Source organism: Micromonospora sp. NPDC005205 (assembly GCF_040608275.1).
Lineage (GTDB): Bacteria > Actinomycetota > Actinomycetes > Mycobacteriales > Micromonosporaceae > Micromonospora.
In genome coordinates, this window is record NZ_JBEXHV010000003.1 from 290097 (window position 1) to 347120 (window position 57024).

Annotated in this window: 53 protein-coding genes (1 of these 53 cut by a window edge); 15 read left to right on the forward strand and 38 right to left on the reverse strand. The window is 71.3% G+C overall.

Translation table 11 applies throughout. The features are described 5' to 3' along the window. Positions 1-146: 146 nt before the first annotated feature. The 4 genes from ABZU43_RS08745 to ABZU43_RS08760 all read right to left on the reverse strand — a co-directional run bounded on the left by ABZU43_RS08745 (position 147) and on the right by ABZU43_RS08760 (position 3836). A complete protein-coding gene (locus ABZU43_RS08745) occupies positions 147-1841 on the reverse strand; it encodes a S8 family serine peptidase (RefSeq protein ID WP_355005903.1) in 1695 nt (564 codons plus the stop codon). 189 nt (positions 1842-2030) lie between these two features. Continuing rightward, positions 2031-2726: an HAD family hydrolase gene (locus ABZU43_RS08750; RefSeq protein ID WP_355006086.1), complete on the reverse strand. Its 696-nt coding sequence runs from the start codon at positions 2724-2726 to the stop codon at positions 2031-2033. 19 nt (positions 2727-2745) lie between these two features. Continuing rightward, positions 2746-2874 (reverse strand): hypothetical protein, encoded by a 129-nt coding sequence (locus ABZU43_RS08755; protein WP_355005904.1) that lies wholly within the window; start codon positions 2872-2874, stop codon positions 2746-2748. After that, complete coding sequence (locus ABZU43_RS08760) at positions 2871-3836, reverse strand: DMT family transporter (RefSeq protein ID WP_355005905.1); 966 nt, start codon at positions 3834-3836, stop codon at positions 2871-2873. Before ABZU43_RS08760 ends, ABZU43_RS08755 begins: the two co-directional genes overlap by 4 nt. 86 nt (positions 3837-3922) lie before the next feature. On the opposite strand from ABZU43_RS08760, the gene ABZU43_RS08765 reads away from it, so the two are divergent. Further along, entirely contained in the window at positions 3923-4468 is a 546-nt protein-coding gene (locus ABZU43_RS08765) for a CGNR zinc finger domain-containing protein (RefSeq protein WP_355005906.1), read from the forward strand. On the opposite strand, the gene ABZU43_RS08770 is transcribed toward ABZU43_RS08765, so the two are convergent. The 3 genes from ABZU43_RS08770 to ABZU43_RS08780 form a co-directional block, all read right to left on the reverse strand. After that, positions 4435-5034 carry a GNAT family N-acetyltransferase gene (locus tag ABZU43_RS08770; protein WP_355005907.1) on the reverse strand — a complete coding sequence of 200 codons (600 nt, stop codon included), beginning with the start codon at positions 5032-5034 and terminating at the stop codon, positions 4435-4437. The two genes, ABZU43_RS08765 and ABZU43_RS08770, sit on opposite strands and share 34 nt — an antisense overlap. Positions 5035-5131: 97 nt before the next feature. Continuing rightward, positions 5132-5314: a DUF397 domain-containing protein gene (locus ABZU43_RS08775; protein WP_354940258.1), complete on the reverse strand. Its 183-nt coding sequence runs from the start codon at positions 5312-5314 to the stop codon at positions 5132-5134. After that, positions 5305-6117, reverse strand: coding sequence for a helix-turn-helix transcriptional regulator (locus ABZU43_RS08780; RefSeq protein ID WP_355005908.1), 813 nt, complete (start codon positions 6115-6117; stop codon positions 5305-5307). The genes ABZU43_RS08775 and ABZU43_RS08780 overlap by 10 nt, the downstream gene beginning before the upstream one ends. 483 nt (positions 6118-6600) lie before the next feature. Between ABZU43_RS08780 and ABZU43_RS08785 the strand changes: the two genes are divergently transcribed. Next, positions 6601-6891: a hypothetical protein gene (locus tag ABZU43_RS08785; RefSeq protein ID WP_355005909.1), complete on the forward strand. Its 291-nt coding sequence runs from the start codon at positions 6601-6603 to the stop codon at positions 6889-6891. 15 nt (positions 6892-6906) lie between these two features. Here ABZU43_RS08785 and ABZU43_RS08790 read toward each other — a convergent pair whose 3' ends face one another. The 6 genes from ABZU43_RS08790 to ABZU43_RS08815 all read right to left on the reverse strand — a co-directional run bounded on the left by ABZU43_RS08790 (position 6907) and on the right by ABZU43_RS08815 (position 18659). Further along, positions 6907-8316, reverse strand: coding sequence for a class II fumarate hydratase (locus tag ABZU43_RS08790; RefSeq protein WP_355005910.1), 1410 nt, complete (start codon positions 8314-8316; stop codon positions 6907-6909). Between the two features lie 35 nt (positions 8317-8351). Beyond that, entirely contained in the window at positions 8352-11333 is a 2982-nt protein-coding gene (locus tag ABZU43_RS08795; RefSeq protein ID WP_355005911.1) for a BTAD domain-containing putative transcriptional regulator, read from the reverse strand. Positions 11334-11603: 270 nt separating this feature from the next. Continuing rightward, the gene (locus tag ABZU43_RS08800) at positions 11604-14585 is read right to left on the reverse strand and encodes a BTAD domain-containing putative transcriptional regulator (RefSeq protein WP_355005912.1); all 2982 of its coding nucleotides are present in this window, start codon (positions 14583-14585) and stop codon (positions 11604-11606) included. A 259-nt stretch (positions 14586-14844) separates the two neighbouring features. Continuing rightward, positions 14845-16512, reverse strand: coding sequence for a fumarate hydratase (locus ABZU43_RS08805; protein WP_355005913.1), 1668 nt, complete (start codon positions 16510-16512; stop codon positions 14845-14847). Positions 16513-16637: 125 nt separating this feature from the next. Continuing rightward, complete coding sequence (locus ABZU43_RS08810; protein ID WP_355006087.1) at positions 16638-18050, reverse strand: PQQ-binding-like beta-propeller repeat protein; 1413 nt, start codon at positions 18048-18050, stop codon at positions 16638-16640. Between the two features lie 105 nt (positions 18051-18155). Continuing rightward, the gene (locus ABZU43_RS08815; RefSeq protein WP_355005914.1) at positions 18156-18659 is read right to left on the reverse strand and encodes an Lrp/AsnC family transcriptional regulator; all 504 of its coding nucleotides are present in this window, start codon (positions 18657-18659) and stop codon (positions 18156-18158) included. Positions 18660-18798: 139 nt separating this feature from the next. Between ABZU43_RS08815 and hppD the strand changes: the two genes are divergently transcribed. The 5 genes from hppD (at position 18799) to ABZU43_RS08840 (ending at position 24041) form a co-directional block, all read left to right on the forward strand. Next, complete coding sequence (gene hppD / locus ABZU43_RS08820; RefSeq protein WP_355005915.1) at positions 18799-20004, forward strand: 4-hydroxyphenylpyruvate dioxygenase; 1206 nt, start codon at positions 18799-18801, stop codon at positions 20002-20004. A 192-nt stretch (positions 20005-20196) separates the two neighbouring features. After that, positions 20197-21189 carry an RDD family protein gene (locus ABZU43_RS08825; RefSeq protein WP_355005916.1) on the forward strand — a complete coding sequence of 331 codons (993 nt, stop codon included), beginning with the start codon at positions 20197-20199 and terminating at the stop codon, positions 21187-21189. Further along, positions 21186-22289 (forward strand): histidinol-phosphate transaminase, encoded by a 1104-nt coding sequence (gene hisC, locus ABZU43_RS08830; RefSeq protein ID WP_355005917.1) that lies wholly within the window; start codon positions 21186-21188, stop codon positions 22287-22289. Before ABZU43_RS08825 ends, hisC begins: the two co-directional genes overlap by 4 nt. Positions 22290-22429: 140 nt before the next feature. After that, positions 22430-22984, forward strand: coding sequence for a hypothetical protein (locus tag ABZU43_RS08835; RefSeq protein ID WP_355005918.1), 555 nt, complete (start codon positions 22430-22432; stop codon positions 22982-22984). A 130-nt stretch (positions 22985-23114) separates the two neighbouring features. Further along, positions 23115-24041 (forward strand): hypothetical protein, encoded by a 927-nt coding sequence (locus ABZU43_RS08840; protein WP_355005919.1) that lies wholly within the window; start codon positions 23115-23117, stop codon positions 24039-24041. A 45-nt stretch (positions 24042-24086) separates the two neighbouring features. Here the strand turns inward: ABZU43_RS08840 and ABZU43_RS08845 are convergent, their stop codons facing one another. The 6 genes from ABZU43_RS08845 to ABZU43_RS08870 form a co-directional block, all read right to left on the reverse strand. After that, on the reverse strand, positions 24087-24449 hold the full coding sequence (locus ABZU43_RS08845) for an LPXTG cell wall anchor domain-containing protein (RefSeq protein WP_355005920.1): 363 nt from the start codon (positions 24447-24449) through the stop codon (positions 24087-24089). 101 nt (positions 24450-24550) lie between these two features. After that, complete coding sequence (locus ABZU43_RS08850) at positions 24551-25807, reverse strand: PQQ-binding-like beta-propeller repeat protein (protein ID WP_355005921.1); 1257 nt, start codon at positions 25805-25807, stop codon at positions 24551-24553. A gap of 81 nt (positions 25808-25888) precedes the next feature. After that, entirely contained in the window at positions 25889-26371 is a 483-nt protein-coding gene (locus tag ABZU43_RS08855) for an SRPBCC family protein (protein WP_355005922.1), read from the reverse strand. A gap of 144 nt (positions 26372-26515) precedes the next feature. Beyond that, a complete protein-coding gene (locus ABZU43_RS08860) occupies positions 26516-26725 on the reverse strand; it encodes a DUF397 domain-containing protein (RefSeq protein WP_130405275.1) in 210 nt (69 codons plus the stop codon). Between the two features lie 247 nt (positions 26726-26972). After that, positions 26973-28169 carry a fumarylacetoacetase gene (gene fahA, locus ABZU43_RS08865; RefSeq protein ID WP_355005923.1) on the reverse strand — a complete coding sequence of 399 codons (1197 nt, stop codon included), beginning with the start codon at positions 28167-28169 and terminating at the stop codon, positions 26973-26975. After that, positions 28166-29035 (reverse strand): hypothetical protein, encoded by an 870-nt coding sequence (locus tag ABZU43_RS08870; RefSeq protein WP_355005924.1) that lies wholly within the window; start codon positions 29033-29035, stop codon positions 28166-28168. Before ABZU43_RS08870 ends, fahA begins: the two co-directional genes overlap by 4 nt. 94 nt (positions 29036-29129) lie before the next feature. On the opposite strand from ABZU43_RS08870, the gene ABZU43_RS08875 reads away from it, so the two are divergent. Beyond that, positions 29130-30296: a cupin domain-containing protein gene (locus ABZU43_RS08875; RefSeq protein WP_355005925.1), complete on the forward strand. Its 1167-nt coding sequence runs from the start codon at positions 29130-29132 to the stop codon at positions 30294-30296. A gap of 148 nt (positions 30297-30444) precedes the next feature. Here ABZU43_RS08875 and ABZU43_RS08880 read toward each other — a convergent pair whose 3' ends face one another. The 4 genes from ABZU43_RS08880 to ABZU43_RS08895 are packed head-to-tail and all read right to left on the reverse strand — an operon-like array spanning position 30445 to position 33220. Continuing rightward, positions 30445-31473: a tetratricopeptide repeat protein gene (locus tag ABZU43_RS08880; protein WP_355005926.1), complete on the reverse strand. Its 1029-nt coding sequence runs from the start codon at positions 31471-31473 to the stop codon at positions 30445-30447. A 10-nt stretch (positions 31474-31483) separates the two neighbouring features. Then, positions 31484-31969 (reverse strand): 2-C-methyl-D-erythritol 2,4-cyclodiphosphate synthase, encoded by a 486-nt coding sequence (gene ispF, locus ABZU43_RS08885; RefSeq protein ID WP_355006088.1) that lies wholly within the window; start codon positions 31967-31969, stop codon positions 31484-31486. Positions 31970-31982: 13 nt separating this feature from the next. Beyond that, a complete protein-coding gene (gene ispD / locus ABZU43_RS08890) occupies positions 31983-32678 on the reverse strand; it encodes a 2-C-methyl-D-erythritol 4-phosphate cytidylyltransferase (RefSeq protein WP_355005927.1) in 696 nt (231 codons plus the stop codon). A gap of 56 nt (positions 32679-32734) precedes the next feature. Then, positions 32735-33220: a CarD family transcriptional regulator gene (locus ABZU43_RS08895; RefSeq protein WP_203148040.1), complete on the reverse strand. Its 486-nt coding sequence runs from the start codon at positions 33218-33220 to the stop codon at positions 32735-32737. Positions 33221-33548: 328 nt separating this feature from the next. Here ABZU43_RS08895 and ABZU43_RS08900 point away from each other — a divergent pair, with 328 nt between their 5' ends. Further along, on the forward strand, positions 33549-34241 hold the full coding sequence (locus ABZU43_RS08900) for a hypothetical protein (protein ID WP_355005928.1): 693 nt from the start codon (positions 33549-33551) through the stop codon (positions 34239-34241). Positions 34242-34251: 10 nt separating this feature from the next. On the opposite strand, the gene ABZU43_RS08905 is transcribed toward ABZU43_RS08900, so the two are convergent. The 4 genes from ABZU43_RS08905 to ABZU43_RS08920 form a co-directional block, all read right to left on the reverse strand. After that, a complete protein-coding gene (locus ABZU43_RS08905) occupies positions 34252-34899 on the reverse strand; it encodes a hypothetical protein (protein ID WP_355005929.1) in 648 nt (215 codons plus the stop codon). Between the two features lie 31 nt (positions 34900-34930). After that, positions 34931-35980 carry a type III polyketide synthase gene (locus ABZU43_RS08910; RefSeq protein ID WP_355005930.1) on the reverse strand — a complete coding sequence of 350 codons (1050 nt, stop codon included), beginning with the start codon at positions 35978-35980 and terminating at the stop codon, positions 34931-34933. Positions 35981-36074: 94 nt separating this feature from the next. After that, complete coding sequence (locus ABZU43_RS08915; protein WP_355005931.1) at positions 36075-37241, reverse strand: acyl-CoA dehydrogenase family protein; 1167 nt, start codon at positions 37239-37241, stop codon at positions 36075-36077. A 40-nt stretch (positions 37242-37281) separates the two neighbouring features. Further along, positions 37282-38055, reverse strand: a complete 774-nt coding sequence (locus ABZU43_RS08920) for a methyltransferase domain-containing protein (protein ID WP_355005932.1) — start codon at positions 38053-38055, stop codon at positions 37282-37284. Between the two features lie 46 nt (positions 38056-38101). Here ABZU43_RS08920 and ABZU43_RS08925 point away from each other — a divergent pair, with 46 nt between their 5' ends. The 4 genes from ABZU43_RS08925 to disA all read left to right on the forward strand — a co-directional run bounded on the left by ABZU43_RS08925 (position 38102) and on the right by disA (position 42719). Further along, positions 38102-38941, forward strand: a complete 840-nt coding sequence (locus ABZU43_RS08925; RefSeq protein ID WP_355005933.1) for a UbiA family prenyltransferase — start codon at positions 38102-38104, stop codon at positions 38939-38941. Between the two features lie 140 nt (positions 38942-39081). Beyond that, positions 39082-39861: a hypothetical protein gene (locus ABZU43_RS08930; RefSeq protein ID WP_355005934.1), complete on the forward strand. Its 780-nt coding sequence runs from the start codon at positions 39082-39084 to the stop codon at positions 39859-39861. An 84-nt stretch (positions 39862-39945) separates the two neighbouring features. Further along, positions 39946-41403: a DNA repair protein RadA gene (radA, locus tag ABZU43_RS08935; RefSeq protein ID WP_355005935.1), complete on the forward strand. Its 1458-nt coding sequence runs from the start codon at positions 39946-39948 to the stop codon at positions 41401-41403. A 131-nt stretch (positions 41404-41534) separates the two neighbouring features. Further along, positions 41535-42719, forward strand: coding sequence for a DNA integrity scanning diadenylate cyclase DisA (disA, locus tag ABZU43_RS08940; protein WP_030327921.1), 1185 nt, complete (start codon positions 41535-41537; stop codon positions 42717-42719). Positions 42720-42725: 6 nt separating this feature from the next. Here disA and ABZU43_RS08945 read toward each other — a convergent pair whose 3' ends face one another. The 3 genes from ABZU43_RS08945 to ABZU43_RS08955 all read right to left on the reverse strand — a co-directional run bounded on the left by ABZU43_RS08945 (position 42726) and on the right by ABZU43_RS08955 (position 44630). After that, positions 42726-43442 (reverse strand): hypothetical protein, encoded by a 717-nt coding sequence (locus ABZU43_RS08945; RefSeq protein WP_355005936.1) that lies wholly within the window; start codon positions 43440-43442, stop codon positions 42726-42728. 106 nt (positions 43443-43548) lie between these two features. Then, positions 43549-44121 (reverse strand): peptide deformylase, encoded by a 573-nt coding sequence (locus tag ABZU43_RS08950; RefSeq protein ID WP_355005937.1) that lies wholly within the window; start codon positions 44119-44121, stop codon positions 43549-43551. Beyond that, complete coding sequence (locus ABZU43_RS08955; protein WP_355005938.1) at positions 44118-44630, reverse strand: ACT domain-containing protein; 513 nt, start codon at positions 44628-44630, stop codon at positions 44118-44120. Before ABZU43_RS08955 ends, ABZU43_RS08950 begins: the two co-directional genes overlap by 4 nt. A 96-nt stretch (positions 44631-44726) precedes the next feature. On the opposite strand from ABZU43_RS08955, the gene ABZU43_RS08960 reads away from it, so the two are divergent. Then, complete coding sequence (locus ABZU43_RS08960; RefSeq protein ID WP_355005939.1) at positions 44727-45638, forward strand: A/G-specific adenine glycosylase; 912 nt, start codon at positions 44727-44729, stop codon at positions 45636-45638. Positions 45639-46278: 640 nt separating this feature from the next. On the opposite strand, the gene ABZU43_RS08965 is transcribed toward ABZU43_RS08960, so the two are convergent. From ABZU43_RS08965 to lysS, 3 genes are all read right to left on the reverse strand, one after another. Next, on the reverse strand, positions 46279-48822 hold the full coding sequence (locus tag ABZU43_RS08965) for an ATP-dependent Clp protease ATP-binding subunit (protein ID WP_355005940.1): 2544 nt from the start codon (positions 48820-48822) through the stop codon (positions 46279-46281). A 513-nt stretch (positions 48823-49335) separates the two neighbouring features. Then, entirely contained in the window at positions 49336-49680 is a 345-nt protein-coding gene (locus tag ABZU43_RS08970; protein ID WP_036392792.1) for an Lsr2 family protein, read from the reverse strand. Between the two features lie 112 nt (positions 49681-49792). Then, entirely contained in the window at positions 49793-51301 is a 1509-nt protein-coding gene (gene lysS / locus ABZU43_RS08975; protein WP_355005941.1) for a lysine--tRNA ligase, read from the reverse strand. A gap of 88 nt (positions 51302-51389) precedes the next feature. Here lysS and ABZU43_RS08980 point away from each other — a divergent pair, with 88 nt between their 5' ends. Beyond that, on the forward strand, positions 51390-52130 hold the full coding sequence (locus ABZU43_RS08980; protein ID WP_355005942.1) for a class I SAM-dependent methyltransferase: 741 nt from the start codon (positions 51390-51392) through the stop codon (positions 52128-52130). Between the two features lie 35 nt (positions 52131-52165). Here the strand turns inward: ABZU43_RS08980 and ABZU43_RS08985 are convergent, their stop codons facing one another. The 5 genes from ABZU43_RS08985 to panD all read right to left on the reverse strand — a co-directional run. Then, the gene (locus ABZU43_RS08985; RefSeq protein ID WP_355005943.1) at positions 52166-52924 is read right to left on the reverse strand and encodes a type III pantothenate kinase; all 759 of its coding nucleotides are present in this window, start codon (positions 52922-52924) and stop codon (positions 52166-52168) included. 17 nt (positions 52925-52941) lie between these two features. Then, positions 52942-53838, reverse strand: a complete 897-nt coding sequence (gene nadC / locus ABZU43_RS08990) for a carboxylating nicotinate-nucleotide diphosphorylase (protein WP_355005944.1) — start codon at positions 53836-53838, stop codon at positions 52942-52944. 40 nt (positions 53839-53878) lie between these two features. Further along, positions 53879-55588, reverse strand: a complete 1710-nt coding sequence (locus ABZU43_RS08995; RefSeq protein WP_355005945.1) for an L-aspartate oxidase — start codon at positions 55586-55588, stop codon at positions 53879-53881. Between the two features lie 108 nt (positions 55589-55696). After that, entirely contained in the window at positions 55697-56593 is an 897-nt protein-coding gene (locus ABZU43_RS09000) for a septum formation family protein (RefSeq protein WP_355005946.1), read from the reverse strand. A 96-nt stretch (positions 56594-56689) separates the two neighbouring features. Next, a protein-coding gene (gene panD / locus ABZU43_RS09005; protein ID WP_355005947.1) for an aspartate 1-decarboxylase crosses the window boundary here: on the reverse strand, positions 56690-57024 show its 3' portion. It continues 94 nt past the right edge of the window; only the last 335 of its 429 coding nucleotides appear in the window; the start codon falls outside the window, past its right edge; the stop codon is at positions 56690-56692.

The window sequence follows — 57024 nt, forward strand, 5'->3', positions numbered from 1 at the left end:
GCACCTTCCAGGAAACCGAGTCGATCATGAACAGCGCCGGGCGAAGGTCGGTGACCGCAGGCATGGACGACCCGAGGCCCGGTCGACGACGTGTCGACCGGGCCCCGGGGGACGGTGGCGGTTGGGCCACCGCAGTGCGATGTGCGCTACGGGCGGGCGTTCGGCTTGAGCGGGGTCTTCACCGCCGCGTAGGCGTCGACGATCCCGTAGCCGTAGAAGCCGTTGAAGTTGACCCCACCGGCGCAGTACGCGTCGTAGGTCTCGTCCCGGCCCTCGTTGCGGTACTGCTGGAGGCGCGGCTCCGGGCACGCGTGCTCGGCGGCCGTGCGGTAGAGGTGCTGCTCGACCTGGTCCGGCGACATCCCGAAGCCATTCCGACCCTGCGCCTTGCCGTACCGGCTGACGATCAGTGCGGCGACACCGGCGGCGTGCGGGGACGCCATCGAGGTGCCCTGGAGGTACGTGTAGTAGCCGCACTCACCGTTGGCCTTGCACTGCTTGAAGACCGAATTCTCGAAGCCGGGGACGATGTTGCCGTCGGCGTCGACCGATTCTTCCTCCTGAAGCACGTGCTTCGGGTACGAGGAGAGGATCATGTTGGCGTCAGTACGGAAGGTGTCGGTGCCGAAGCCGTCCCGGAACCAGCCTCCCGGCGCGGCGACCGAGATCTGCTCGGTGCCGTAGTTGGAGAAGTCCGACTTCTTGCCGGACGGGCCGACCGACGACACACCGATCACGTGCGGGCCCTCGGTGGGGAGGTCCCAGCAGCTCTCGTTGTCGATCGGTCGGGGGTACGGGTCGGCGCCGTAGTCGGGGCTCGAGACATCGGTGCGCGGTGCACCCAGGTCCTCGTTGTTGTTGCCGAGCGCACCGACGAGGGTCACGCCCTTGTTGTGCGCGAAGACGAGCGCCCGCTTCATCGCCTTGATGATGGCCCGCTGCTCGGCCTGGTCCTCGGGGGAATCGGCCGGGTTGGCGGTGCAGTTGTAGAGCCACGGGTCGACATAGAACGACATGTTGACCACGTCGATCCCGGAGCGGCCGGCGTAGACCAGAGCGTTGACGACCGGGTCGAGGAAGAAGTAGCCGGAGTCCTGGCCACCCTTGAGCTCGACCAGCGAGACGTTCGGGGCGACGCCGGAGAGTCCGAAGCCGTTGGCCGCGGCGCCGATGGTGCCGGCCACGTGGGTGCCGTGCCCGCCGTCGTCGGTGCCGACCGGGTCGAGGCAGCTCGGCACCTCGCAGGGGCCGTCCACGTCGGTCAGGTCGGGCGCGAAGTTGCGCGACAGCGACCAGTTGAAGTTCGGCGCGATGTCCGGGTTGCTGGCGTCGACGCCGGTGTCCAGTACGCCGACGGTCACCCGACGGTCGCCCGGCTCGATCTTGCGGGCCTTGTCGGCCCGGATCATCTCCAGGCCCCAGAGCTTGTCGTCGAGCGGATCGAGCTTTGCGCCCTTCTTGGCAGCACCGGCAGCACCGGCACGAGCACCGGCAGCGGCCAGCAGGTGCTCCTGCTCGACCCGGTCCAGCTTCGGCTTGCGGCCGATGGCCTTCTGCTCGGCGGCACCGATCAACGTCGGCGCGGCGGTCGCCCTGGCCGCGAAGTCGGCCCGGTCGCTGCTGACCTGGAACATGCCGACCTCATCGGACCGGGACACCACAGTGCCGCCAGCCGCCCGGATCGCGGCGACGGCCGTGTCGATGGCGACGCCATCCTCGGCGACGACAGTGAAGGTCCGGGAATCGCTCGGCGCGGCGTTGGCCGGCACACCCAACCCCGTAGCCGTAAGTGCCAGCACAGCCGCGGTCGCGACCGTACGGGCGGTGAAGCGCTTGCTCACCACATCGGATCCTCTCGTTGAGGGACGTGCCAGCCATCACACAACACCGATCCGCATCGCGCCAGATGAACGCCCGTTATAGCCGTGAATCACGCCAGTTCGGGCCGCACCCCGGCCACACAGACAGCCCGTACAGACGCAGGCCGCACAGACACAGGCCGCACAGACACTTGCGCCCGCCGGCTCGACCTACACGCCTACCGCGTCGACACCCAGTTTCGCGAGCGCGGCCGGCAGCTCGGCCATGCCGGATACTTCGGCGTCGGGTCGGCAGCCGGGCGGGCGAGGCAGGCCGAGTCGGTTCAGCCACACCGACCGCAGGCCGGCCCGGCGAGGCGCCACCACGTCGTGCTCCCAGGAGTCGCCGACGTACACGATCTGGCCGGCTGGCACCCCGGCCGCCGCGACCACAGCGGCGTAGAACTCCGGGGCCGGCTTCTTGGGCAGGCCGTTCTCGTGCGCGTACAGCTCGAAGGCGAACTCGCCGCTGAGTCCGCACCGTTCGGCGCGGCTGTTGCCGTTGGTGGCGAAGCCCAGCGTGTACCGGCCCCGCAGCGTGGCCAGCGCCGGTGGTACGTCCGGAAACGGTCGGGTGAGGGCGAAGCGCTGGGCGAAGAAGAGGTCCGTGATCTCGTCCAGATGGTGGACCAGCGCGGCACGGGCCAGCGACCGGGCCAGTGCGGCGCGCCTAATCTCCGCCACCGGGGCGGCCTTCAGCTCGCCGAAGACCGCGCCCCAGTCCGACTCCAGTTCGGCGAGCGTCACCCCGGCCGCCGCCGATGTCCGTCGTCGCATCTCGTCGAGGACCGCCACCAGCCCACCCGTGACCGCCGGACGCAGGTCCAGAAGCGTTTCGTCAGCGTCGAACACCACAGTGGTCAGCACGACACCCACCCTCTCACCGTCAGCGCAAGCCAGCGGCAGCGCAAGCCACCGGCAGCGGCAGCGGCAGCGGCACCGACAGCGGCACCGACAGCGGCACCGGCAGCGGCAGCGGCAGCGGCAGCGGCAGCCAGCGGCCCGCCGAGGTCACCGACCGTCAAGCGCCAGCTCGGGCTCGGGCGTGACCGGCCCGTGCGGCGCGGGCGACCCCCGCAGTTCGTCGAGGCGTACCAGGGCGACGCCGGCGACGATCAGCGCACCGCCGAACAACTGCCAGCCGGTGGGCAGCTCGTTCAGGAACAACCACGCGATCAGCACAGCGAAGAGCACCTCGGTCAGCCCGACGAACGACGACAGGCGGGGCCCGAGGATCCGGGTGCCGGCGATGCCGGCGAGGTACGCGATGACGGCCGCCACCAGCGACAGCCCGGCGATGGGCACCAGCCAGCTGGTGGGCTGCCCGGCGAAGGTGACCTCACCGAAGGTGGCGTGCAGCGGCAGCAGGCCGGTCAGCCCGATGAGCAACAGCACGGCGGCACCGACTGCCATTCCACCGCTGGCCATGGCGACCGAGGGCAGCCGGGGGTCGACGCGGCCGGCGAGCACGAAGTATCCGGCCAGGCCGAATGCCGCGCCCAGCCCCCAGAGCACGCCCACCGGGTGGAAATCGGAGGTGCCGGCGAGGTCGAGCACGAACGCCAGTCCGGCCAGCGCGGCCACCGACCCGGCGATGGTGAGCCGGCGGGGCGGCTGCCCGTGCCGCAGCCACATCCAGACCACCACGAGGATGATGCCCAGGTATTCCAACAACAGAGCGACACCGACCGGCAGGTAGCGCACGGCGTTGAAGAAGCACACCTGGGCCACCGCCACCCCGAGGAGCCCGAACAGCCCGATGGTCGCGGCGTTGCTTCGCAGCACGTCCCACTTGCCCCGTAGCGACAGCAGGGCGGGGATTGCCAGCACCAGGGCGGCCACGCCGACGCGGGCGATCACAGCGGACTCGGCTGACCAGCCGGCCTCGATGAGCGACCGCGCGAAGGTGCCGGAGGTGGCGAAGGTGACTGCGGCGAGCAGCGCCAGTCCGATGCCGGCAGCAGATCGTGAGTGCATGTCGCGCTCCTCGCAATGGGCACCGTGTCATGAGCAAACTATCCTTGTGCTGATGACGCTAGGCGGGAGCCGTGACAGGAGTCAAGTTGCTATTCGCTCATGACACCGAATGTTCGCTGATCGCCGCGGCGGCGCTGGTCAACACCGCGGGTCGGGACGGTGAGTTGCTGCCCGACATCGCGGCGCTGGACGCGTTCTTCGTCCGCCACTCCTACAGTGGCCGGCACGAGCACACCGAGGCCGAGCTGCGCGCCGTACGGGAGTTGCGGCCCCAACTGCGCCGCATCTGGCACGCCGAACCACCCGAGATCGTCGCTGTGGTCAACGGCCTGCTGCTGGAACACAAGGCGCTGCCCCAGCTCATCGAGCACGACGACGAGCCGTACCACCTGCACGCCGTTCCCCGCGACGCGCCGCTGGCGACCCGGATCGCGGTCGAGGCCGCCATGGCGATGGCCGACCTGGTCCGTAGCGGCGAGCTGAGCCGATTGCGGATCTGCGAATACCCGGACTGCGACAACGTCGTCGTCGACCTGTCCCGCAACCGCTCCCGGCGGTTCTGCGAGGCCGGCTGCGGCAACCGCGCCGCGGTGACCGCCTACCGCGCCCGCCGGGCCGCCGGCCGCTCCTGACCGATGGTCGCCCACTCCTCGGCCCGCACCTCGTACTCCACCTCGCCCTGCTCGGTGCCCGGAATCGGGTGATCCCACTGGAGGTGGAAGGTCCGCACGTAGTGCAACCCGGCCTTCACCATCACCCGCCGGGAGCGTTCGTTCACAGTCATCGTCTCGGCCCAGACCCGGCGCACCCCGACGGTGTCGAAGGCGTACCGGACCAGCGCCCGTGCCCCCTCGGTGGCCAGCCCCCGCCCCCACGTCGGGCGGCGCAGCCGATAGCCCAACTCGGCCTCGGTGCCGTCCGCCGACGGGTCCAACGCGAACCAACCCAGGAACTCGCCGGACGCCCGATCGTGCGCTGCCCACCGGCCCAGCCCGGGATGCCTGTCGTACTGAGCCAGCAGCCTCGGCAACTGCTCGTCCCGGACGGTCGCCGGCGGGGTCGCGACGCCACCGGTCAGAAAACGCATCACCTCGGGGTCGCTGTCCAACTCGACCAGCGCGTCCACGTCGGCAATCGTCAGCCGCCGCAACCGCAACCGCTCGGTCCCCGCCGGCACACCCACGCCATCGTCACCCATAGCCCGGATCATCCGTCCCGCTCAAGTCTCCGTCGACCTGTTTACCAGGGCCAGTTGCGCGGAGAACCCGACCGCCGTCGCGGGCGAGGCGGTCGGGTCAGCGCGGGGGCGCGACCACGAAGAGCCGCCAGGAGTACGCGTCGACAACGAGCACGGGCCCGTCCGAGTCCTTACTGTCCCGCACCCCGACCACCTCCCCAAGATTCGTAGCCACCTCGACACACTGGTCGTTGGAACCACTCCGGCTGCTCTTACGCCACCGGGCTCGGGTCAACTCCACGACTCTGCCACTTCCCTCAGCAACTCGATCGACTCCTGCGGTGGCAGCGCCTGCCCGAGGGTAGCTTCCCAGGTCCGTTGTAGACGCAACAGATCCGCAGGTAGATCGAGTTCCTGGCCGCCAATCTGGCCACCAAGGTAGGCAAGATCGCTATGGTCGTCCACGGTGGCAAGGATGAATGGCCCGTTCAGGCCGGGATACTCCTCGGCCGAGCGGGGCACCACATGGAGCTGAACCCGCGGATGCTCGGTCGCCAAGCGGGCCAGGTGCAGAGACTGCTCGCACATGACCTTCCGACCGCCGACGCGTCGCCTCAGCACCGACTCGTCAAGCACCGCGACCACATGCGGCGGGCGATCCCCGTAGAGGATCCGCTGGCTGTCCATTCGGTCCGTCAGCCGACGCTCGACCTCATCGGCATCGAGCAGTCGGTCCGACTCGAAGATCGCGCGAGCATAGTCTTCGGTTTGCAGCAGTCCAGGGACGTGCAGCGGGTCGAACCATCGCAGCGCCCGCGCCTCCGCGAGGATCGCACGCCAACCGCGCAGCCAGGCCTGAGCCTTGTCCAGGCTGACCAGTTCGGTGGACATCCGGCCGAAGAGGCCGCCGGTGTCGAGGGCCCGGTCGACGAGTTCCAGGTACTTGGCGGTTGGCGGCTGCTGGCCCAGCTCGACGGCGCTGACCATCGACGCCGAATAGTTGACCGCCTTGGCCAGCTCATCCTGACTCCAGCCGCGCCGGACCCGCGCCCGTCGCAGCTCCGCGATCAGGAACGCCGCCGCCGTCATCTGTCCATCGGCCATGCCGTGCCCGCCCTCCACCCCGCCGACGACCATTTCCAGCCGGCCGCCAGCGGTGGTGCCACCCAGAACAGGGCGACTATGACGACGCGGCCAAACCCTTCCGACCGTAGTCGCCTGATCACCAGACTGTGAAGTGCGGCACCGCTCCCCGTCCCCCGGGATCTGCCGGCGCCGCACGGGACCGCCCGCTCCCCCGTGCCGGGCGGTCCCAACCCCACCGAAGCCGACCGCTCCACCAAGATCGCGCTCGATCCTGGAAACAGTGGTCTCCTGGCGCGCGAAGGCCACTACATCCAGGATCGAGCGCGATCTCGACACGAGCAACGCAGCGCAGAGTGGTCAGCGCAGTCGGAGCAGTCGGCGCAGCGCGGCACCGTCGGCGCAGCGCGGCACCGACGGCGCGGTCAGCGCGGCCGGCGCGACGCGGCCGGCGCGAGCGGGGGTGATGCCACGAACGATTCAGCTCCAAAGGAGGACCCCACCATGCCCCGGAGCACCCTGGGCGGGCTCACCACACGCTCCTGCCGGCCGCACCTGCCGCTGCGCCCACTCTGGCTCTGCCGGGTCTGCGCCGCGCCCTGGCCGTGCCCCATCGCCCGACTTGCGCTGCGGCAGGAGTACGCGCACGACCGGATCGGGCTCAGCATCTACCTGTGCACGGTGCTGCACGAGGCGGCTCACGACCTGTACCTACTCAACCCGCACGACGGCCCCGACCCTGCGGCACTTTTCACCCGCTTCCTCGGCTGGGCGAGACCGCGACACCTGTACTGAGCAGGCCAGGACGGGTCAGGGGTGGGTCATCCGAAGCAGGTCCAACGTCTCGTCCAGTTGGGTCTCGGTGAGCTTGCCGGAGTCGACGTGGCCCCGGGAGATGACCACCTCGCGGATCGATGCCTGCTTGGCCAGCGCCTCCTTGGCGATCGACGCGGCCTCGTCGTACCCCAGGTAGCGGTTGAGCGGGGTGACGATCGACGGTGAGCCCTCGGCGTACGCCAGGCAGACCTCGGCGTCCGCGACCAGGCCGACCACCAGCCGGTCGGCGAAGAGCCGGCTCACCGCGGAGAGCAGCCGGATCGACTCCAGCAGGTTGCGGCCCATCACCGGGAGCATCACGTTCAGCTCGAAGTCGCCCTGTGAGCCGGCGAAGCCGACCGTCGCGTCGTTGCCGACGACCTGGGCGCAGACCTGTCGCATCGCCTCGGCGACCACCGGGTTGACCTTGCCCGGCATGATCGACGAGCCGGGCTGGAGGTCCGGGATGCGCAGCTCGCGCAGACCGGCGCGGGGACCGGAGCCCATCCAGCGGATGTCATTGGCGATCTTGTAGAGGCCGATCGCCACGGTCCGCAGCTGCCCCGAGGTTTCCACAAGCGCGTCTCGCGCGCCCTGCGCCTCGAAGTGGTTGCGCGCCTCGCTCAGCGGCAACCCGGTCGACTCGCGCAGCTTGTCGATCACGGCGGCGGCGAAGCCGAGCGGGGTGTTGATCCCGGTCCCCACGGCGGTGCCGCCCAACGGCAGCTCGGCCAGTCGGGGCAGCGCGCCCTCCAGCCGTTCGATCCCGTAGCGGACCTGGGCGGCGTACCCGCCGAACTCCTGGCCGAGGGTGACCGGGGTGGCGTCCATCAGGTGGGTACGCCCGGCCTTGACCACGGTCTCGAACTCGGCGGCCTTCGCCTCCAACGCCGACGCGAGGTGGGCCAGCGACGGCAGCAGATCCTCGACGATGAACTGGGTGGCCGCCAGGTGGATCGAGGACGGGAAGACGTCGTTGCTCGACTGGGAGGCGTTGACGTGGTCGTTCGGGTGCACCGGTGAGCCCAGCTCCCGGGTGGCCAGAGTCGCGATCACCTCGTTGGTGTTCATGTTCGACGAGGTCCCCGAGCCGGTCTGGAACACGTCCACGGGGAACTGGTCGTCGTAGCCACCGTCGGCCACGTGCGCGGCGGCGGCAGCGATCGCGGCGGCCACGTTGGCGTCGATGACGCCCAGCTCACCGTTGACCTCGGCCGCCGCGCCCTTGATCTGGGCGAGGGCCTTGATCTGGGCCGGTTCGAGGCCCCGGCCGGAGATGGGGAAGTTCTGCACCGCACGCTGGGTCTGTGCCCGCCACAGCGCCTCGGCGGGCACCTCCACCTCGCCCATCGAGTCGCGTTCGATGCGGTAACCGGTCGCCTCTGGAGTCGTCACGCTCACCATCCTGCCGCGCCCGTGGCCGACTCGCAGATGATCCGTCAGCCCAACTCGGTCAGCAGCCGCTCCACCTCGTGCCGGTCCGGCGACTCGATCTGCCGGAACAGTGCCAGCGCCTGCTCCAGGTGCGCGCGGGCCGCCGCCGGATCGGTGGCCCGTACGCAGCGGGCGATGCCCTCCAACGCCCGGGCCTTCTCGTAGCGGGCTCCGAGCCGGCCGGCGTCGGCGAGCACCCGGCGGTGCAGGTCGAGCGCGCTGGCGGTGTCCCCCTGCTCCAGGATCGCCCGGGCCAGCAGATTGCGTGAGGCACACTCCCCCATCCGGTCGCCGACCTCCATCATCGCTACCAACGCGTCCCGGTGCAGGGCCGCGGCATGTTCCAGATCGCCGACAATGCGTTTCATCACGCCGATCTCGTTGAGCACCTCCCCCTCGCCGAAACGGTCGCCCAGTTGGCGTTTGAGGGACAGCGCGACCCGCAGCAATCGGCGGGAAGGCTCCAGGTCGCCCATCCGGTGCCGAATCATTCCGAGTTGCCCCAGCGCCTTGTGGGTCTGCCTCACGTCCTTCGCCTGTCGAGCCAGCAGGAGATGCAGTCGGGCGTGGCGCAGCGCCTCGTCGTACCGCCCCCACCGGATCAACGCATAGCACAGGTTGTGCAACAGATTGGTCAGCTCATCCGCGTCGTCCAGCCTGCGGATCATGCTGAGCGCCTCGTCGAACTTCGCCTTGCCCTGCCGGAAGTCACCGTTCGAGGCATACGAGACGCCGAGATTCCACAGCGTGCTGAGCACGTCGCCGCGCAACCCGAGCTGGCGGCGCAACCTGAGCGCCACCTCCATCGACCGGATCGCCTCCGGGAAGCGGGCCAGCCGGAAATACGCCGAGGAGAGGTAGTTCAGCATCAGGGCGATGGCCGCCTCGTCGCCCAGCCGCTCGGCGACTCGAAGCCCGATCGTATGGGTCTCGATCAGCTCGTCGAGGTGCCCGCCGTCGAAGTTGAGCCGCCAGCAGGCCCGAGCAAGCTTCCAGCAATGGATCGGGAAGCTCTCCTCCTCGGCGATCCGAACGAGGGCGGTGAGCCCGGCGTGGTTCTCCTCGAACCACCCCCGCCCCTCGGCCACCGGCACAGCCGTCAGATCCGGACGGCGGGGCGTGTCCGCGGGAATGTTGCGTCGACTGCCCGCCGCCTCGATCCTCCGGGCGACCGCCAACGTGATGGACAGATGGTGGTCCAGTAACCGCTCCAGGGCGGCCCGGCGCTCCGTCTGCCGCTCCGGGCTGGCGAGCAGCAGCCGAGCGTACTCGCGGAGCAGGTCGTGTAAGCGGTACCAGCCCGGCTGCACCTCGTCCACCAGGTGCGCGTCGACCAACTCGTCCAGCACGTCCTGGGTGTCGGTCAGGGGCAGCTCGGCGAGGGCAGCGGCCACCCGGCTGTCCAGGCGTCCCCCCGGATGGAGGCTGAGCAGAGGGAACAGCCGCTGCGCCGTCGGTGAAACCTGCTCGTACGACAGGGCGAACGCCTGCCCCACCGAGCGCTGCCCGGCGGTCAGCTCGGCCAACGGACCCGCTCCCGTGACCAGCCGCTCGGCGAGGTCGGCGACCCGCCAGCGAGGCCGATGCGCCAGCCGTGCGCCGGCCAACCGGATGGCGAGCGGCAGGTGGCCGCAGCGACGCGCCACCTCGGCCGCCGCCTCCGGTTCGGCGGCGATCCGATCCAGGCCAGCAACCCGGCCGAGCAGTTCGATCGCCTCGTCGGCGTCGAGGACCGGCAGTGACGACGGCCGACCCTCGTCGAGCCCGACCAGTCGACGACGACTGGTGATGAGGACCAGGCAGTGCGGGCCGTTGGGCAGCAGCGGGGCCACCTGGTCGGCGGTGCCGGCGTTGTCCAGCACCACCAACGCTCGCCGACCGGCCAACTCGATCCGCCACAGCGCCAACCTGTCGTCAAGGTTCTCCGGCACCCGCTCCGCCGGCACGCCGAGCTGGCGCAGCAGGGCCGCCACGGCCGTGGCCGGCGTCAACGGCCGGCGTTCGCTGTGCCCGTGCAGATCGATGAAGAGCTGGGCGTCAGGATAGCGGTCGGCGAGCGCTGTCGCGACATGTACGGCGAGCGTGGTCTTGCCGCTGCCGGCCATTCCGTCGACCACCTGTATCCGGGTGCCGTCCTCCTCGATCTCCTTGACCAGGCGGGCCACCGTCTCCTGCCGACCGATGAAATCCCCTATCGCCCGGGGCAGTGAACGGACCGGGCCGACGGGTTGGGCCGGTCGACCGGCCAGGGCGAGGTCGCCGGCGAGTACCCGCTGGTGCAGCTCCTGCAATTCGGCGCCCGGTTCGATGCCCAACTCGTCGGCGTACGTCTGCCGGCCTTCCCGATAGACGGCGAGAGCGTCCGCCTGCCTCCCGACCGACGACAGGGCCAACATCAGTTGACCGCGCAAGCGCTCCCGCAACGGATGCCGATCGACGCTCTCCGCCAGTTCCTCGATCAGCTCCGCGGCCCGGCCGAGCCTCAGCTCGACGTCGACGTACTCCTCCAGCGCGGTGAGGCGTTGGTCGTCGAGCGTCTGCGCGCGACGACGGACGCTGACGCTCGGGATGCCAGCGAGTGCCGGCCCTCGCCACAGCGCCAGGGCGGCGCGGAAATCCGTACGCGCCTCGGCCAACCGGCCGGCCACAACGGCGCCCCGGGCCGTCTCCACGCCTCGAACGAAGACGTCGGCGTCCAGGTCGTTCGGGCTGGTCCGAACGCCGTACCCGACCGGGTCGGTGACGATGAGTTCGGGTGCGAGGTTGAGTTCGGTGAACCGGCGGCGCAACCGGGACACGCAGGTCTGCAACTGGGCCCGGGCGGTGGCTGGGGGGCTGTCCTCCCACACGGCGTCGACCAACTCGTCGACCGGCACGAGCCGACCGGCCCGCAACAGCAGCGTGGCGAGCACGACCCGATCCCGACCCGCCGTGACAGTGGACTCACCACCACCAACCCGTAGAGGCCCCAGGATCAAGAACCGCATCTACTCCTCCACCCCCGTGGCACACCAACCAGCAGCGTAGTCCCGTTGTCACCGCCCGACACAGCACGGTGAGAGCGATGTGAGAGCGGATCGATTGCGGCACACCGAAAACTTGTTCCAGGTTGGCGGTGACGACATCCGACGGGGGCGGTGCGCCCGTCCCACCCCCCCGGAGGGTGGGCGTACCGATGTCGGTGCAGAACTACCGACGCTGGAGGCGCCAGGCGAGAGCCTGGCGACTCCACGCGGGACGGACCGCTCAGCGGCCCTTCAGCCCAACTCGGTGAGCAGTCGGCTCACCTCGTGCTGGTCCGGCGACTCGATCTGCTGGAACAGGTCCAGCGCGCGGATCCAGTGTGACCGGGCCGCATCCGGGTCGGTGTTCCGCAGACAGCGGGCGATCCCGTCCAGCGCGTGGGCCTGCTCGTGCCGGGCACCCATCCGGACGGCATCGGCGAGCACACGCCGGTGCAGGTCGACAGCGCTTGTGACGTCCCCCTGGTCGAGAAGCGCACGGGCCAGCAGGTTGCGCGACAAGCAGGCGCCGATGCGTTCTCCGGATTTCGTCACCACGGCCAGCGCCTCGCGGTGCAACATCGCGGCCTCCTCCGCCCGGCCCAGGATCCGCTCGATCGCGCCCAGTTCGTTGAGGACCTCGCCCTCACCGAAGCGGTTGCCCTCCCGGCGCTTGAATTGCAACGCCAGCCGTAGGAACCGGCGCGCGCCCGGGTAGTCGCCGAGTCGAGCCCGCACGGTTCCCAGGTGACCGAGGGCGTTGAACACGTTGTTCATGTCCCCGATCTCGCGGGCCAGGCCCAGCTGACACCGCGAGACCAGCCGCGACTCCGGATAGCGACCCCAAGCCAACAGCAACAGCGCCTGGTTGTTGAGTATCGCGATGACCTCCACCGGCTGGTCGCCGGCTGGGATGAGCGCCAGGCCTGCGGCGGAGTGGGCCATCGCGCGCGCCAACTCCCAGTTCGCTCCGTACGCGACGGTCAGGTTCCGACGGACTGTCACCTCACCACGTCGGTCGCCGAGCCGCTGACGCAGCCGGAGCGCGAGCTCCATCAACTCGATGGCCTCCGAAAACCGCCCGAGCCGGAAGTAGCCGGAGGAGAGATAGTTCTGCACAGTAGCGATGGCCCCCGCGTCGCCGAGTTGCTCGGCCGCGCGCAGTGCCACGGTGTGCGTGTCCACCAGTTCGTCCAAGTGGCCTTGCGAGTACAGGTAGAACCAGGATGTGCGAGCCAGCTGCCAGCAACGTTCCAGCTGCCCCTCGGCGGCGGCCAGCCGCACCAGCGCCGGCAGCGCGGCCCGGTTGGCGTCGAACCAGCCGGCGCCATCCGAAGCCGACGCTTGCACCAGGTCGGCTCGGGGAGCTTCCGGCAGCACCAGAGCAGATCGGCTGGCCACCGGCTCCATTCGACTGGAGATGGCGTGAGCCACGTGCAGGTGGTGATCAAGGAGTCGGACGGTCGCGGCCGTCCGGCTCTCTGCCGTCTCGCTGGTCTCCAACAGCTGCTGGGCGTACTCGCGCATGAGGTCGTGGAAGCGGAATCGGCCGAGTGCCGGTTCGTCGACGAGGTGCGAGTCGGCGAGACCGTCGAGGAGATCCTGGGCGTCGGGCAGGGGCAGGTCGACGACCGCCGCCGCCATCCGATCGTCGAACGACCCTTCCGGGTGCAGCGCCAACAGCCGGAACATCCGCTGCTGGTCGGGTTCGAGCTGCGCGTACGACAGGGAGAATGCCTGCCCGACGGACCGCTCGCCGGCCGACAGCGTGGTCAGGGTGTCCCGTCCGGGGGCGAGCCGCTCGGCCAGGTCGTGGACCTGCCACCGGGGCCGGTGGACGAGCCGGGCCCCCGCCAGCCGGATCGCCAGGGGCAGGTATCCGCAACGGCTGGTCACCTCGGCAGCCGCCTTCGGCTCGGCGGCGACCCGGTCGGCACCCAGCACCCGCCCGAGCAGCTCCACTGCCTCTTCGGGGTCCAGCACAGCCAACGACGTCGGCTTGCCACCGTCCAGCCCGACGAGCCGGCGGCGGCTGGTGATCAGGGTGAGGGTGTCCCGGCCGCTGGGCAGCAGCGGCGCGACCTGAGCGGCGCTTGCGGCATTGTCGAGGACCACGATCGCCCGCCGTCCGGACAGTTGGCTGCGCCACAGGGCGGCACGTTCGTCGGTGTCGGCGGGGATCCGGTCGCCGGGGACGTCGAGCTGGCGGAGTAGCGCGGCAAGGGCAGTGGTGGCCGGCAGCGGTGCTCGTTCGCTGTGCCCGTGCAGGTCGATGAAGAGGTGCGCGTCGGGATAGCGGTCCGCGAGCGCGGTGGCGATGTGTACGGCCAGCGTGGTCTTTCCGCTGCCCGCCATGCCGTCGACGAGTTGGATTCGGGCGTCGTCTTCCTCGATCTCCTTCACCAGTCGACCAAGCGTCTCCTGCCGTCCGGTGAAGTCGCTGATCGCTCGGGGCAGCGCCCGGACCTGGGTGAAGGACCGCTCCTCCGGGCGGGTCAGGGCCAGATCGCCGGCGAGTACGCGTTGGTGCAGCTCCTGCAACGCGGCACCCGGCTCGATGCCCAACTCGTCGGCGTAGAACCGCCGGCCCTCCCGGTACACCGCGAGCGCGTCGGCCTGCCGGCCCACCGACGACAGCGCCAACATCAGCTGGCCTCGCAGACGCTCCCGCAGCGGATGTCGATCGACGTCCTCGGCCAGTTCCCCAATCAACTCCGCGGCCCGCCCGAGGCGCAACTCGACCTCGACGCACTCCTCCAGCACAGACAGGCGTTGCTCGTCGAGCGTCTGCGCCCGCCGGCGGACGCTGCGGTTGGGGATGCCGCCGAGCGCCGGCCCGCGCCAGAGCGCCAGTGCCGCGCGGAGCCGCTCACCCGCCTCAGCCGGGCGGCCGGCCGCGGCGGCGGCCCGGGCTGCTTCGACCGTACGGGCGAAGACCTCGGCGTCCAGGTCGTTCGGGGCGGTGCGGACGCCGTACCCGACCGGGTCGGTGACGATGACATCCCCGGGCAGCCGCAACTCCGTGAAACGACGACGCAACCGCGACACACACGTCTGCAACTGGGCACGGGCGGTGGCCGGAGGCTCCTCCTCCCAGACCGCGTCGATCAACTCCTCCACCGGCACCAACCGACCGGCCCGGAGCAACAACATCGCGAGTACGACACGATCCCGACCTGCGGTGACAGTGGCCTCACCACCTCCGACCTGTAGAGGCCCCAGGATCCTGAACCGCATCTACTCCTCCACCCCTGTGGCACACCAACCAGCAGCGTAGTTCCGCTATTGCCGCCTGAGACAGCGCGGTGATAGTGATGTGAGAGCGGATCGACAGCGGTGCGCAGGACACTCCTTACAGGTTGTCGGTGACGGCATCCGACGGGGGCGGTGCGCCCGTCCCACCCCAGCGGGGCGGGCGTACCGATGTCGGCAGAGCACGGGCGACAGGACGGGCGCCGGGCGAGTTCGCCCGGCGCCCTTTCGCGTACCTGTCGGGTCAGCGGCGGCCGACGGTGAGCACCGGCTTGGTGACCTCGGCGAAGAAGTCGTTGCCCTTGTCGTCGACCACGATGAAGGCGGGGAAGTCCTCCACCTCGATCTTCCAGACCGCTTCCATGCCCAGCTCCGCGTATTCGAGGACCTCGACGTGCTTGATGCAGTCCTGGGCGAGGCGGGCTGCGGGGCCGCCGATCGAGCCGAGGTAGAAGCCACCGTGCTGCTGGCAGGAGCGGGTCACCTGACCCGACCGGTTGCCCTTGGCCAGCATCACCTGGGAGCCGCCGGCGGCCTGGAACTTCTCCACGTAGGCGTCCATCCGGCCGGCGGTGGTCGGGCCGAACGATCCGGACGCGTACCCCTCGGGGGTCTTCGCCGGGCCGGCGTAGTAGACCGCGTGGTCACGCAGGTACTGCGGCATCGGCTCCCCGGCGTCCAACCGCTCGGCGATCTTGGCGTGGGCGATGTCCCGGGCGACCACGAGCGGCCCGGAGAGCGAGAGACGCGTCTTCACCGGGTACTTCGACAGCTCCGCGCGGATCTCGTCCATCGGCCGGTTCAGGTCGACCCGGACGACCAGCTCGGCGTCGAGCGCCTCGTCGGTCACGTCGGGCAGGAACCGCGCCGGGTCGGTTTCGAGCCGCTCCAGCCACACACCCGACGGGGTGATCTTGGCGACGGCCTGGCGGTCCGCCGAGCAGGAGACGGCGATCGCCACCGGGCAGGACGCACCGTGCCGGGGCAACCGGACCACCCGTACGTCGTGGCAGAAGTACCGCCCACCGAACTGCGCGCCGATGCCGAAGTTGCGGGTCAGCTCCAGCACCTCCGCCTCCAGCTCCAGGTCGCGGAAGCCGTGCGCGCTCATCGAGCCGGCGGTAGGCAGCGCGTCGAGATACTTGGCGCTGGCGTACTTCGCGGTCTTCAGCGCGTACTCGGCGGAGGTGCCGCCGATGACGACGGCCAGGTGGTACGGCGGGCAGGCCGCGGTGCCGATCAGCCGCAGCTTCTCCTCCAGGAACTGCATCATCCGCGTCGGATTGAGCAGCGCCTTCGTCTCCTGGTAGAGGTACGACTTGTTGGCCGAGCCACCGCCCTTGGCCATGAACAGGAACTTGTACGCGTCGGGGTGCCCGTCCGGGTCCTCGGCGTACAGGTCCACCTGGGCGGGCAGGTTGCTGCCGGTGTTCCGCTCGTCCCACATGGTCAGCGGGGCGAGCTGGGAGTAGCGCAGATTGAGCTTGGTGTACGCCTGGTAGACACCCCGGGAGATGGCCTCCGTGTCGGCACCGTCGGTCAGCACGTGCCGACCACGTTTGCCCATCACGATGGCGGTGCCGGTGTCCTGACACATGGGCAGCACACCGCCGGCGGCGATGTTGGCGTTGCGCAGCAGGTCCAGCGCGACGAACCTGTCGTTCGGCGAGGCGGCCGGGTCGTCGATGATCGCCCGGAGCTGCGCCAGGTGCGCGGGGCGCAGGAAGTGCGCGATGTCGTGCATCGCCTCGGCGGTCAGCGCGGTGAGCGCTGCCGGTTCCACAGTGAGGAACCGACGGCCTCCCGGGCCGTGTACGACGTCCACGCCCTCGTCGGTGACCAGGCGATAGTCCGTCTGGTCGGGACCGGTCGGCAGCAGAGGGGCGTACGAGAATGCGGCGGCACTGCTCATGAGCGGCAAGCCTAGGGCAGACCGGTCGATCACTCCCACCCGCCGGGCGGGTCCTGGGACGCCGCTCTCATCCACCGGGCGCGCCGGGCCCGACCGCCATCCGGATCATGAGGCGGACGGCCCGCTCAGCCGTCCTTGCCGCCACCCGGGTCGGGGCAGAGTTCCCGCTTCGGCCCGCAGTCGTCGTCGTTGTCCGGCCCGCCGGGGCCGGGGCCGCCCGGCCCGGGATTCCCACCGTCGTCGGGAGGTCGGACGGGCGAGTTTCCGGACGCGCCGAAGCGGACGTACCCGATCTCCCGCCCCTCGCCGATGATCATGCCCTGCGACCCGACGGCGAGGGCGTTCGCCGAGGTACGCAGAACGGCCAACTCCCGGCCGGTGCGCGGGTCCAGTGCCACCAGCCGGGACGGCTTCTCGTCGGCCACCACCGCCGCGTACGGGGTGAGCGCGGCCCCGGCCTTGCCGCTGGCCTGCCGCGTCCAGAGCACCTTCTCGGTGCCCAGCTCACGGGCGATGACGGAGCGTTTGTCGGCGGCCCGGAACACCGCCGAACGGTCGTCCACCGCGATCAGCTTGGTGCCCGGCTCACCGACCCAGAGCAGCCGGCCGTCGTACCCGTCGATGACGGTCTCGCGGCCGTCCGGGGCGACACCGATCAGCACGTTGCGCGCACCCTGCGGGTCCTCGCGTTGCACGCAGCCGGCGGAGTCGGCGGTGCGTAGGTTGATGCCGGCCCGCTGCCAGGCCTCCTGCCCGGTCGCCGAGTCCCGGGCGGAGATGGCGAAGTAGCAGGTGCCGTCCTGGGATCGGGCGGAGATGCGCAACAGCCGGCCGCCCACCACGGAGAGCCGCTCCTCCCGGCCGGGCTCGACGTTCTGCAGCACCCGGCCGGTGGCGGTGTCGACCACGTGGACCCGACCGTCGACCGGGAAGCCCAGCAGCGGTGGCGCGGCTTCCGCCCCGGCCACGCCGTCGTCGATCCGGGTGGCGGTGAGCCGGCGGGTGCCGCGCAGACCCGGATTGTCGGCGAGCAGGCCGCTGTGCACCCCGGGCAGGAAGGCCGTCCAGAGCGGCGTCGTGCCACGCGGGTCCCAGGCGCTCAGGGTGCAGTCGGTGGCGTCCGTGCAGCTGGCATCGAGGAGCAGGTTGCGGTACGTCCAGACGGCCACCGCGTCATCGTCACGCCGCCGGGTCACCCCGGTCGTCGGGTCGAGCAGCTCGTACCCCTTGACCAGGAGCTTGCCCACGGCCACGACCGGATCCCGGTCACCACCCGCGACCGCCGCCCAGTCCGCCTTGCGCTCCCAGAGCTGGGCACCGGTGGCCAGGCTGCGGGCCTCGACCCGGGTGCGCTGCTCGACCACAACGGCGTCGCCGGCGATGGTCACGCTGCGCGGAGTGCCGCCGACCCGCTGCTGCCAGACCACGTCGGGCTCGGAGATGGGTTCGCTGCGGTCCACCCAGTCCCACAGGCCGGGGAACGGGTTCCACACGCCGGTCGCGGCGAGCGCGACGACCACGGCGAGGCCAAGCAGCAGCCCACCGCGCACGCTCCCCTTCGCCACCCGCACACCGTAGCCACGATCACGGATCTTCCGTACGCCCGCGCCGCCGTGTCGCCGCGCTTTCTGCGCTCGGAGGTGTTACAGCGCCCTTCCGTCCAGCCGAACAGCGCTGCGCACCAGCGGAAGCGTGCGGTAGGGGATCTGCTCGGCCAGCGCGATGATCGTCGAGGCGCGGGTGATGCCGGCGGACGAGACGATCTGGTCGATGACCCGTTGCAGGTCGGTGTTGGACCGGGCCACGATCCGGCAGAGCAGGTCGCTGGAGCCGGTGATGGTGTGTGCCTCCAGCACCTCGGGGATGGCGGCGAGGTGAGCGGTGACCGGGTCGTGACCGTGCCGCTGAGTGATCTCCAGGGTGACGAAGCTGGTCACCCCGAACCCGATCGCGGCCGGCGCGATCTCGGGGCCGAACCCCTTGATGACCTGCCGCTCGACGAGCTTGTCCAGCCTCGCCTGCACGGTGCCCCGGGCCACCCCGAGCCGCCGGGAGCACTCCAGCACCCCGATCCGCGGCTCCTCGGCGAGCAGTTCGATCAAGCGCACGTCGAGAGCGTCGAGCTGTACATTCTGCTCACCATTCATGAGTGACGACCATACCGAATGCGCAACCTGACCAGCATTTCTGCCAACAGTTGCCCACTCGATGCCGGGGCAGCGATCCTCGCCTCAAGAACCGACCACGGCGGCCCACAAGGCCGGCCGGTACGCGAGGGAGCCCACCATGACCCAGGCGATCGACCGACCCAAGTCGACCGAGGACGTCGACGTCGACCGGCTCGTCGGCGCTGTCGACCACGACATCAGCCACGACCCGTTCCCGGTCCGGGGCCTCGACCACGTGCACTTCCTGGTCGGCAACGCCAAGCAGGCCGCCCACTACTACTCCACCGCCTTCGGCATGACCTGCGTGGCGTACCGCGGCCCCGAGCAGGGCTACCGGGACCACGCCCAGTACGTGCTGACCAGCGGCTCGGCCCGGTTCGTGCTGACCGGCGCGGTGCGCCCGGACGCCGAGGGCGCCGAGCACGTGGCCCGGCACAGCGACGGGATCAGCGACATCGCGCTGGAGGTCCCGAACGTGGACGCCGCGTACGCGCACGCCATCGCGCAGGGCGCCACCAGCGTCGTCGAGCCGCACGACGTGACCGACGAGCACGGCACCGTCCGGATGGCCGCCATCGCCGCGTACGGCGACACCCGGCACACGCTGGTCGACCGGTCCCGCTACACCGGCCCGTTCCTGCCCGGCTTCGTGGCCCGGGGCCCGATCGTGGACCGGCAGCCGATGATCGACGCCGGCATCCAGCCGAAGCGCTTCTTCCAGGCCGTCGACCACGTCGTCGGCAACGTGGAGCTGGGCCGGATGGACGAGTGGGTCGAGTTCTACAAGCGGGTGATGGGCTTCTCCAACATGGCGGAGTTCGTCGGCGACGACATCGCCACCGACTACTCGGCGCTGATGAGCAAGGTCGTGGCGAACGGCACCCGCAAGGTGAAGTTCCCGCTGAACGAGCCGGCGATCGCCCGCAAGAAGTCCCAGATCGACGAGTACCTGGAGTTCTACCAGGGCCCGGGCGCGCAGCACATCGCCGTCGCCACCAACGACATCCTTGCCAGCGTCGACGCGATGCGCGCTGCCGGCCTGGAGTTCCTGGACACCCCGGACTCGTACTACGACGACCCCGAGCTGCGTGAGCGGATCGGCAAGGTGCGGGTGCCGATCGAGGAGCTGAAGGCCCGCAAGATCCTGGTCGACCGGGACGAAGACGGCTACCTGCTCCAGATCTTCACCAAGCCGGTGCAGGACCGTCCCACTGTCTTCTTCGAGCTGATCGAGCGGCACGGCTCGCTGGGCTTCGGCAAGGGCAACTTCAAGGCGCTCTTCCAGGCGATCGAGCGGGAGCAGGAAGCCCGCGGCAACCTGTAACACTTGCGAGCGTGACGCAACCTCCGTCGTACCCGACGCCGCCGGCCGGTGGGCCCCGACCCACCGCCGGCGGCTTCGCGCCGCAGCCCGGACCAAACCCCCAGGGGTACGCCCCGCAGTACCGCCATGCCGAGTTCGAGGGAACAGCCGTCGTTAAGGTGTCCCAGTGAGCGAGCGAAGCGGAGCGACGGCGTGAGTGTGCAACCCGGCTGGTACGTCGACCCCGCCGACACCGAGACCCGGCGTTACTGGGACGGCGAGGGCTGGCTCGGTGCGCCCATTCCCGTCGACGCGACTCCGCCGGACGGGCCGCCGCCCGCCGAGCCGCCGCCAGCGCCGGTCACCCCGGCCGCGCCGGCGGCGTCGACGACCCCCGAGTCGGCGACCGGCGCTCCGGGCTGGTCGCCCCAGCAGGGCCCACCCCCTGGGAACGGCCCGCAACCGGGGCACGGCCCGGGCTGGGGACCACAGGCCGGCCCTCCCGGCTGGGGCCCGCAGGGCGGTCCGTCGGGCTGGGCACCACCGGGTGCCCCTCCCGGCTGGGCGCCCCCTGCCGGTCACCCCGGCTGGCCCGGACGTCCGCCGGAGCCGCGACCGCACGGCTTCAGGTTGGCCGGCTACGGCCGTAGGTTGGTCGCCCGGCTGATCGACTTCGGTCTCGTCCTCGCACTGAACGTGGTTGTCAACGGCTGGTTCGTCTGGCGCTGGGCGCAGGAGTGGGCGCCGTACTGGCAGGAGGTCTTCCGTCGCGCGTCGCGCGGAGACACCTCCGCCGACGGCCTGCCGCTCCCCAGTGAGCAGGCGAATTCTCTGCTGGTGGCGATCCTGCTGATCGCCACCGCGCTCTGGCTGGCGTACGAGGTGCCGACGATGGCCTCCGGCGGGCAGACAGTCGGCAAGCGGGTGATGCGGATCCGGGCGGTGCCGATGGCCGCCGACCAGCCGCTGGGCGTCCGCCGGGCGCTGAGCCGCTGGAGCACGATGGGCCTGCCGACACTGCTCTGGTACTGCGCCGGGCTCGGCCTGGTGCTGCAACTGGTCGACGCCCTCTCCCCCCTCTTCGACCACCCCCTGCGCCAGGCGCTGCACGACAAGCGCGCACAGACGGTGGTCGTCGAAGTCCCCCAACACACCGACACCGCCCCCTCGAACGACCGCAACCAGCCCTCGGGAGACACCCCATGACCGACTCCGGACGTCACCAGCCGGCGCTGCGGCTGACCCGCGTCGACCTGGACGCGCTGCCCAGCTACGTGCCGGGGCGCAGCCCCGCCGACCTGGCCCGCGAGTTGGGCCTGCCGGAGGCCATCAAGCTGGCCAGCAACGAGGTGCCGTACGGCCCGCTGCCCGGCGTCGTGGAGGCGGTCACCGAGGCCATCACCACCTCGCACCGCTACCCGGACATGGGCGTGGTCGCGCTGCGCGACGCGCTGGCCCAGCGGTACGGGGTGGACGCCGACCGGATCGCCACCGGCTGCGGTTCGGTGGCGCTGGCCGAGCACCTGGTGCGTGCCACCTGCCTGCCCGGCGACGAGGTGCTCTACTCGTGGCGGTCCTTCGAGGCGTACCCGATCATCGTGGCGACCAGCGGCGCGACCAGCGTGCGGGTGCCCAACGACGCCGGGCACGGGCACGACCTGGCGGCGATGGCGGCGGCGGTGACCGACCGGACCCGGGTGATCTTCGTCTGCAACCCGAACAACCCCACCGGTACGGCGGTACGCCGCGCCGAACTGGACCGGTTCCTCGACGCGGTGCCGGACGACGTGCTGGTGGTCATCGACGAGGCGTACCGGGAGTTCGTCACCGACGCGGAGGTGCCGGACGGTCTCGACTACCTGGACCGGCCGAACGTGGCGGTGCTGCGCACGCTGTCGAAGGCGTGGGGGCTCGCCGGGCTGCGGATGGGGTGGCTCGTTGCCCAGCCGGTGGTGGCCGCCGCCATCCGCAAGGTGGCGACCCCGTTCTCCAGCAGCACGGCAGCTCAGGCCGGGGCGCTCGCCGCGCTGACCCAGGTGGCGGAGATGGAGCGCCGCTGCGCCCTGGTCGTCGCCGATCGGGACCGGGTCACCGAGGCGCTGCGCAAGTTCGTGCCCGAGGTGCCGACGAGCCAGGCCAACTTCGTCTGGCTGCCGCTGGGCGAGCGGGCCGTGGCGTTCGGCAAGGCGTGCGAGGCGCGCGGGGTGATCGTGCGGCCGTTCGCCGGGGACGGGGTCCGGGTCACCATCGGCACCCCGGCCGAGAACGACGCGTTCCTGGCTGCGGCCGAGGCCGCGCTGGCCTGAGCACCGACGATCTCCTGTGACCAACTGGTGACAGGTGGGTGATTTGTCCGCTTAATGCGTCACTTGCCCCTATCTTCCGAAGTAGCCGGCCGTGCCGAGGAGTCACGCCGGCTCACTTCGAGAAAACGGGGTAACGAACAGTGCGTACTGCCAAGATCTGTCTGGCCGGGGCGGCCGCAGCGGCGATGGTGGGCTTCCTCGCCGCGCCGGCTGCCGCCGCGCCCACCGACACCACCGACACCACCTTCGAGGTGCTCGCCGGCACCCTCGACATCGTCGCGCCGGCCACCGCCGACCTCGGCAACGGTGCCCCCGGTGGCGTCATCACCGGCCAGCTCGGCGTCGTGACGGTCACCGACTCGCGAGGTGCCGCCGATGCCTCCTGGGTCGCCTCGGTGACCGCGAGCGTCTTCCAGACCGGCGGCGGCTCACCGCCCGAGACGGTCCTCCCCGAGGAGATCGACTACTGGTCCGGCCCGGCAACGGCCACCACCGGCACGGGCACCTTCACGCCGGGGCAGGCCACCGCCGGCGACGCCCAGCCGCTGTCCAGCGTCACCCCGCTCACCGCGTTCACCCACAGTGGCGGTACCGGGGGCAACACCGCCAGCTGGAACCCCACCCTGGACGTCAACGTCCCGCTGGACAGCATCGCGGGCGTCTACACCGGCACGGTGACACATTCGGTGGCATAGCCGCCGGGGGCGGTCGACCATCGCTGTCGCCCTCGCCCTGTTCTGCCTCGCCGGTCCGGGTCTGTCGACCCGGGCCGGCGCGGTCGAACCGGAAGCGGGATCCGACGACGGCACCATCGGGATCCGGTTGTTGGAAGCCCCGACCGAACGCCGCGGCGACCCCCGGGCGCTGCGCTACATCGTCGACCACCTACCGCCGGGCACCACAATCAAGCGGCAACTGTTGATCGTCAATCGCACCGACCAGACCCGTCGGGTCGACGTGTATCCGGCGGCCGCGACCCTGAAGGATGCGGCGTTCCGTTTCGGCGAGGGTCGCGCCGAGAACGAGCTGACCTCCTGGGTCACCCTCGACGAGCGCTCAGTCGAGCTGGGGCCGTGGGGAGAGACCCGGGTCCGAGCGACAGTCACCGTGCCACCGACCGCCTCACAGGGCGAGCGGTACGCGGTGGTCTGGGCATCCACCGCCTCAACCCCACGGGCCGGCGGCGAGATCACGCAGGTCCACCGGGTCGGAGTCCGGATGTACCTCGACATCGGGCCCGGTGGCGAACCCGCCTCCGACTTCTCGATCGGCGAGGTACGCCCGGCCCGCAGCCCCGAGGGCGAACCGTCGGTGACCGTCCAGGTCAGCAACACCGGAGGCCGTGCGATCGACCTGACCGGCGCGGTCGTCCTGAGCGACGGTCCGGCCGGCAGTCGGGCCGGCCCGTTTCCGGTCGGGCAGGGCGTCACGCTGGCGCCGGGCGCCTCCGGGCACGTTATCGCCCGACTCCCGAACACGTTGCCGAACGGTCCCTGGAAGGCGGAGGTGAACCTGGAGAGCGGCCTGGTGAAGCGGAGCATCGCCGCGCAGGTCACGTTCCCCGACGCTGGTCAGGTCGGGAAACGGGGCGGTGTCGTCTCCCGGATGTTTTCCGGGTGGACCGTGGTGGCGACAGTAGTGGGGCTGCTGCTGGTCGTCGGCCTCGCCATGCTGGCCCGCCGGTCCCGCCGGGACGGTCGGCCTCGGCCTCCCACCAGCCGCCCGAGGGAGCGCACCCCGGCCGGCCGGTGATCGCGAACGGGCCAGCCCGACCACCGTCTCCGGCCGGCCGGCCGGTCAGCTCAGCCTGTTGCGGCGGGCGGCGAACCAACCGGCGACGATCAGGGCCGCGCCCAGGACGGCGAGGAGCAGCGCCGACCCACCCGACCCGGTGACCGGCAACTCACCGCCGTGACTCGGTGTGGGCTGGGGCGGTGCCGTCGGTGTGGACGTGGGCGGCGGCTGAGTCGGAGGCGGTGTCGGCGACGCCGGCAGGACCTCGAAGGTGACGCCCGTGTCCGCCGACGGCTCGGCCCGGACGACGCCGAACCCCTGCGCCGAGGCGGGGCCGGCGGCCAGCACCGGCGACACCGCCAACGCCAGGCTCGCGGTGGCGGCGAGCGCCCCGCCCACGAGGTAGTTGGCTGCTGTCCTGGCCATGCGCCGACCCCTTCCACCGGAAACCTGAACCGTGAAAAACGTACCCTTTCACGACAAAGGGAATGGAATGGTTCGGTGTTCCGAGCCGGAAGACACCACGATCAGGTGGCGGCCAGGATCACCGTCTCGCCGGTGTAGAAGTAGCGCCGGTCATCGCCGGTGGGGTCGACCGGCCTTCGGAGCCGCTCGATCGCGACGAAGCCGTCCTCGGCAGTCACCGCCCCGGGCGCCCAGCCGGTCCCGTCCGACCCAACATTGAGCGCGAATCGGGACAACTGCCTACCGGTCACCGGATCCAGCGTCACCAGATCGTTCGCCTCGGTCAGCAGGTGCACCCGGCCAGGCTGCCCCGCCAGCACCCGAGCCCCGTCCAGGCCCGCGGAGCGCCACAGCTCGGTGCCCGTACGCGCCGATCGACCCACAACGACCCCGTCGAGCACGGCGACGGACTGCTCACCCACCAGCGCGACGCCAGCCGGATCCAGCGCGGGAGCGGCTACCGGCGACCCGGCAGTCAACAACCAGCCCTGGCCGCCCTCGTCACCCGGCCCGGCGGTCCGCAACCCCAGACAGTCCGAGCCCCCGGTACGACAGCCGAGTGGCGTCACCACAAACCCGTCAGGGCCGCCCGGCGGTCGCCAACGCTCCCGTACCTCGCCCGTGGCAGCGTCACGGAACTCGACAGTGGCCGCCCCGGCGCAGGTGTCCAGACCGATCAGCAGCCCGGTGGCGCTGGTGCCGACATCGCTGCGGCACCTGCCGGGCAACTCGACCCGCCACAGCTCCCGACCGCCGCTCAGCTCGACCCCACGCGCCTGGGCATCCCCGGTCACCACCAGCACGATCCGCCCGTCGGGAAGGTCGGTGAGCTGGAGCCCGGGCGCATCCCAGACGGTCGCCGCCCAGGTACGACGTACCGGCGCCGTGCTCTCGACAGGCTCCGGGCCGTCGGCTCGCCAGAGCACCCCGCCGGTCCGGGCGTCGAGTGCGACGAGCTGCCCGTCGGACCAACGGCTGACCACGGTACGACCGCTGGCAACCACCCCGGTCAGCTCCGCCGGCCAGCGCCGGTACGACCAGTACGGGCTTGTCCGGTACCGGCCGTCGACCGGCCGGTCGGCGTAGACCTGACGGTGCGCGGCGTACACCCGCAGTCTCCCGTCGACGATCAGCGGGGCGACCGGCAACCGACCAATCACTCCGGCGGCCGGTCGGGCCGGGGCCGGATAGTCGGCCCGCGCCACAGTGCTCACCTCTGCCGGTGCGAGGACCCGGTGGACGATGACCGCGACGGCTGCCGTCGCGAGCAGCGCCGCGACCGCGATCGCGAGCCGTCGCCGGCCTCTCGGGAACCTCATGCCGCACCTCCGCCCGGCACCCTACCCAGCGGAGAGGGCCGGACCCCCTTCAGGTCACGGCGAGGGCTGACCGCCTGGCGTTCAGGCGGCTTCGACGGAGCCGGCGGCACCGGCCGCGACGGCGAGGTCGGCGAGATCACGCCAGAGCGCCGCCTCGACCGCCCGCGCGGCCAGCCCGCCGAGCAGCAGCGCCACCACCCGACCGTACGGAGCGGTCGGCACCGCCTCGTGTGTCACTGTGACCGCTGTGCAACCCCGACGACGGCGGCGGACCGGCCGCAGGCTCCAGGTGATGCGGTAGTCGGCGCCGGTGCCGGAGGAGCAGAGGACCAGTCGCTGCGGTGCGAGCGCCTCGACCACCAGGAACTCCTCGGTCAGCGTGGCGCCGCCCGGCTGGACCCGTTCCTCGCGCCAGGAGGTGCCCGGCCCGAACGAACCCGGGGTGAGCACCTCGATCGGGCCGGCTGCGGTCAACCGGGCCGCGCGGCCGGGCAGGTCGGTCAGCAGACGCCAGACGTCGACGGCGTGCGCCTCGATGATCCCGGTAATCGCCACCGTCGACATGCCACCCTCCCGTGTCCCCGACGGTACGCGGAGTGAGGGCCGGACGGGGCCCCCGGAGCGGAATTTCCACCCTCCGGGGGCCACGCTGTCCGATTGGGCGGTCGCTTCGGCACCGGTCGTCGTCGACCGGCGCCGAAGCGCCGGTCAGCGCTCGAAGCGACCGGCCCGAATCGCGCCGATGAACGCTGTCCACCCCGGCGGGCTGACCGCGAGTGTGGGACCGGTCTGGTCCTTGGAGTCGCGGACCCCGACCAGACCATGGACGTCGACCAGGTTGTCCGCCACTTCCACGCAGAGCCCCTGGTCGTTGGAACGGCTACTGGTACGCCAGACCGCGCCCGCAAGATCGTGCATCGTCGTTACCTCCGTGTGCGTCGGGATTGCCCCACCGCTCTGGACGGGCATTGGCCCGGCCCGTGTGGGACCACTTGATCCGCGTGACCAACGGCGCAACGAGGGCTCTTGATCGCACCCGCTGTGCGATCAAGAGTCCCGTGAACGAGACGACTCGAAGACCAGATGGTCAGAGCGCTCCGGAGGGGTCGCAGTAATCCGACTCAGCAGAGGAAAGCCGCTGCTGGGCTGTGCCGCGGCGGCGGCTTCAACGGGCCGGACGAACCGTGCCGGACACCTCGCCGAGGGCGATTGTGGTGCCGTCCGGGCCGGGCGCCGTGGCGGTGATGGTCACCGTGTCGCCGTCGTCGAGGAAGGTGCGGCTCTCGCCGCCCACGGTGACCGGCTCGGCCCCGCCCCAGGTCAGTTCCAGGAAGGACCCGACCTGTCCCCGTTCCGGGCCGGAGACGGTCCCGGAGGCGTACAGGTCACCGGTGCGCAGCGAAGCCCCGTTGACGGTGAGGTGCGCCAACTGCTGGGCGGGGGTCCAGTACATGGTGGCGAACGGAGGCTCGCTGACCTGGTCGCCGTTCCACTCGACCGACAGGCGCAGGTCCAGGCCCAGGTGCGGCACGTCCCGCAGGTAGTCCACCACCGGCGGGTCCTGGTCGGGGGCCGCCACGTTGGCGTTGCCGAGGGCGTCCAGCGGCGTCACCCAGGCCGAGATCGAGGTGGCGAACGACTTGCCGAGGAACGGGCCGAGCGGCTGATACTCCCAGGCCTGGATGTCCCGGGCCGACCAGTCGTTGACCAGCACCACACCGAAGACGTGCTCGGCGAAGTCGTCGACGGAAACCCGATCGCCCAACGCGCTCGGTACGCCCACCACGAATCCCACCTCGGCTTCGATGTCGAGGCGTACCGATGGGCCGGTGACCGGGCCATCGGCGGAGGCCCGCTGCCCGGTCGGCCGGGTCACCGGCGTGCCGGAGACGACCACAGTGCCGGCCCGCCCGTGGTAGCCGATCGGCAGGTGCTTCCAGTTGGGCAGCAGCGGCGGCTGGCCGGGGCGGAAGATCTGCCCGACGTTCGACGCGTGGTGTTCCGAGGAGTAGAAGTCGACGTAGTCGGCCACCTCGATGGGGAGCAGCAGCTCCACGTCGCCGAGGGGCACCAGCAGCGGCTCCACCGCGTCCCGGTGCGCCGGGTCGGTCAGCAGCTCGGTGATCCGCTGCCGTACCGCCGTCCACTGCGGACGACCCAGGGCCATGAAGTCGTTGAGCACGGGCCGGCACAGCGTGCCGGCGGCCAGCACCAGCTCGGCGGCCTCCGCCGCCGCCAGGTCGAGGACCCACGACCCGATCCGTACGCCGATCCGCGAAGGACCCCCGTCCTGCCGGAACACCCCGTACGGCAGGTTCGTCACCCCGTACGGCGAACCGTCGGCGCCGGTCACCCAGGTCATGCGTCGTAGCCCCCGTTCACCAGCCCAAGCCGGATCAGATCGGTCAGTGGTTCCAGGATGCTGCACGAGCCGAAGCCCACCCACAGGGGGCGAGGCCCGTCCAGCCGTGCCGTCGTGCGCTCCACCAGGGGGCGCGGGTCGACAACGGTGAGCAGCTCGGCGACCGTACGCACACCGTCACCCTCGGCGGCGGCCAGGGTCGCGGCCAGCACGTTGGCGTAGCCGTGGTGGGTGAACCCGGTCTCCGGGTCGAGGTGTCGGATCGCCTGGTGCAGCCCGGCGGTGAGCTTGAACGGCAGGCCCCGGTCCCGGCAGGCGCAGATCACGGTGGCCAGTTCGGTGGGGGTGGGGAAGAGTTCGGCGGCCAGGCCGCCGGTGCGGAACTTGGCCGCGATCGGCACCCCGTCGGCCCGCGCGGCGACGAGCGCGTCCAGGGCGCCCATCAGTCCGAAGGTCAGCGGCAGTTCGGCGTAGACGGTTTCCACGCCCGGCAGCGCGTCGGTCAGCCGCAGCAACTCGGCGATGCCGGGCAGTGGGTCCTCGCCGCGCTTGGCAACCGCCACCTCGACCTGGCGCGCCGTGACGCCGTCGGGGGCGAGGAACGACAGCGCGAACGGCAGGTTCCCGATCCCGGTGTCGCCGATCACGCCGACCACCAGGCCCTCGCCCGGGTCGACGAGCCCGGTCAGCTCACCGGCGGCCACGTCCGAGGCGGGGATCAGCAGTGGGCCGACCAGGTCGGCGTACCAGGCGGCGCGGTGTTGGCGGTGGGCGACCAGGGCGTCGTGCAGCGCGGCGCTGCCCGGTGGGAAGACGGCGGCGTCGTCCACCAGGCCGTGGAGGAGTGCTGGCACCTGCGTTGACACGGAACAAGAATGTACGGGACGCTACGAGGAACGGACAACAGTGTCCGATTATCGGACGCCTTCGGCCGGTGAACGGGAAATATCGGGAGGCGAGATGCCGTACTACCGCAGCGTCGGCGAGGTGCCGCGCAAGCGCCACACCCAGTTCCGGCAGCCCGACGGCAGCCTCTACGCCGAGGAGCTGATGGGCCAGGAGGGCTTCTCCTCCGACTCGTCCCTGCTCTACCACCGGTACGCGCCCACCGCGATCCTGGCCGCCGACGAGTTCACAGCGCCCACCTTCACCCGGGCGCCGAACCTGCCGCTCAAGCCCCGCCACCTGCGCACCCACAAACTGGACACCGGCGGTTCCGACCCCATCCTCGGCCGGCAGTACCTGCTGGCCAACGACGACGTACGGATCGGTTACGTCCTCGCCGACCGACCCTCACCGCTGTTCCGCGACGCCACCGGCGACCACTGCCTCTACGTCGAGTCGGGCACCCTGAGGGTCGAGTCCCCGTTCGGCGTGCTGGACGCGGTCGCCGGCGACTACGTCGTCATCCCCACCTCGACCATCCACCGGCTGGTGCCCACCGGCGACCAACCCGTCCGGCTGCTCGCCGTCGAGGCGTCCGGGCACATCGGCCCGCCCAAGCGCTACCTCTCCGTACGCGGCCAGTTCCTGGAGCACTCGCCGTACTGCGAGCGGGACGTTCGCGGCCCCGACGCCCCGCTGCTCGTCGACGGCGAGGAGGTCGAGGTGCTGGTCCGACACCGGCGCGGCTGGACCCGTTACGTCTACGCCAACCACCCGTTCGACGTGGTCGGCTGGGACGGGCATCTCTACCCGTGGGCGTTCTCCATCCACGACTTCGAGCCGATCACCGGCCGCATCCACCAGCCCCCGCCGGTGCACCAGACCTTCCAGGGGCCCAACTTCGTCATCTGCTCGTTCGTGCCCCGCAAGGTCGACTATCACCCGCAGTCGATCCCGGTGCCGTACAACCACCACAACGTCGACTCCGACGAGATGCTCTTCTACACCGGGGGCAACTACGAGGCGCGGCGCGGCTCCGGCATCGAGCAGGGCTCGATCTCGTTGCACCCGTCCGGTTTCACCCACGGCCCCCAGCCGGGTGCCGCCGAGCGCTCCATCGGCGCGGACTACTTCGATGAGCTGGCCGTCATGGTCGACACCTTCCGCCCGCTGGATCTCTGCGACGCCGCCAGCTCCTGCGAAGACGAGGGGTACGCCTGGACCTGGGCGCGTTCTGTGTAGTCGCCCTTGGGGTTTCGCCGGAGCCCGACCCGCTCTGGGCGGTCAGGCTTGATCCCGACGCGGGTCGGGCTCCGGCGAAACCCTGACCTGGTCGAGCTACGCGAAGCTGGTGATCTGTGCGGGTCCCGCCGAGCGCGGGTTGGCCGGGTTACCGGATGGCGGTTCGGGTGAAGACGGCGAACTCGGCTACCGCTGTGGTGGCGATGGCCAGCACCAGGGGCCACGGGGAGCCGACCATGGCGTACACCAGCAGCAGCAGCGGCGCGGCGGCCACGGCGTAGACGGCCAGGGCCATCGCCCGGTCCGAGTGCAGCAGGGCGGGCAGGACGGTCCGGGTCAGCCCGGGCAGCCGGGCCGCGAGCTGCCACACGATGATCCCGCCGGTGAGCGCGGCGAGCACCGCCAGGACGCGGGAGAACCCGTCGTTCGCCGACGCCGCGAACGCGACCAGCACCGCCGCCACCAGCGACCAGCCCGCGCCGTAGAGGACCAGGCGGTGCAGCCCGTACGCGAGGGTTCGTGGCGAGTCGATCCGCCTCGGGCTGACCGTCACCGCCTCGGCGACGTGCTCCAACGCCTCCGACCAGCGGCGCTGCTCCAGCCGCATGACACCCACGTCGTGGCCGGCCTCGCCGATCCGCGGGTCGAGCCGCAGCGCCTCCCGGTAGGCCCGCTCGGCCAGGTCGAACAGGTCCAGGCGGGCGGCGACCAGGCTGAGCACCAGGTGCGCCTGCGGCTCCTGCGGAGCCAACTCGACACCGCGCCAGGCCGCGTTCAGCGCCGGCTGACCGTTGCGGGCGCCGGCCAGGATCGCCGCCGCACTCCGCTGGGCGTACGCGTCGGCCGGGCCGAGGGTGAGGATCCGGTCGGCGGTGGCCGCCGACTCGCTGTAGCGCTCCAGGTCGGACAGGGCCATGCCCCTGGCGACCAGCGGTGGCAGGGCCTCCGGTGCGGCTGCCACGGCCGTGTCGGCGGCGGTGAGCGCCTCGGTCGGGCGGCCAGCGGCCAGGTGCACCCGGGCCAGCATGGTGAGCGCGTCGACGTCATCCGGCTGGAGGGCCAACCCGTAGGCCAGCTCCCCGGCCGCCTCGTCGTAGCGGCCGAGTTCGGCGAGGAGTTGGGCCCGCTGGACGTAGCCGTCGGCGGCGGACTGGTCGGGGGCAGGGTCGCTGGACATCGCGGCGAGCTTAGGTGGCCGGCGCGTCGTACACCAGGGCCACCGCGACCCCGGCCAGCCCTTCCTCACGGCCAGCGAAGCCGAGCCCGTCGGTGGTCGCCGCCGAGACGGTGACCGGGGCGCCGACCGCGGCGGAGAGCACCTCCTGTGCCTCCTCGCGACGCCGGCCGATCTTGGGACGGTTGCCGATGACCTGCACGGACACATTGCCGATCTCCAGGCCGGCGGCGCGCACCCGACGGGCCGTCTCGGTCAGCAGAGCCACCCCGGACGCGCCGGCCCACTCCGGCTGGCCCACCCCGAAGGCGGAACCGAGATCACCGAGACCGGCGGCGGAGAGCAGGGCGTTGCAGGCGGCGTGCGCTGCCACGTCGGCGTCGGAGTGCCCGGCGAGGCCGTCCTGATCGGGCCAGAACAGCCCGGCCACCCAGCACGGTCGGCCCGGCTCGAACGCGTGCACGTCGGTGCCGATGGCCACCCGGGGAACGATCATGATCAGAGGGTACGCGTCAACCGGCCGCGGCAAGCAGATGCTCGGCCAGAGCCAGATCGAACGGCCGGGTGATTTTCAGTGCGTACTCCGAGCCGGGCACGCAGCTCACCGCGACGCCCTGCTTCTCGACCAGCCCGGCGTCGTCCGTGAGGGAGTCACCGGCAGCGGCGTGGGCGGCGCTGAGCACGACCCGACGGAAACCCTGCGGGGTCTGCACCGCGCGCAGTGCGGAACGGTCGACGGTGCCGAGCACCACCTCGTCGGCACCGACTTCCTTGATCGTGTCGACGACCGGCAGGACCGGGATCACCGCGTCGCGCCCGCCTCGTACCGCCGCCGCGACGGATTCGACCAGCTCAGGCGGGGTGAGCGCCCGGGCGGCATCGTGCACCAGGACGATCGTCGGACCGGGGGGCACCGCGGCCAGCGCGGCGGCCACCGACGCCTGCCGTTCGGCACCACCGGGCACCACGGTCACCGGGGCGACCGGGGCCAACAGCTCGCGGACGGCCTGCACCTCGGCGGCCGGCGCGGCCACCACGATGGTGTGCACCGACGACGCGGCGGCCAGTCGACGCACGGCGTGCACCAGCAGCGGTTCACCGGCGAGCAGGCGCAGCGCCTTGGGTCGGCCGGGGCCGAGCCGTACGCCGGCACCCGCCGCAGGCACGAGGACCGCGACGTCACCGCGCGGATTGAGCTGCGCGGTCACGTCGCGGTCCTCGGTGGTTTCTTCACTACGAAGTGGGTACGACGATGCTGTGCGGACTAGGCCTCGGTGAGGACCTTGTCGAGCAGCGTCTCCGCCTCGTCCTTGGTGCTCTTCTCGGCCAGCGCGACCTCGCCGACGAGAATGTCACGGGCCTTGGCGAGCATCCGCTTCTCGCCCGCAGAGAGGCCCCGCTCCCGCTCCCGGCGCCACAGGTCACGCACGACCTCGGCGACCTTCAGCGGGTTGCCGGAAGCCAGCTTTTCCAGATTGGCCTTGTAACGCCGCGACCAGTTGGTCGGCTCCTCGGTGTGCGGAGCCCGCAGAACGTCGAAGACCTTACCCAGGCCTTCTTCGCCGACCACCTCGCGCACACCCACGATCTCGGCGTTCTCGGCCGGCACCCGGACCGTCAGGTCACCCTGCGCGACCCTCAGGACGAGGTATTTCTTAGGTTCGCCCTTGATGACCCGAGTCTCGATTGCCTCGATGAGTGCGGCCCCGTGGTGGGGGTAAACAACGGTCTCGCCGACACTGAAAACCATAGGTTCGAAACCCCTTTCGCTGTGTCTAGGGTAACACGGTCAGGCACTGATGTCTCTCCGATGTCCTGACCATTGGCGCAGCTCAGGGGCCCTGTGAGAGGTCTTGCTTCAGCTTGACAGGCGGTCAAACCGATGGTTCGAACACGCTCCGTAACGAGCAAATGACTGCCCGGTGCGGGTGAACAGAACGTCGAGATCAAGGGCTATGCGCTCCTCCCATGGTAGCCCGGCCAGCAGGACCGCGCCCAGATGTAGCGCGAGGAGCCCCTGGTGCGGGACCCTGGAGACCGAGCCGCACTCAGCTCTCGAGACGCTTCCAGGGGGTCCGATGGGCAAGCCGGACGCAGAGGGTCACGGGCCAGCCGACGGCCTGCCCGGCCTACCGCCCGAATGGGGCCGCGTGGTGGTTCCCGACGACGCCTCCGCGCTGGCCGCCGAGGCCGCACAGATCCGCCGTGAGCTGCGCCGGGCCGACGGCCTCCCGGGCGGTCACCGGGCCCTGGGCCTACCGCTGGCGGTCCTGTTGGTGGCGGTCCTCACCACGCTGGCTGGCCTACTGGCGGTCACCTGGCCACGCACCAACCGCGAAGCCGACCGGCCGACTCCGGCCCCCTACTCGCCACCCGCGACCCTCGCCGGCCGGGCGCTGCCCGCACTGGACCTGGTCGGTGCGGACGACAAGCCCGTGCCACTGCGCGGCCTGCTACCCGCCATGATCATCCTGCTGGACGGCTGCCCCTGCCCGGACCGGGTCACCGACGCCCTGGCGGCCGCGCCCGCCGGCGTCTCCGTAATCACCGTCAGCGGAGGGCGGACGGTGCCAGCCGGGCCCACCATCGGGCGGCAGGCTCGCGCCCTGGCCGACCCCGCCGGGGGCCTGCGCTCGTTCCTTGGTCAGCCGGCCCGCTCCGGCGCCGCGACCGCCCTGCTCGTCGACCGGGCCGGCATCGTTACCCGGGTGCTGCCCGAGGTGGGCACCAGCGACTCCTACCGGAGCGACCTGAGCGCCCTGGCCGCCTGAGCCAGCCCTGCTAACGAGAGGGCAGGGCGACGAGTTGCGCCTGGATGTCGATGGGCCGGTCGCCGGCCGACAGCGACAACCGGAACGGCCCACTTCCGGGCAGCACCTCGGCGTTGGCGATCGCGCCGTCGCAGTCGATGCGCAACTGGCCGACAACGTCGGCCCCGGTGCTCGTCAACACCAGCGCGCCGGGCCGGGTGCACCGGTACTGCAGCAGATAGCGGGCGCCGCTGTCGCTGGCCTGCCGGGTCAGCCCCTGACCGGGAGCGAGCTCCCGCTCCTCCCGCCAGATGGTCTCGTTGAACGAGGGCAGGTCACCCGAGGGAAAGAGCAGCGCGGGGTCGCCCTCGATGTCGACGATCGAGCCCGTGTCCAGGTCGATCACCGCCCGCGGACTGCTCTCCACCCGGATGACCTCGCCGGTGTCGGGGTCCATCCGAGCCGTGATCCGCGCTTCGGGCTCCTCAGCCGCGATGAGACGTTCCAGTGGGGTGCTGACGCTCCGCTCGGCGCTCGGCGTCGCCGTGGGAGAGGCAGCCGCACCGGGCGTCGACGAGGGCGCGGCCGAGTGCCACCACCAGCCGCCCACGAACAGGGCGGCCGCCGCGGCACCGAACAGCACCACCGAGCGCAGCCGGTCGTCCGCCGTCACATCCACCCACCGAGCGTACCGGCCGGCCCGACGAGGTTCAGCCCTGCCGATCCAGCAGGGCGGCGTACAGGGTGAGGCCGGGGCCGAAGGCCAACATGACGATGCGCCGAGCCGCCGGTGTCGCCCGACCCAACCGGTCCAGGATCAGCAGGACGGTCGGCGACGAGCAGTTGCCGTGCTCGTCGAGCGTCGCGCGGGACGCCGCCAACCCCTGCGGTGGCAGCGCCAACTCCCGTTCGACGACGTTGAGGATCCTCGGCCCGCCCGGGTGCACGGCCCAACCGTCCACCTCGGAGCTGGTGAGGCCGTGCCGGGCCAGCAGATCGTCGACCAGCCCCCGGACGTGCCTCGACAGCACCTGCGGCACCTTCGGCGACAACCCCATCCGGAAGCCGGCGTCGGTGACGTCCCAGGTCATGTGGTCAGCCGTCGAGGTGTCAGTGACGGCGGTGACCTCGCGCAACGCGTACCCCGGGCCGCCCGGCGTGACCACGGCGGCGACCGCCGCATCCGAGAAGAGCGCGTGGGAGACGATCTGCTGGGTGTCCACCCGGGCGCTGGACGGCTGGATGTGCAGGCTCGTCAGCTCCGCGCAGAGCAACAGCGCCGGACGCCCCCGGGCGGTGACGAAGTCACTCGCCGCGCCCAGCCCCGGCAACGCCGCGTAACAGCCCATGTGGCCGATGACCATCCGCTGGGTCTCCGCGGCCATGCCCAGGTCCCGGGCGAGCAGGATGTCCAGCCCCGGGGTGGCGTACCCGGTGCAGGAGCAGACGATGAACAGCCCGATGTCGCCGGCGCTCAGCCCGGCAGCGGTCAACGCCCGACCCACCGCCTCCTTGCCCAACGGCAGCGCCTCCACCTGGTAGCGGCGCATCCGGCGCTCGGTCGGCCAGTCGGAAACGTCCTCCAGCAGCGGGTTGACCGCGGCCTGACGCCGGGTCACCCCCGAGTTGGCGAAGATCCGCTGGGCCAACGACCTGGTGGTGCCGGTGAAGTGCCGGGAGAAGAAGCCCTCCCACAACTCGTCCTGCGAAGCGGACGGCGGCTGCGCTGTCCCGAGCCCCGCGATCACTGGTACGGACACGATCCCCACCTCTCGTCAGATGCTGTCCTCCCCCTGGCCGTCCCACCAGCCACGTCGGCTGGTCGTTCCTTCGTGCGAGCCCGGTGGCGCGGGCTCACCAACGTGGTGCCGATCCGTCACGATCCGGGTCGCCGCCCAGCGCGGCGATGCCGAGCCAGTCGGCGCAGACATCAGACGTGGCCGGGTGCAGCGAGCCGCATCGGGCGTCGCGATAGAGCCGCTCCAGGGGATGACCACGGCGGGTGGCCGAGGTGCCCGCCGCCTCCAGCACCGACGCCGCCACCTCGGCGGCCGTGGTGCCGGCGAGCAGCTTCGCCCGCCACACCCAACGGTTGGTCTCCTCGTCACCGGGCGCCTCGTCCACACGGCGGGCCGCCTCGGCAACCACCAGTTGCGCGGCGGCCGTCGCCGCGTCCGCCCGACCCAGCCTGGCCCGCACCGCCGGCAGACCGGCCAGGTTGCGGGCGTTCAGGTGCTCGGCCGCCGCGTCGATCGCCGCGCGGGCGACCCCGACGTAGACGGCCGCGTAGCTGGCCACCAACCAGTGCGGCATCAGCTGCGCGACCACCAGCGCAAGCCCCTCCACCCCGCCGAGCAGCCGGTCGGCGGGCACCGTGACGTCCAGGTGCAGGTCGTGGGAGGAGGTGGCGCGCATGCCGAGTGAATCCCAGGTCGGCTCCACGGTCAGCCCGTCGCCGGCCGGCACCAGGAACTGCGACACCACCGACTGGTCGGCCGCACTGCGCGCCGCCACCAGGTAGCCGTCCGCGTGCCCGGACCCGGAGCAGAAGGTCTTGCTGCCCTTGAGGTGCCAGCCCCCGTCGGTCGGCTCGTACGCGGTGGTGAGCTGGGACAGCCGGGCACCCGCGCCCCGCTCGCTCATCGCGACCGCGTACCAGGAGCCCTGCGCCGCCGCGCTGAGCAGCCGGTCGCGGGCGGCCAGCGCCTCGTCGGGTACGCCCAGCGCCTCGGCCAACTCCTCGGTGACAGCGCCCAGCGCGCCGGTCACCGAAGCGTGCATGTTGAACACCAGGGCCGTCGCACCGTTGCCCCGGGCAAGCTCGGTGGCCACCGCTGCGTACTCGGCGAAGGTGGCACCCAGACCGCCGAGCGCCCGGGGCACCATCAGCCCGAACAGGCCGGCCTCGCGCAGGTCGGCGAAGTCGTCCACGGGGAAGGAACCGTCCCGGTCGTGCTCGGCCGCCCGCGCGGCGAACCGCGGCGCCAACCGGCGTGCTGCCTCAAGCGCGTGCACCGTCATCTCGATCCTCCTCGGCGTTCCATACCCCGCCACGGCCTGACTATCCTTTGCGGACCCCCCGGCCCTGGTACAGCACGGCGGTGGAGCGGGTCGGCACGATGCGCGGCGCGCGGCCGACGGGCACGGCACCGGCCGTTCGGCTCGCGCGAGCGCGGCGTAGCAGCCAGGCGAGCATGCCGCCGACCTGCGGACGGATGCCCCGCAGACTCAGGTCGACACCGTGTCGGGCGCACTCGGCCACCAGCGCCCGTGCGTCCACGAACAACTGTGGATCGTGGATGCCACGGGGCACCGTCGGCAGGCGCTCGGCGATCCGGACCGCGACGAGCCGGGCCAGCGCCGTGTCGTTGAGGGTGTCCAGCACCAGCACTCCGCCAGGGCGCAGCAGCCGACACGCCTCGGCCACCGCGCGCGGCCAGGCCGGCACGTGCTCCAGCAACTCACCGGCCGAGACCACGTCGGCGCAGCCGTCAGGCAGCGGCACCGCCGTGGCGTCACCCTGGACCACCCGAACCCCGTGCTCGGCCGCCTGGACGAGTGCCGAGCGGGTCAGATCCACCCCGACGTGGCGGTAGCCCTTGCCCGCCAGGTGCGGCGCGAGCAGGCCGGCGCCGCAACCCAGGTCGACGAGCAACGCGTCCGGACGGGTGGCCGGCGGCACCAGCGCGGCACGGGCCTCAGCCAGCCAGTGCAGCATCGCGAACGCACCATCCGGCCGCCACCACTCACCGGCCAGATCGTCGTACTGACGCGGATCGTTTCGCGGCAGCACCCTCGGACCGGTGGACGCCCCGGCCGCAGCCACGTCTCGCATGGAACCGAGCGTGGCACGACTGCTCGGTAACGACCAGACTTCCCTTATGTCGTCGAGGGTGTTAGGGCTGGTCAGAGCGAGCCATCCGGAACCGGCCGCAGCGGTGACCACGGTGGCCGGTCTGCTGGCCTGGGGAGTGGGCCACCGGCCGACCGGAATCGTCTCGGTGGTGCTCGCCGTGCTGGCCAGCCAGCTCGCCGTCGGCTGGACCAACGACGCGCTGGACGCCGAGCGGGACGCCACTGTGGGGCGTACCGACAAACCGGTCGCCAGTGGCGCGGTCGGTCGGCGCGTCACGGCCTGGGCCGCCGCGGTGGCCGCGGTGGCCTGCCCACTGCTGGCGCTGACCACGAACCCGGTGGCGGCCTTCTGGCTGACGCTCGCCCTGGTCTCCGCCCTGCTCTACGACTGGCCGCTCAAGGCGACAGCGTTCTCGGTGCTGCCCTACGCCGTGTCGTTCGGCGCGCTGCCCGCCTTCGTGGTGCTGGCGCTGCCCGGCCAGCCGTCCCCGCCGGTCTGGCTGGTGACGGCGGCGGCCTGCCTGGGCGCCGGCGCCCACTTCGCCAACGTGCTGCCCGACCTTGCCGACGACGCCCTCACCGGCGTGCGCGGCCTGCCCCACCGGCTCGGTGCCGCCGGCAGCCGGGTGGCCGCGGCGGGTCTCCTCCTCGCGGCGACCGCGACACTGGTCCTCGGACCACCCGGGCCGCCGTCGGCGATCGGCTGGGCGGCGGTCGGCACGGCCGCCGTGGTGCCGCCACTGAGCTGGTACGCCGGACGCTCGGCGATCCGGGCCGGCCGGCGGCCGGTGGCGGCCTTCCGGGCGGTGATGCTGGTGGCCCTCATCGACGTGGTTCTGCTGGTGGCGAGCGGTCGGGTGGTGTGAACGCCACCCGGGCAGGTGGCATTGCCGGGTCCGCGTGCGGGCCTCGATCAGTCCCAACTACCCTGGAGCGCGGTCTGCGCGGGTATGGCCACCGTGCCCGGCGTACGGCCCGGGTGGGGATTGTGACGAGGAGGACCGACGTGACGCGCTCGATCAGGGGATCCCGGCGGGCGGCCCTGTTGCTGTCCGGGATTGCGGCGGCCAGCCTGCTGGCTTCGGGATGCGGCACCGGTCAGATCGCCGAGACCGCGTTGAAGGAGCCGTCGGTCCAGGGCGTCAACCTCACGACCAACAACGGTTCCTTCTCCGTGCGGGGCCTGCTCGTGGACTACCCGGGCACCGAGGGTTACAAGGCCGGGCAGGACGCGGGGCTCGGCGCCGTGATCTACAACGACTCCAAGGAAACCGTGACGGTCACCGTCACCACGGAGAGCGCCCGCGAGTTGGTGATCAGCGGCGGCTCGGCGAGCCCGTCGCCGTCCGCCGCGGAGTCCGCCTCCATGAGCCCGTCGCCGTCCGGTTCGGCCAGCCCGTCGAACTCGACGTCCGGTTCGCCGAGCCCGTCGGCGACGCCCTCCGAGACCGGATCGTCCTCGGCCACCCCGTCCGCCCCGGAGTCGGCGCGGGCGTCCGGTTCGGCCAGCCCCGCCGCCCCGGGTCAGCCGGCCCGGATCGAGCTGGCGCCGTTGAGCTACATCCAGTTCAACTCCGAGGCCACCACGCAGCTCCGGCTGATCGGCCTGACCGAGGCGCTGCGCTCCGGCCAGAACGTCGTCGTGACCTTCGACTTCGGCAACGGCAACACGGTCACCGGGCAGGCGCCGGTCGCGGTGCCGCTCACCCCGGCGGCCCCTCCGTCGCCGATCATCGAGCGCGAGGGTGGCTACGAGGGCAACGAGGGCGGCACGACCCACGAGTGACCGACCCGCACATCGACGAACGCCCCGGCGTGGTGACCACCACGCCGGGGTGTTTTCGTCGTACGCGAGGGCTAGCGTCCTGATGTGACCACCTCCCGATCGACAACTCCGCGTGGCGGCACGGCCGGTGCCCCCCGTGGTCGGTCCGCCGCCCGCGAGCCGCGCCCGGCCTACCAGTGCGACGCCTGCGGGCACCAGCCGCCCAAGTGGGTGGGGCGCTGCCCGGAGTGCGGCGAGTGGGGGGCCGTGGTCGAGCACACGGTGACGGGCCCGACGGTCTCCGGTCGGGTGGTCAGCTCCCGGATGCCGTCCGAGCCGGCCCGACCGATCGCCACCATCAGCGCCGCTCCGGCCCGCGCGGTGCCCACCGGGGTGAGCGAGCTCGACCGGGTGCTCGGCGGCGGCCTGGTCCCGGGTGCCGTGGTGCTGCTCGCCGGCGAGCCCGGCGTGGGCAAGTCGACCCTCCTTCTCGATGTGGCGCAGCAGTGGGCGGTCGGCGCCGGCAGCCCCTCGCTGGTGGTCAGCGGCGAAGAGTCGGTCAGTCAGGTGCGCCTGCGCGCCGAGCGGATGGGCACCCTGCACGAGCGGCTCTACCTCGCCGCGGAGAGCGACCTCGGCTCGGTGCTCGGTCACCTCGACGCGGTCAAGCCGGGCCTGTTGGTGCTCGACTCGGTGCAGACCATCTCGACCACCGGCACCGAGGGTGTGCCCGGTGGGGTGACCCAGGTCCGCGCGGTCACCGCCGCGCTGGTCTCGGTCGCCAAGGAGCGGGGCATCGCCACCGTGCTGGTCGGGCACGTCACCAAGGACGGCCAGGTGGCCGGGCCGCGGGTGCTGGAGCACCTGGTCGATGTGGTGCTGCACTTCGAGGGCGACAAGCACTCGTCGCTGCGCCTGGTGCGCGGCGTGAAGAACAGGTTCGGCGCGGCCGACGAGGTCGGCTGCTTCGAGATGCACGAGGGCGGCATCAGCAGCCTGGCCGACCCGTCCGGGCTGTTCCTGACCCGCTACGCCGAACCGGTCCCGGGCACCTGCGTGACGGTGGCCATGGAGGGGCGGCGGGCCCTGGTCACCGAGGTGCAGGCGTTGATCGGCGCGACCGTGGCGGGCTCTCCCCGGCGCACCGTCTCCGGTCTCGACTCGGCGCGACTGGCGATGGTGCTCGCGGTGCTGCAACGGCGCACCGAGCGGCTGACCCTGCACGACCGGGAGGTCTTCGCCGCCACTGTGGGCGGGATCCGGGTGGTGGAGCCCGCCGCCGACCTGGCGGTGGCTCTGGCGGTCGCCTCCGGCGGGCTCAACCTGGCGATCGCGCCGCACCTGGTGGCGATCGGTGAGGTGGGGCTGACCGGCGAGGTGCGCCGGGTCGGGGCGGTGCCGCGCCGGCTGGCCGAGGCCGCCCGGCTGGGGTTCAAGGTGGCTCTGGTGCCGCCCGGCTGCGGCCCGGCCAGCACCGGCGCCGGCCCCGAGCAGATGCGGGTGACCGAGGTCACCGACGTCCGTTCGGCGCTGCACCATGCGGCTCGCGCGTCCGCCGAGTGACCCACCGTGCCGACGAGGGCGGCGAAACCGGACAGCACGTCGCAAGCGGGAAACGTTGGAAAGGGCGGCATCGTGACACATCACAGTAACCACGACAGCACCCACCGCACGGCAGTCCGTAGACTGTGCCCGTGCCGATCGACCGCGATACCACCAAGCCAGCTGGCGCGCCGCCCCAGGCCCGCACCGGCGCCGTGGGCTCGCCCGCCCGCCCGATCAGCGTGAGCGTGACTGCGGGGGCCGCCGGGAGCGCCGGAGATCCGCTACGGGCCAATCTCGCCCTGATGGCCCCAGGCACCGCGCTGCGTGACGGTTTGGAGCGCATCCTGCGGGGTCGCACGGGCGCGCTCATCGTGCTGGGCTACGACAAGGTGGTCGAGGGCCTCTGCACCGGCGGCTTCCCGCTGGACGTGGAGTTCTCCGCGACCCGCGTGCGCGAGCTGTGCAAGATGGACGGCGCTGTCGTGCTCTCCAGCGACGGCACGAGGATCGTCCGGGCGGCAGTGCACCTGATGCCTGACCCGTCCATCCCGACCGAAGAGTCCGGCACCCGGCACCGCACCGCCGAGCGGGTGGCCCGCCAGACCGGCTACCCGGTCATCTCGGTCAGCCAGTCCATGCGGATCATCAGCCTCTACGTCAACGGCCAACGGCACGTGCTCGACGACTCGGCGGCAATCCTCTCCCGCGCCAACCAGGCGCTCGCCACCCTGGAGCGCTACAAGCTCCGGCTGGACGAGGTCTCCGGCACGCTCTCCGCCCTGGAGATCGAGGATCTGGTCACCGTGCGCGACGCGGTGGCGGTGGTGCAGCGGCTGGAGATGGTTCGCCGGATCGCCGACGAGATCGCCGGCTACGTGGTGGAGCTGGGCACCGATGGCCGCCTGCTCGCCCTTCAACTCGACGAGCTGATGGCCGGCGTTGACGCCGACCGGACGCTGGTCATCCGGGACTACCTCCCCGTCGGCCGCAAGTCGCGCACCCTGGACGAAGCTCTCGTCGAGCTGGACCTGCTCGGTGCCACCGAGCTGATCGACCTGGTCTCGGTGGCCAAGGCCATCGGCTACCCGGCCGCGTCCGACGCGCTCGACGCCGCGGTCAGCCCGCGCGGCTTCCGACTGCTGGCCAAGGTGCCCCGGCTGCCGGTGGCGGTGGTCGATCGCCTGGTGCTGCACTTCGGCAGCCTCCAGCGTCTGCTCGGCGCGACGGTGGAAGACCTGCAAGCCGTCGAGGGGGTCGGCGACGCCCGGGCCCGCGGCGTCCGTGAGGGGCTGTCCCGGCTCGCCGAGGCATCCATCCTGGAACGTTACGTCTGATCCGGCTCAGCCGGTGACGGTGAGCTTCACCGGGTCGCTGAGCTTCGTGCCGACCCGGGCGAACACCTGGTACGACCCGACCGGCGCGAACGGTCCTCCGGCCAGCGCGCCGTCACAACGGCTGGTGTCCCGCCCGTTCCAGGGCACCTGGTAGGAGCGCTCGAAATTCGGTGTGAAGGTCTGCACGTCCGAGCCCTCGACCTTGCCGCAGGTGTCCGACGACCAGACCTTTTCGGCCCCGGACTTGATGAAGATCTCCTGAAGGTCGGCGCCGACGTTGCGACTGCACGTCCGGTCCGACGTGTTCTTGATCCTCAGTTGCAGCTCGACCACCGCGCCCCGCTGCACCGAGGTCGGGCTCGCCGACGAGACCACGCTGATCTCGCCGTCGGTGCAGGTGCCGTCGTCCTCCGAACCGGCCGCCGCGCCCAGCGGCGGTGTGTTGCTGGTGATCCCCGGGCTCGGACTCGTCGCACCCGAATCAGCGGACGCGGACGACGCCGGAGCGCCGGTCTGCGGTGTCAGCACCGGCCCGGCGGGGCCTGACGTCGCGGCGGACGTCGCCGACGGCGAACCTCCCGCCTTCGGATCCTTGTCGCCGGAACGACCCGAACCGGTACAGGAGTAGAGCAGGACAATCAGGAACAGGAACCCCGCTCCGAGTACGACGGCGCGACGCCGCCAGTACACGGCGGGTGCCAGGGGGCCGACCGTCAGACGCATGATGCCCTCCACCGTAGCCGCGCCGTACCCGGCAGTGCGGCGCGACGCGCCGGAGCCACTCCGAGGCGCCCGCGCAGCCCTCCACTGAGGACGGTCCGCCACCCGGTCACAGGTAGACCTTGCGCTGATAGACCGCGTGCGCACCGGCCACCCGGTCCAGGAAGAGCAGCCCCGCACAGTGGTCGATCTCGTGCTGCAACGCCCGAGCCTCGAAGCCGTCGGTCACCAGCCGGACCGGCTCGCCGCTGCCCGGCAGATCACCCTCCACCACCAGCCGGCTGGCCCGCTTCACGTCGCCGGTCAGGTCCGGCACCGACATGCAGCCCTCCCGGCCCGGCTTCCACCGCGTCGCCTCGACCACGCGCGCGTTGCACAACACGAAGGTGCCGTGCACCGTCACCGCCTTGGGGTGCCCGGTCACGTCGACGGCAAAGACCCGAGCGCCCACCCCGACCTGCGGCGCGGCCAGCCCCACGCAACCCGGCGAGACCTTCATCGTGGCGATCAGGTCGGCCGCGAGTTGGACCGTCTCCTTTGCCGTGGGGTCGACCTCGTCAGCGGCCCGACTCAGCACCGGATGCGGGGCGGACACCACCGCCCGCACCTCGCCCGGCACGTCCAGTGACTCCGGAGTCCAGTCCCCCAGGCCGACCTCCGGCCCACGCTCCTCGCCGCTCACAACAGGTCCGGGTCCGCCGGGCGGAGGGTGACCTCCACGCCCAGCTCGGCAGCCGTCCGGTGCAGCCGGTCGAGCAGAGTCTCCGCCACACCGGCCGGCAACTCGACCTCCGCCAGGACCACGTAGAGCGCACCGGTCAACCGGGTACTCAGGTCGGTGACATTCCCCCCGGCGTCCACCAGCACCCGCGTCATCGCCGCGACGATCCCCATCCGGTCCGAACCGTGCACCGCCATCACGTACGGCTCACCCACCGGAGGAACATCGCCGTCCGGGGTGACCGCGCGTACCGTCGCCAGCAGCTGGCCCTCGGCGGCCAGCGACGCCAGTGCGGCCTCGACCTCGGCGGCGGCCGGGCCGGTGCAGATGAGGGTCATCGCGAAATGCCCCCGCAGCCGCGTCATCGTGCTGTCGGTGAGGTTCGCGCCCAGTCGGGCCAGCACCTCCGCGACGTCGGCCACGATGCCCGGCCGGTCCCGACCGATGACGGTGATCGCGAGCTCGTTCATCCGCGCATTCTCCCCCGCCCGCCGAACGAGGACGTGGCACCCCGCCCGAGCCGCCCACCCAACGGGAACGCCGGGCGTGACATCATCGACGACGCCATGACTCAACCCGACTTCGCCACACTGGTCAGCCGGTGGTTCCAGCAGCACGCCCGTGACCTGCCGTGGCGCGAGCCCGGCGTCACCCCGTGGGCCATCCTGGTCAGCGAGGTCATGCTCCAGCAGACACCGGTGGTCCGGGTGGTGCCGGCCTGGCAGGCCTGGCTGGCCCGCTGGCCCGACCCGGCCGCGTTGGCGGCGGACACCCCGGCCGAGGCGATCCGGATGTGGGGACGCCTCGGCTACCCCCGCCGGGCGGTCCGGCTACGCGAATGCGCGGTCGCGATCGTCGACCGGCACGGCGGCCAGGTGCCGGACCGGCTGGAGCAACTGCTCGCCCTGCCCGGCGTCGGCACGTACACCGCGCGGGCGGTGGCCGCCTTCGCATACGGGCAGCGGCACCCGGTCGTCGACACCAACGTACGACGGGTGGTGTGCCGGGCGGTGGCCGGCGAACCCGACGCCGGGCCCGTCACCCGGCCAGCGGACCTGGTCGCCACCGAAGAGCTGCTTCCGACCGAACCGGCCGCAGCGGCACTGGCCAGCGCCGCGTTCATGGAACTGGGCGCGGTGATCTGCACGGCCCGGTCACCGCGCTGCACCGCCTGCCCCGTCGAGTCGGTCTGCGCCTGGCGGGCGTCCGGCCAGGAGGCGCCGGCCGGGCCGACCCGTCGACCCCAGCGGTACGCGGGCACCGACCGACAGGTCCGCGGTCTGTTGCTCGGAGTGCTCCGGGACAGCACCGGACCGGTCCCACACCAGCGGTTGGACCAGGTCTGGACCGACGACGTGCAACGCGCCCGCGCCCTCGCCGGGCTGGTGCAGGACGGGCTGGTCGAACCCGTTGGCAGCGACTCCTTCCGCCTGGCCGGTGACGGCCCGACCCTGCCAACAGCAGACCTGACCACCTGACCCGCCCACCCGGCGCATCCTGCGCGCCAACCCATGGGCCGCGCGGCCGGCCGCACGCCCACTCGGCCCGCACGCCCACTCGGCCCGCACGCCAGCTCGGCCCGCACGCCAGCTCGCCCTACGCGGCAGGCAAAGGCCGCGATCCGCGCCTTCACCTCAAGATCGTGCTCGATCCTGGATGTAGTGGTGTCGGGCGTGCCGGATGCCACTACATCCAGGTTGCTGCGCGATCTTGGGAGCCGACGCCTTCACTCGAAGCGAGGCCGCCGGCGAGCGCACCATTACGCCCCACAACATCAGGGAAGGTGCTTCCTCCGAACGCCGCGAGGCAGCACCTTCCCTGATGTTGTGCGGATCTTGCCGGGCGCGGCAGCCTGAGAGGCCCGCATACGGGCAGCAGGGTGTGTCGGGCACGGCGGCACGGCACGTCGGCACGGCACGTCGGCACGGCGGGCACGGCGGCACGGCACGTCGGCACGGCGGGCACGGCGGGCACGGCGGCTGGCCGGCAGGGCAGGTGCGACGCGGAGGCGGGCCGGGAGGGCACGAGCGGGGACAGCGGCGGGGCGGTGTGCGGGGGCACGAAAAGGCGGGGCCCCGGTGGCTTGCGCCACCGGGGCCCCGCCCCTTGCTGGTTGTGTTACTCGTCCACGCCCGCGGCGGCGGTGCCAGCGGCAGTGCCACCGAGGTCGGCCGGGACGGCGTCCGGAACTTCGATCGGCTTTTCCGAGCCCCGGAAAACGAGCTTGGACTTGTCGATGTCGTCCGGGTCGCCCTCGCAGTCCACCACAATGATCTGACCCGGGATCAGCTCGTTGAACAGGATCCGCTCGGAGAGGTTGTCCTCGATGTCGCGCTGGATCGTGCGACGAAGCGGACGGGCACCGAGCACCGGGTCGAAGCCCTTCGCGGCCAGGTACTTCTTGGCGTTGTCGGTCAGCTCCAGACCCATGTCCTTGTTCCGCAGCTGGCCCTCGATCCGCTGGATCATGATGTCCACGATCGAGAGGATCTCGCTCTGGCGCAGCTGGTGGAAGACGATGGTGTCGTCGATCCGGTTGAGGAACTCAGGCCGGAAGTGCTGCTTGAGCTCGTCGTTGACCTTCTGCTTCATCCGGTCGTAGGTGGACTCGGAGTCCTCCGACTGCTGGAAGCCCAGCGACACCGCCTTGGCGACGTCACGGGTGCCCAGGTTGGTGGTCAATATGATGACCGTGTTCTTGAAGTCCACGATCCGACCCTGACCGTCGGTGAGCCGACCGTCTTCGAGGATCTGCAGGAGCGTGTTGAACACGTCCGGGTGGGCCTTCTCGATCTCGTCGAAGAGGACCACCGAGAACGGCCGACGCCGCACCTTCTCGGTCAGCTGCCCGCCCTCGTCGTAGCCGACGTAGCCGGGAGGGGCACCCACGAGCCGGGAGACCGTGTAACGGTCGTGGAACTCGGACATGTCCAGCTGGATGAGGGCGTCCTCGCTGCCGAAGAGGAACTCGGCGAGCGCCTTGGACAGCTCGGTCTTACCGACACCGGACGGGCCGGCGAAGATGAACGAGCCCGACGGGCGCTTCGGGTCCTTCAGGCCGGCCCGGGTACGCCGGATCGCCTTCGAGACCGCCTTGACCGCGTCCTCCTGGCCGATGACGCGCTTGTGCAGCTCGTCCTCCATGCGCAGCAGGCGCGAGGTCTCCTCCTCGGTCAGCTTGTAGACCGGGATGCCGGTCCAGTTGCCGAGAACCTCGGCGATCTGCTCGTCGTCGACCTCGCTGACGACGTCCAGGTCACCGGCCTTCCACTCCTTCTCCCGCTGAGCCTTCTGGCCGAGGAGCTGCTTCTCCTTGTCGCGCAGCTGGGCGGCGCGCTCGAAGTCCTGCGCGTCGATCGCGGACTCCTTGTCGCGACGCACCTGGGCGATGCGCTCGTCGAAGTCACGCAGGTCTGGCGGCGCGGTCATCCGACGGATCCGCATCCGGGCACCGGCCTCGTCGATCAGGTCGATCGCCTTGTCCGGGAGGAAGCGGTCGGAGATGTACCTGTCGGCCAGAGTCGCGGCAGCCACGAGGGCGGCGTCCGTGATCGAGACACGGTGGTGAGCCTCGTAGCGGTCCCGCAGGCCCTTGAGGATCTCGATGGTGTGGGCCAGCGACGGCTCACCCACCTGAATCGGCTGGAAGCGGCGCTCGAGAGCGGCGTCCTTCTCCAGGTGCTTGCGGTACTCGTCGAGCGTGGTGGCACCGATGGTCTGCAGCTCACCACGGGCCAGCATCGGCTTGAGGATGCTCGCGGCGTCGATCGCGCCCTCGGCGGCACCCGCACCCACCAGGGTGTGGATCTCGTCGATGAACAGGATGATGTCACCGCGGGTGCGGATCTCCTTGAGCACCTTCTTGAGGCGCTCCTCGAAGTCCCCGCGGTAGCGGGAACCGGCGACGAGCGCGCCCAGGTCGAGCGTGTAGAGCTGCTTGTCCTTGAGGGTCTCGGGCACCTCGCCCTTGATGATCTTCTGGGACAGGCCCTCCACCACGGCGGTCTTACCGACGCCGGGCTCACCGATCAGGACCGGGTTGTTCTTGGTACGGCGGGAGAGCACCTGCATGACCCGCTCGATTTCCTTCTCGCGCCCGATGACCGGGTCGAGCTTGCCCTCGCGGGCGGCCTGGGTCAGGTTACGGCCGAACTGGTCCAGCACCAGGCTGGTCGACGGCGCGGCCTCACCCGGCGCGGCGCCCGCCGCGGCAGGCTCCTTGCCCTGGTAGCCGGAGAGCAGCTGGATCACCTGCTGGCGGACCCGGTTGAGGTCGGCGCCGAGCTTGACCAGCACCTGGGCGGCGACGCCCTCGCCCTCACGGATCAGCCCGAGCAGGATGTGCTCGGTGCCGATGTAGTTGTGGCCGAGCTGCAGCGCCTCGCGCAGCGACAGCTCCAGCACCTTCTTGGCCCGCGGCGTGAACGGGATGTGCCCGCTCGGCGCCTGCTGGCCCTGGCCGATGATCTCCTCGACCTGCTGGCGGACGCCCTCCAGGGAGATGCCGAGGCTCTCCAGGGCCTTTGCCGCGACGCCTTCACCTTCGTGGATCAGGCCCAGCAGGATGTGTTCCGTACCGATGTAGTTGTGGTTGAGCATCCGGGCCTCTTCTTGGGCCAGGACGACAACCCGTCGCGCTCGGTCGGTGAACCGCTCGAACATGCCCTCGTGCTCCTCACGTGCCGTGCGCCTTGATGGTCAAGATCTTGGCGGGGCCGGTGCACGAACGTCCAGGACGGGCGTCCGTGCCTCCTTACTCTATCGTCGCTGACCGACTCCGCTGAGGTCGTGTGTCTCTGCTCTGGGTCGGTTCCACGTCGTTTTGAACAACCGTCCGCGCTCAGGAGGTGTTCCGGTAGCCCTGTCGCTACGCGCAGAGCGAAATCCGACTGACTCGACGGAAGCCCGATCCGGGGTCCCGAAGCGCTCCGGGAGGCCCCGGAGGGCGGACCAGCGGTCGCGACGAGCGCCGCGCCGGCCCTTCGGGAAGGTTATCCACAGGCTGTGGACAGCTGTTCCACTGGTTGTGGACAACGCCGGTGGGCCCGGAATGCTTCCCGGCCCCGAACGGGCACGACGACGCCGTCCGGATACGGCGACGCCGGCCCGGAGGACTCCTCCGGCCCGGCGTCGGTGTCGCCTGCGGTGGCGGCTCGCCACCAAGCTGCTGACTGATCAGCGCTTCGCGTGGAACTCGTCCACGATCTCCTGCGGGATACGACCCCGGTCCGAGATGTCCTTGCCGGCCTTCTTGGCCCACTCCCGGATCGCCTTGTTCTGTTCCCGATCGGCGGTCGCGCCACCCCGACCGCGGGCAGCCCGCCCACCGATCACGACACCGCCGCGGCCGACCTTGGTGCCGGCACCCACGTACGACGCAAATGCATCGCGCAATTTCGCGGCGTTGGCGCTCGACAGGTCGATCTCGTACTGAACGCCGTCGAGGGCGAACTTGACGGTCTCGTCCGCGTCCCCGCCGTCCAGGTCATCGACCAGCTTGTGAATGATCTGCTTGGCCACGTCCCACATTCCTTTCGAGCAGGGTGCTCCTGCTAACGAGAGCACAATAACCCCCGCGCTGCTCGTCGCGTCAATAGGCTCCGGTTACGGCTCGGCGTACGAGCGGACGGGACTACTCCTGGCGGACCAACGGGAAGAGGATCGTTTCCCGAATTCCGAGGCCGGTCAGGGCCATCAAGAGGCGGTCGATTCCCATTCCCATACCGCCGGCCGGCGGCATTCCGTACTCCATCGCCCGAAGAAAGTCCTCGTCGAGACGCATCGCCTCGTCGTCGCCGCGAGCCGCGAGCTGCGCCTGGGCCACCAGCCGCTCCCGCTGCACGATCGGGTCGACCAGCTCGGAGTACCCGGTGCCCAGCTCGAAACCGAGCACGTAGAGGTCCCACTTCTCGGCCAGACCCGGCTCGCTGCGGTGGCCTCGGGTGAGCGGGCTGGTCTCCTCCGGGTAGTCCCGCACGAAGGTGGGTGCCTCAAGGCTGGGAACGACCAGTTCCTCGAACAGTTCCTCGGCCAGCTTGCCCGGCCCCCACTTCGGGTCGACCGCCAATCCCACCTTGTCCGCGTACTCCACCAGACGGGTCCGGTCGGTGCGGACCGTGACCTCCTCGCCGAGCGCTTCGGAAAGCACGCCGAAGAGTGTCACCGACCGCCACTCACCACCCAGGTCGAACTCCCGCCCGTCGGCGTGGGTCACCACCGTCGAACCACTCACCGCGATCGCCGCCTGTTGCACGAGATTACGGGTCAGCTCGCCGATCGTGTCGTAGTCGCCGTACGCCTGGTACGTCTCCAGCATCGCGAACTCCGGCGAGTGCGAAGAGTCGACACCCTCATTACGGAAGTTGCGGTTGATCTCGAAGACGCGGTCGACGCCGCCGACCACAGCGCGCTTGAGAAACAGTTCGGGAGCGATTCGCAGATACAGATCGGTGTTCAACGCATTGCTGTGGGTCACGAACGGTCGGGCCGTCGCACCGCCATGCAGCAGTTGCAACATCGGCGTTTCCACCTCGATGAAGCCCTGCCCGTGCAGTGAATCGCGCAGACTGCGCACCGCGGCTGCCCGGGTACGCACCATCTGCCGCGCCTGCGGCCGGACAATCAGGTCGACATAACGCTGCCGGACGCGTGCCTCCTCGGAGAGGGGCTTGTGGGCAACCGGCAACGGTCGCAACGCCTTGGCGGTCATTTCCCATTGCTGGGCCAACACCGACAGCTCACCCCGACGGCTGGTGATCACCTCGCCGGTGACGCCGACGTGGTCGCCGAGGTCGACGAGGCGCTTCCACGCCTCCAGCCGCTCCGGCCCGACCCGGTCCAGTGAGAGCATCGCCTGCAACTCGGTGCCGTCGCCGTCCCGGAGGGTGGCGAAGCAGAGCTTGCCCGTGTTGCGTACGAAGATCACCCGGCCGGTGACAGCGACCTGGTCGCCGGTCGCGGTGTCGGTGGGCAGGTCGGCGTAGGCCGCCCGGACCTGCGCCAGGGTCGTCGTGCGGGGGAAGCCGACCGGGTAGGGCTCGACGCCCTCGGCGAGCATCCGGTCCCGCTTCTCCCGGCGGACCTTCATCTGCTCGGGAAGGTCGTCGGCGGGGTCCACTGGCACGGGGTTCTGCTCGGTCACGGCACGCTTCCTCGTCACGGAGATACAGGGGGTCAGGGCCGAGCGTACTCAAGCGTGCCGGAGGGCGTTACGGGATAACCTGCCCGTCATGGTCGATCACACTCACGCCCTGTCGTTCGGTGTCGCTGCGAGTGATTACGACCGGTTTCGGCCACGCTATCCCGAGGCTGCGGTCAGCTGGGCACTCGACGGGCTGAGCGAAGCCCGGGTGGTCGATCTCGCGGCGGGCACCGGCATCCTGACCCGCGCTGTGCTGGCCCTGGGTCACGAGGTCGTACCGGTCGAGCCCGATCCGGGGATGCGGGCGCAGCTCGCGGCCAGCACCCCGGGCACGACGGCGCTGGCGGGCAGCGCCGAGGCCATGCCGCTGCCCGACACGACGGTGGACGCGGTGCTGGTGGGGACGGCGTACCACTGGTTCGACCGGGGGCCCGCGCACGCCGAGATCGCCCGGGTGCTCCGCCCCGGCGGCACCTTCGCCCCCATCTGGAACATCCGGGACGGCAGCGTCGACTGGGTGGCCGAGCTGGGTCGCATCGCCCACTTCGGGGACAAGTCGACCAGCCAGGTCTTCGGCGAGGGCGCCGACTTCGGCCCCGCGTTCGACGCCGTCGAGAAGCGCGAGTTCACCCACCGCACCACGCTCACGCCGGACGAGCTGCTGGGCATGGTCCGCACCCGCTCGTACTGGCTCACCGCCTCCACCGACGTTCAGCGGCGGGTCGAGCGGGAGCTGACCGACCTCCTGAACACGCACCCCGCCCTGGCTGGCCGGGACACCATCGAACTGCCGTACCGGACGCTGGTGCTGCGCGCCCGGCGGCTCTGACGCCCGCACGGAGGCCGGCCCGACGGCGGCCGGGGTCAGGTGTTGCGGTCGTAGACCATCCGCAGACCGATCAGGGTGATCATCGGCTCGTGGTGGGTGATGCTGCGACACTCGTTGATCACCAGAGAGGCGAGGCCGCCGGTGGCGATCACCGCCCGCACCTCGCCCAACTCCTCGGTCATCCGCTCGACGATCCGGTCCACCTGCCCGGCGAAGCCGAAGTACAGGCCGGCCTGGAGGCACTCCACGGTGTTCTTGCCGATCACCGAGCGGGGCTTGGTGGCCTCGACCTTGCGCAGTTGCGCGGCCCGGGCGGCCAGCGCGTCGAAGGAGATCTCGATGCCCGGGGCGAACGCGCCGCCGAGGAACTCACCACGCTCACTGATCACGTCGAAGTTGGTGGTGGTGCCGAAGTCCACAACGATCGACGGACCGCCGTAGAGGGTGTACGCCGCCAAGGTGTTCACCACCCGGTCGGAGCCCACCTCCTTGGGGTTGTCGATCGCCAACTGCACGCCGGTCCGCACGCCCGGCTCGACGACGACGCTCGGCACCTCCGCGTAGTAGCGGCTGAGCATGGTGCGCAACGACCGCAGCGCGGCCGGCACCGTCGAGCAGGCGGCCACACCGGTGATCTCGACGTTGTCCCCGGCGAGCAGACCCCGGAACATCAGGCCCAGCTCGTCCGCCGTCGAGCGGGCATCGGTCTTGATCCGCCAGGAGTGCACCAGCTTGTCGCCGTCGAAGGTCGCCAGCACGGTGTTGGTGTTTCCGATGTCGATGCAGAGCAGCACGCACGCAGCCTAGACAACTACTCGCTGCGCAGGTCCAGCGCGATGTCCAGGATCGGCGACGAGTGCGTCAGCGCGCCCACCGAGAGGAAGTCCACGCCGGTGGCCGCGTACCGGCCGGCCACCTCCAGGGTCAGCCCGCCGGTCGCCTCCAACTCGGCCCGGTCACCCACCGCGGCCACCGCCCCGGCCAGCACCTCCGGCGTCATGTTGTCGCAGAGCAGGAAGTCCGCGCCGGCCTCCACCGCCTCCACCGCCTCGTCGACTGTGGTCACCTCGACCTGCACCGGCACCTCCGGGAAAGCCTCCCGGACCCGCCGGAAGGCAGCGGTGATGCCCCCGGCCGCCAGCTTGTGGTTGTCCTTGATCATGGCCACGTCGTAGAGGCCCATCCGTTTGTTGGTGCCGCCGCCGGCCCGCACCGCGTACTTCTCCAGCGCCCGCAGGCCCGGCGTCGTCTTGCGGGTGTCCAGCACCATCGCCTTCGAGCCGGCCAGCGCGTCCGCCCAGGCGCGGGTGTGGGTGGCCACCCCGGACATCCGGCAGAGCAGGTTGAGCGCCGTCCGCTCGGCCGTCAGCAGCAGCCGGGTCGGGCCGGTCACCGTCGCCAGCACGTCGCCGCGGGCCACCCGCTCGCCGTCGCGGGCCAGCACCGACACCTCGACGGTACGACCGAAGCCAGTCACCTCGCCCACCAGCTCGAACACGGCAGCGGCCACCGCCATCCCGGCCAACACCCCGTCCGCGCGGGCCACCAGGTCGGCGGTGTCGGTCTGATCCGCCGGAATGGTGGCCACGCTTGTGACGTCCAGGAAATCCGGGCCCAGATCCTCCACCAGCGCGCCCTCGATCACCTGCCGTACGTGCGCCGGATCCAACCCCGCCGCCCGCAACGCCGTCTCCGTCGACTCGATCAATGCCATCTCCGTTCGCGACTGTGGGGCTCGCAAAACCGGCTCACTCCTCGCGCTCACTGTGCTTCCCCTCCCACTGTTGCGTCACCCGGCCCTGCGCCCCGACCGCACCGACCAGATGGCCCAGCCACCGTTCGTCGGCCGTCGGGAAGTCCTCCCGCCAGTGGCAGCCCCGGGTCTCACCACGGGCGTACGCGGCGGCAACCAGCGTCGACGCCACGGTGAGCAGGTTCGTCGCCTCCCAGTCGGCGGTCCGCGGCCGGCCCCGGGCCACGCCCAGGTCGGTCAACGTGCCGGCCGTCCCGGCCAACGTCGCCGCGGATCGGAGCACCCCCGCCCCCCGGGTCATCGCCCGTTGCAGGGTCGGCGTCACCTCCGCGGGCAGCACCCAACCTGTCCCGCCACGCCACGCGCCGGTCTCCGCCGGCTGGGCCTGCTCGGGCAGGCCGGCGGCGATGTCCTCGGCGATCCGCCGGGAGAAGACCAGACCCTCCAGCAGCGAGTTGCTGGCCAGCCGGTTCGCGCCGTGCACACCCGTGCAGGCCACCTCGCCGCAGGCGTACAGGCCCGGAATGGAGGTACGGCCGCGCAGGTCGGTCCGGACCCCGCCGGAGGCGTAGTGGGCGGCCGGCGCCACCGGGATCAGATCGGTCGCCGGGTCCACGCCGATCGCCAGGCAGGACGCCACGATGGTGGGGAACCGACCGGCCAGGAAATCGCCGCCCAGGTGCCGTGCGTCGAGGAAGACGTGGTCCGCACCGGTGGCCAGCAGCACCCGGTGGATGCCCTTGGCCACCACGTCCCGGGGTGCCAGCTCAGCCAACTCGTGCTGGCCCACCATGAACCTCTTGCCGTCCGCGTCGACCAGGTACGCGCCCTCGCCACGCAACGCCTCCGAGACCAGCGGCTGCTGCGCGTGCCCCGCCCCGGGCACCCCCGCGCCGGACGGGGTGATCAGGGCAGTCGGGTGGAACTGGACGAACTCCACGTCGGTCACGGCCGCGCCGGCCCGCAGCGCCAGCGCCACCCCGTCCCCGGTGGAGACCGCCGGGTTGGTGGTGGCCGAGAAGATCTGCCCCATGCCACCGGTGGCGAGCACCACTGCACGGGCCAGCAGCGCGCCGACGCCGTCCTCGCTGCCCTCACCCAGCACGTGCAGGGTGATCCCGCAGGCCGGGCCGAGCCCGTCCGGGCCGTCGCCGGGCGCGCGCAGGAGATCCAGCACGAGGGCGTGCTCGAACAGCCGGATCCACGGATCGCGCTGCACCGCGGCGTGCAGGGCCCGCTGCACCTCCGCGCCGGTGGCGTCGCCGCCGGCGTGCACGATCCGGTCCGCCCGGTGCCCGCCCTCGCGGGTCAGCATCAGCGAGCCGTCCGGGTGCCGATCGAACTCGGCGCCGATCCGGATCAACTCACGGAGGCGGGTCGGGCCCTCCTCGACCAGCACCCGGACCGCCGCCGGGTCACACAGCCCGACCCCGGCGACCTCGGTGTCCCGGGCATGCGCCGCCGCGGTGTCGGCCGGGTCGAGCACGGCGGCGATGCCACCCTGCGCCCACCGGGTCGAGCCGTCGTCAATGTTGACCTTGGTGACCACCGTGACGTGCAGACCGGCCTCACGCAGGTGCAGCGCCGCGGTCAACCCGGCCACGCCGGAACCCACCACGATCACGTCGGTGGTCTCCACCCACCCGGGCGCGGGCGCGGCCAGCAGCGCGGGCAGGGCAGGCAGGTCGACGGTCGGAAGGTCCATCCCCCCAGTCAACCCGAACCATCCTCGCCCGGGGCGGCGGGGGCGGGACGAGTGTTTTGGGCGACCCCGTCCGCCCCGCGCCGCGCCGCGCCGACCGTCAGGCCGTGGTCACTTAGTCCGGACCGGCAGACCAGCCGGGCCCGCGCCCTTCAGCGAAGCGGTCACCGTACGGTCGCTGAGCCACAGATAGCAGCGGACGCCCCGATCACCGACCTTCCAACGCCCCGCCCCCGGCGGACGGACCACCACACCGCTGCGGAAGCGCAACGTGGCGTCGTCAGGTACGCCCGCGTACCGGGCCAGGACGCTACGACAACCCGTGTAGAGCGGCAGCCAGTCGGCGTCCCGGGTCGGGTACGCCAGGTCCGGCGCGCGCCACACCCCGACGAACTCGGCGTCGTGCTGTCTGCCGCACTCCACCGGCGTCAGCGTCTGCACACCCCGGCCGGCGCCACCGCGGGTCTGCTGGCAGCCGAGGCGCAGCCCGGCGGGCCCCTTCAACGCGTCCCGCAGACTGCCCGACCGGACCACCACTGTCGCCGCCGCCTCGACGGTGGTCAGCTCGGTGAGGTCGCAGCGGAACCACCGGGAACCCGCGGCCCACCCCGCCCCGTTGGGCAGCGCCACTGACAGCCGCAGCCGGCCGGACCGCCATTCGTCACCCACGTAGCGGGTCGCACGGGTGTCGCACTCGGCGAACGCACCCCGCAGCTCGGCCGAACCACCCGCCGGAGCGGCCGCCCGCTCGGCCGGGAAAGCCCCGACGTGCACCGTCTCCAAACGGTGCGGCCCGGCGCAGTCCACCGGCTCATAACTGGCCAGGCTGACCAGATCGGTGAAGTCGGCGGCGTGACACACACCGGCTGCCGGAGTGAACGCCGACGGTGCCGGTAACGCCGCCCAGTCGTCGGTCAGATCACCGTCCAGGCCGCCGGACCCGGCGCAGCCCACCAGCAGCACTGCCGTCACGGCAGCGGCGAACACTGTCGTCATGGCACGGCTCATCGCGGCCTCCCCCAGCCACCGACCGGCTTCCGCCAGCGTGCCCAGGGTAACCGGAAATGACCTTCCGGTAACAGACCGGAATCACGGGACGGGGGATCAGACTCCGGACACGGCCAACGGGCTGGGCACCGGGCTACCGGCCGTGCCAGGCGCCGCCGCAGCCGGATCGGTACCCAACTCGATCACCCGGTTGTCGGCGTCGACGTGCACGACCCGTGGCCGGTACGTCCGGGCCTCGGCATCGTCCATCTGCCCGTACGAGATCAGGATGACCAGGTCACCGGGGTGCACCAGGTGCGCGGCGGCGCCGTTGATGCCGATCACGCCGCTGCCCCGCTCGCCCGGGATCACGTACGTCTCCAGCCGGGCGCCGTTGGTGATGTCCACGATCGCCACCTGCTCGCCGGGGAGCAGGTCGGCGGCGTCGAGCA

What these genes read in the sequence shown, in the direction of transcription:
- ABZU43_RS08805 (WP_355005913.1), bottom strand. Translation starts at nt 16,512, where the DNA reads ATGAGCAGTGCCGCCGCATTCTCGTACGCCCCTCTGCTGCCGACCGGT.
- ABZU43_RS08965 (WP_355005940.1), bottom strand. Translation starts at nt 48,822, where the DNA reads ATGTTCGAGCGGTTCACCGACCGAGCGCGACGGGTTGTCGTCCTGGCC.
- ABZU43_RS08860 (WP_130405275.1), bottom strand. Translation starts at nt 26,725, where the DNA reads ATGCACGATCTTGCGGGCGCGGTCTGGCGTACCAGTAGCCGTTCCAAC.
- ABZU43_RS08800 (WP_355005912.1), bottom strand. Translation starts at nt 14,585, where the DNA reads ATGCGGTTCAGGATCCTGGGGCCTCTACAGGTCGGAGGTGGTGAGGCC.
- ABZU43_RS08790 (WP_355005910.1), bottom strand. Translation starts at nt 8,316, where the DNA reads ATGGTGAGCGTGACGACTCCAGAGGCGACCGGTTACCGCATCGAACGC.
- ABZU43_RS08845 (WP_355005920.1), bottom strand. Translation starts at nt 24,449, where the DNA reads ATGGCCAGGACAGCAGCCAACTACCTCGTGGGCGGGGCGCTCGCCGCC.
- ABZU43_RS08955 (WP_355005938.1), bottom strand. Translation starts at nt 44,630, where the DNA reads ATGAACGAGCTCGCGATCACCGTCATCGGTCGGGACCGGCCGGGCATC.
- ABZU43_RS08945 (WP_355005936.1), bottom strand. Translation starts at nt 43,442, where the DNA reads ATGCGTCTGACGGTCGGCCCCCTGGCACCCGCCGTGTACTGGCGGCGT.
- ABZU43_RS08915 (WP_355005931.1), bottom strand. Translation starts at nt 37,241, where the DNA reads ATGACGGTGCACGCGCTTGAGGCAGCACGCCGGTTGGCGCCGCGGTTC.
- ABZU43_RS08770 (WP_355005907.1), bottom strand. Translation starts at nt 5,034, where the DNA reads ATGGGTGACGATGGCGTGGGTGTGCCGGCGGGGACCGAGCGGTTGCGG.
- fahA (WP_355005923.1), bottom strand. Translation starts at nt 28,169, where the DNA reads ATGACCTGGGTGACCGGCGCCGACGGTTCGCCGTACGGGGTGACGAAC.
- ABZU43_RS08785 (WP_355005909.1), top strand. Translation starts at nt 6,601, where the DNA reads ATGCCCCGGAGCACCCTGGGCGGGCTCACCACACGCTCCTGCCGGCCG.
- ABZU43_RS08995 (WP_355005945.1), bottom strand. Translation starts at nt 55,588, where the DNA reads ATGGACCTTCCGACCGTCGACCTGCCTGCCCTGCCCGCGCTGCTGGCC.
- ABZU43_RS08920 (WP_355005932.1), bottom strand. Translation starts at nt 38,055, where the DNA reads ATGCGAGACGTGGCTGCGGCCGGGGCGTCCACCGGTCCGAGGGTGCTG.
- ABZU43_RS08855 (WP_355005922.1), bottom strand. Translation starts at nt 26,371, where the DNA reads ATGTCGACGGTGGCGATTACCGGGATCATCGAGGCGCACGCCGTCGAC.
- ABZU43_RS08900 (WP_355005928.1), top strand. Translation starts at nt 33,549, where the DNA reads ATGGGCAAGCCGGACGCAGAGGGTCACGGGCCAGCCGACGGCCTGCCC.
- ABZU43_RS08880 (WP_355005926.1), bottom strand. Translation starts at nt 31,473, where the DNA reads ATGTCCAGCGACCCTGCCCCCGACCAGTCCGCCGCCGACGGCTACGTC.
- ABZU43_RS08980 (WP_355005942.1), top strand. Translation starts at nt 51,390, where the DNA reads ATGGTCGATCACACTCACGCCCTGTCGTTCGGTGTCGCTGCGAGTGAT.
- ABZU43_RS08815 (WP_355005914.1), bottom strand. Translation starts at nt 18,659, where the DNA reads ATGAATGGTGAGCAGAATGTACAGCTCGACGCTCTCGACGTGCGCTTG.
- ABZU43_RS09000 (WP_355005946.1), bottom strand. Translation starts at nt 56,593, where the DNA reads ATGAGCCGTGCCATGACGACAGTGTTCGCCGCTGCCGTGACGGCAGTG.
- ABZU43_RS08760 (WP_355005905.1), bottom strand. Translation starts at nt 3,836, where the DNA reads ATGCACTCACGATCTGCTGCCGGCATCGGACTGGCGCTGCTCGCCGCA.
- ABZU43_RS08960 (WP_355005939.1), top strand. Translation starts at nt 44,727, where the DNA reads ATGACTCAACCCGACTTCGCCACACTGGTCAGCCGGTGGTTCCAGCAG.
- ABZU43_RS08925 (WP_355005933.1), top strand. Translation starts at nt 38,102, where the DNA reads ATGTCGTCGAGGGTGTTAGGGCTGGTCAGAGCGAGCCATCCGGAACCG.
- ABZU43_RS08795 (WP_355005911.1), bottom strand. Translation starts at nt 11,333, where the DNA reads ATGCGGTTCTTGATCCTGGGGCCTCTACGGGTTGGTGGTGGTGAGTCC.
- hisC (WP_355005917.1), top strand. Translation starts at nt 21,186, where the DNA reads ATGACCGACTCCGGACGTCACCAGCCGGCGCTGCGGCTGACCCGCGTC.
- ABZU43_RS08780 (WP_355005908.1), bottom strand. Translation starts at nt 6,117, where the DNA reads ATGGCCGATGGACAGATGACGGCGGCGGCGTTCCTGATCGCGGAGCTG.
- ABZU43_RS08850 (WP_355005921.1), bottom strand. Translation starts at nt 25,807, where the DNA reads ATGAGGTTCCCGAGAGGCCGGCGACGGCTCGCGATCGCGGTCGCGGCG.
- hppD (WP_355005915.1), top strand. Translation starts at nt 18,799, where the DNA reads ATGACCCAGGCGATCGACCGACCCAAGTCGACCGAGGACGTCGACGTC.
- ABZU43_RS08875 (WP_355005925.1), top strand. Translation starts at nt 29,130, where the DNA reads ATGCCGTACTACCGCAGCGTCGGCGAGGTGCCGCGCAAGCGCCACACC.
- ABZU43_RS08895 (WP_203148040.1), bottom strand. Translation starts at nt 33,220, where the DNA reads ATGGTTTTCAGTGTCGGCGAGACCGTTGTTTACCCCCACCACGGGGCC.